Origin of the sequence: Microbacterium aurantiacum, from assembly GCF_002872075.1 — a bacterium.
In the GTDB taxonomy this organism is placed as follows: Bacteria; Actinomycetota; Actinomycetes; order Actinomycetales; family Microbacteriaceae; genus Microbacterium; species Microbacterium aurantiacum_A.
The window spans coordinates 717,457-771,283 of the sequence record NZ_PGGU01000016.1 but is presented as its reverse complement, the minus strand read 5'-3'; the positions used below and the strand labels follow the sequence as shown (position 1 = coordinate 771,283).

The 53,827-nt window shown below is 68.7% G+C and carries 50 protein-coding genes (1 of these 50 cut by a window edge); 22 read left to right on the top strand and 28 right to left on the bottom strand.

Features of this window, described 5'->3' with window-relative positions:
- Nucleotides 1-54 precede the first annotated feature (54 nt).
- Nucleotides 55-3,105 carry a S8 family serine peptidase gene (locus CUR96_RS14450; RefSeq protein WP_102193963.1) on the bottom strand — a complete coding sequence of 1,017 codons (3,051 nt, stop codon included), beginning with the start codon at nucleotides 3,103-3,105 and terminating at the stop codon, nucleotides 55-57.
- Between the two features lie 186 nt (nucleotides 3,106-3,291).
- Between CUR96_RS14450 and CUR96_RS14445 the strand changes: the two genes are divergently transcribed.
- The 5 genes from CUR96_RS14445 to CUR96_RS14425 all read left to right on the top strand — a co-directional run bounded on the left by CUR96_RS14445 (nucleotide 3,292) and on the right by CUR96_RS14425 (nucleotide 8,047).
- Entirely contained in the window at nucleotides 3,292-3,834 is a 543-nt protein-coding gene (locus tag CUR96_RS14445; RefSeq protein ID WP_102193962.1) for an ECF transporter S component, read from the top strand.
- A gap of 128 nt (nucleotides 3,835-3,962) precedes the next feature.
- Nucleotides 3,963-5,684: an ABC transporter ATP-binding protein gene (locus tag CUR96_RS14440; protein WP_102193961.1), complete on the top strand. Its 1,722-nt coding sequence runs from the start codon at nucleotides 3,963-3,965 to the stop codon at nucleotides 5,682-5,684.
- Nucleotides 5,681-6,487, top strand: coding sequence for an energy-coupling factor transporter transmembrane component T (locus CUR96_RS14435; RefSeq protein WP_180969044.1), 807 nt, complete (start codon nucleotides 5,681-5,683; stop codon nucleotides 6,485-6,487). Before CUR96_RS14440 ends, CUR96_RS14435 begins: the two co-directional genes overlap by 4 nt.
- 13 nt (nucleotides 6,488-6,500) lie before the next feature.
- The gene (locus CUR96_RS14430) at nucleotides 6,501-7,376 is read left to right on the top strand and encodes a siderophore-interacting protein (RefSeq protein WP_102193960.1); all 876 of its coding nucleotides are present in this window, start codon (nucleotides 6,501-6,503) and stop codon (nucleotides 7,374-7,376) included.
- Complete coding sequence (locus CUR96_RS14425) at nucleotides 7,373-8,047, top strand: ECF transporter S component (RefSeq protein ID WP_102193959.1); 675 nt, start codon at nucleotides 7,373-7,375, stop codon at nucleotides 8,045-8,047. The genes CUR96_RS14430 and CUR96_RS14425 overlap by 4 nt, the downstream gene beginning before the upstream one ends.
- Nucleotides 8,048-8,116: 69 nt before the next feature.
- Here CUR96_RS14425 and CUR96_RS14420 read toward each other — a convergent pair whose 3' ends face one another.
- Both CUR96_RS14420 and CUR96_RS14415 read right to left on the bottom strand, forming a co-directional pair.
- Complete coding sequence (locus CUR96_RS14420) at nucleotides 8,117-9,280, bottom strand: acyl-CoA dehydrogenase family protein (protein WP_102193958.1); 1,164 nt, start codon at nucleotides 9,278-9,280, stop codon at nucleotides 8,117-8,119.
- A 162-nt stretch (nucleotides 9,281-9,442) separates the two neighbouring features.
- On the bottom strand, nucleotides 9,443-10,372 hold the full coding sequence (locus CUR96_RS14415; protein ID WP_102193957.1) for a M15 family metallopeptidase: 930 nt from the start codon (nucleotides 10,370-10,372) through the stop codon (nucleotides 9,443-9,445).
- An 84-nt stretch (nucleotides 10,373-10,456) separates the two neighbouring features.
- On the opposite strand from CUR96_RS14415, the gene CUR96_RS14410 reads away from it, so the two are divergent.
- Together CUR96_RS14410 and CUR96_RS14405 are read left to right on the top strand one after the other, a co-directional pair.
- A complete protein-coding gene (locus tag CUR96_RS14410) occupies nucleotides 10,457-11,500 on the top strand; it encodes an Rv2578c family radical SAM protein (RefSeq protein WP_102193956.1) in 1,044 nt (347 codons plus the stop codon).
- Nucleotides 11,501-11,549: 49 nt separating this feature from the next.
- A complete protein-coding gene (locus tag CUR96_RS14405) occupies nucleotides 11,550-12,089 on the top strand; it encodes a YaeQ family protein (RefSeq protein WP_102193955.1) in 540 nt (179 codons plus the stop codon).
- A 19-nt stretch (nucleotides 12,090-12,108) separates the two neighbouring features.
- On the opposite strand, the gene CUR96_RS14400 is transcribed toward CUR96_RS14405, so the two are convergent.
- Together CUR96_RS14400 and CUR96_RS14395 are read right to left on the bottom strand one after the other, a co-directional pair.
- Nucleotides 12,109-13,296, bottom strand: coding sequence for a PIG-L family deacetylase (locus CUR96_RS14400; RefSeq protein ID WP_102193954.1), 1,188 nt, complete (start codon nucleotides 13,294-13,296; stop codon nucleotides 12,109-12,111).
- 137 nt (nucleotides 13,297-13,433) lie between these two features.
- Nucleotides 13,434-15,866, bottom strand: coding sequence for a DEAD/DEAH box helicase (locus CUR96_RS14395; protein ID WP_102193953.1), 2,433 nt, complete (start codon nucleotides 15,864-15,866; stop codon nucleotides 13,434-13,436).
- A gap of 273 nt (nucleotides 15,867-16,139) precedes the next feature.
- On the opposite strand from CUR96_RS14395, the gene CUR96_RS14390 reads away from it, so the two are divergent.
- Nucleotides 16,140-17,036, top strand: a complete 897-nt coding sequence (locus CUR96_RS14390) for an aldose 1-epimerase family protein (RefSeq protein WP_102193952.1) — start codon at nucleotides 16,140-16,142, stop codon at nucleotides 17,034-17,036.
- A 117-nt stretch (nucleotides 17,037-17,153) separates the two neighbouring features.
- Here CUR96_RS14390 and CUR96_RS14385 read toward each other — a convergent pair whose 3' ends face one another.
- Nucleotides 17,154-20,324, bottom strand: coding sequence for an efflux RND transporter permease subunit (locus tag CUR96_RS14385; RefSeq protein ID WP_102193951.1), 3,171 nt, complete (start codon nucleotides 20,322-20,324; stop codon nucleotides 17,154-17,156).
- Between the two features lie 21 nt (nucleotides 20,325-20,345).
- Entirely contained in the window at nucleotides 20,346-20,924 is a 579-nt protein-coding gene (locus tag CUR96_RS14380; protein WP_102193950.1) for a TetR/AcrR family transcriptional regulator, read from the bottom strand.
- A 242-nt stretch (nucleotides 20,925-21,166) separates the two neighbouring features.
- Between CUR96_RS14380 and CUR96_RS14375 the strand changes: the two genes are divergently transcribed.
- A complete protein-coding gene (locus tag CUR96_RS14375) occupies nucleotides 21,167-22,267 on the top strand; it encodes a hypothetical protein (RefSeq protein WP_102193949.1) in 1,101 nt (366 codons plus the stop codon).
- Between the two features lie 13 nt (nucleotides 22,268-22,280).
- On the opposite strand, the gene CUR96_RS14370 is transcribed toward CUR96_RS14375, so the two are convergent.
- The 7 genes from CUR96_RS14370 to CUR96_RS14340 form a co-directional block, all read right to left on the bottom strand.
- Entirely contained in the window at nucleotides 22,281-23,450 is a 1,170-nt protein-coding gene (locus CUR96_RS14370; RefSeq protein ID WP_245861298.1) for a Gfo/Idh/MocA family protein, read from the bottom strand.
- Nucleotides 23,451-23,493: 43 nt separating this feature from the next.
- Nucleotides 23,494-24,543 (bottom strand): LacI family DNA-binding transcriptional regulator, encoded by a 1,050-nt coding sequence (locus CUR96_RS14365; protein ID WP_102193947.1) that lies wholly within the window; start codon nucleotides 24,541-24,543, stop codon nucleotides 23,494-23,496.
- A 3-nt stretch (nucleotides 24,544-24,546) separates the two neighbouring features.
- Nucleotides 24,547-25,434 (bottom strand): carbohydrate ABC transporter permease, encoded by an 888-nt coding sequence (locus tag CUR96_RS14360; protein ID WP_102193946.1) that lies wholly within the window; start codon nucleotides 25,432-25,434, stop codon nucleotides 24,547-24,549.
- Nucleotides 25,427-26,386, bottom strand: a complete 960-nt coding sequence (locus tag CUR96_RS14355) for a carbohydrate ABC transporter permease (RefSeq protein ID WP_102193945.1) — start codon at nucleotides 26,384-26,386, stop codon at nucleotides 25,427-25,429. Before CUR96_RS14355 ends, CUR96_RS14360 begins: the two co-directional genes overlap by 8 nt.
- A gap of 6 nt (nucleotides 26,387-26,392) precedes the next feature.
- The gene (locus CUR96_RS14350; protein ID WP_102193944.1) at nucleotides 26,393-27,667 is read right to left on the bottom strand and encodes an ABC transporter substrate-binding protein; all 1,275 of its coding nucleotides are present in this window, start codon (nucleotides 27,665-27,667) and stop codon (nucleotides 26,393-26,395) included.
- A 119-nt stretch (nucleotides 27,668-27,786) separates the two neighbouring features.
- Nucleotides 27,787-28,146, bottom strand: coding sequence for a fluoride efflux transporter FluC (locus CUR96_RS14345; RefSeq protein WP_102193943.1), 360 nt, complete (start codon nucleotides 28,144-28,146; stop codon nucleotides 27,787-27,789).
- Nucleotides 28,143-28,517, bottom strand: coding sequence for a CrcB family protein (locus CUR96_RS14340; protein ID WP_245861296.1), 375 nt, complete (start codon nucleotides 28,515-28,517; stop codon nucleotides 28,143-28,145). The genes CUR96_RS14345 and CUR96_RS14340 overlap by 4 nt, the downstream gene beginning before the upstream one ends.
- A gap of 88 nt (nucleotides 28,518-28,605) precedes the next feature.
- Here CUR96_RS14340 and CUR96_RS14335 point away from each other — a divergent pair, with 88 nt between their 5' ends.
- Nucleotides 28,606-30,132 (top strand): FAD-dependent oxidoreductase, encoded by a 1,527-nt coding sequence (locus tag CUR96_RS14335; RefSeq protein ID WP_102193941.1) that lies wholly within the window; start codon nucleotides 28,606-28,608, stop codon nucleotides 30,130-30,132.
- An 8-nt stretch (nucleotides 30,133-30,140) separates the two neighbouring features.
- Here the strand turns inward: CUR96_RS14335 and CUR96_RS14330 are convergent, their stop codons facing one another.
- The 3 genes from CUR96_RS14330 to CUR96_RS14320 all read right to left on the bottom strand — a co-directional run bounded on the left by CUR96_RS14330 (nucleotide 30,141) and on the right by CUR96_RS14320 (nucleotide 32,204).
- Complete coding sequence (locus CUR96_RS14330; protein WP_102193940.1) at nucleotides 30,141-30,941, bottom strand: nitroreductase family protein; 801 nt, start codon at nucleotides 30,939-30,941, stop codon at nucleotides 30,141-30,143.
- 4 nt (nucleotides 30,942-30,945) lie between these two features.
- A complete protein-coding gene (locus tag CUR96_RS14325; RefSeq protein ID WP_245861293.1) occupies nucleotides 30,946-31,320 on the bottom strand; it encodes a hypothetical protein in 375 nt (124 codons plus the stop codon).
- A gap of 104 nt (nucleotides 31,321-31,424) precedes the next feature.
- Entirely contained in the window at nucleotides 31,425-32,204 is a 780-nt protein-coding gene (locus CUR96_RS14320; RefSeq protein WP_102193939.1) for a MerR family transcriptional regulator, read from the bottom strand.
- Nucleotides 32,205-32,322: 118 nt separating this feature from the next.
- Between CUR96_RS14320 and CUR96_RS14315 the strand changes: the two genes are divergently transcribed.
- The 4 genes from CUR96_RS14315 to CUR96_RS14300 all read left to right on the top strand — a co-directional run bounded on the left by CUR96_RS14315 (nucleotide 32,323) and on the right by CUR96_RS14300 (nucleotide 37,554).
- Nucleotides 32,323-34,809, top strand: a complete 2,487-nt coding sequence (locus tag CUR96_RS14315; protein WP_432612428.1) for a glycogen/starch/alpha-glucan phosphorylase — start codon at nucleotides 32,323-32,325, stop codon at nucleotides 34,807-34,809.
- Nucleotides 34,810-34,895: 86 nt separating this feature from the next.
- Nucleotides 34,896-35,930 carry a hypothetical protein gene (locus CUR96_RS14310; RefSeq protein WP_102193937.1) on the top strand — a complete coding sequence of 345 codons (1,035 nt, stop codon included), beginning with the start codon at nucleotides 34,896-34,898 and terminating at the stop codon, nucleotides 35,928-35,930.
- Nucleotides 35,931-36,091: 161 nt separating this feature from the next.
- Nucleotides 36,092-36,931 carry a DUF4097 family beta strand repeat-containing protein gene (locus tag CUR96_RS14305; protein WP_102193936.1) on the top strand — a complete coding sequence of 280 codons (840 nt, stop codon included), beginning with the start codon at nucleotides 36,092-36,094 and terminating at the stop codon, nucleotides 36,929-36,931.
- The gene (locus CUR96_RS14300; protein ID WP_102193935.1) at nucleotides 36,928-37,554 is read left to right on the top strand and encodes a PadR family transcriptional regulator; all 627 of its coding nucleotides are present in this window, start codon (nucleotides 36,928-36,930) and stop codon (nucleotides 37,552-37,554) included. The genes CUR96_RS14305 and CUR96_RS14300 overlap by 4 nt, the downstream gene beginning before the upstream one ends.
- Before the next feature lie 147 nt (nucleotides 37,555-37,701).
- Here the strand turns inward: CUR96_RS14300 and CUR96_RS14295 are convergent, their stop codons facing one another.
- Nucleotides 37,702-38,247, bottom strand: a complete 546-nt coding sequence (locus CUR96_RS14295; protein ID WP_102194039.1) for a universal stress protein — start codon at nucleotides 38,245-38,247, stop codon at nucleotides 37,702-37,704.
- Between the two features lie 148 nt (nucleotides 38,248-38,395).
- On the opposite strand from CUR96_RS14295, the gene CUR96_RS14290 reads away from it, so the two are divergent.
- Nucleotides 38,396-38,581, top strand: a complete 186-nt coding sequence (locus CUR96_RS14290) for a DUF3073 domain-containing protein (protein ID WP_102193934.1) — start codon at nucleotides 38,396-38,398, stop codon at nucleotides 38,579-38,581.
- Between the two features lie 57 nt (nucleotides 38,582-38,638).
- Here the strand turns inward: CUR96_RS14290 and CUR96_RS14285 are convergent, their stop codons facing one another.
- Genes CUR96_RS14285 through purM form a run of 3 tightly spaced genes read right to left on the bottom strand, consistent with a single transcriptional unit; the run spans nucleotide 38,639 to nucleotide 42,579 of the window.
- Nucleotides 38,639-39,958: an MFS transporter gene (locus tag CUR96_RS14285; protein ID WP_102193933.1), complete on the bottom strand. Its 1,320-nt coding sequence runs from the start codon at nucleotides 39,956-39,958 to the stop codon at nucleotides 38,639-38,641.
- A complete protein-coding gene (gene purF / locus CUR96_RS14280) occupies nucleotides 39,955-41,430 on the bottom strand; it encodes an amidophosphoribosyltransferase (protein ID WP_102193932.1) in 1,476 nt (491 codons plus the stop codon). The genes CUR96_RS14285 and purF overlap by 4 nt, the downstream gene beginning before the upstream one ends.
- A gap of 6 nt (nucleotides 41,431-41,436) precedes the next feature.
- A complete protein-coding gene (gene purM / locus CUR96_RS14275) occupies nucleotides 41,437-42,579 on the bottom strand; it encodes a phosphoribosylformylglycinamidine cyclo-ligase (protein WP_102193931.1) in 1,143 nt (380 codons plus the stop codon).
- An 86-nt stretch (nucleotides 42,580-42,665) separates the two neighbouring features.
- Between purM and CUR96_RS14270 the strand changes: the two genes are divergently transcribed.
- Nucleotides 42,666-43,298, top strand: coding sequence for a zinc-binding alcohol dehydrogenase (locus CUR96_RS14270; RefSeq protein ID WP_102193930.1), 633 nt, complete (start codon nucleotides 42,666-42,668; stop codon nucleotides 43,296-43,298).
- Nucleotides 43,299-43,304: 6 nt separating this feature from the next.
- Here the strand turns inward: CUR96_RS14270 and CUR96_RS14265 are convergent, their stop codons facing one another.
- Nucleotides 43,305-43,619, bottom strand: a complete 315-nt coding sequence (locus CUR96_RS14265; protein ID WP_102193929.1) for a potassium transporter Trk — start codon at nucleotides 43,617-43,619, stop codon at nucleotides 43,305-43,307.
- A gap of 53 nt (nucleotides 43,620-43,672) precedes the next feature.
- Nucleotides 43,673-44,041, bottom strand: coding sequence for a sterol carrier family protein (locus CUR96_RS14260; protein WP_102193928.1), 369 nt, complete (start codon nucleotides 44,039-44,041; stop codon nucleotides 43,673-43,675).
- 125 nt (nucleotides 44,042-44,166) lie between these two features.
- On the opposite strand from CUR96_RS14260, the gene CUR96_RS14255 reads away from it, so the two are divergent.
- The 3 genes from CUR96_RS14255 to purD all read left to right on the top strand — a co-directional run bounded on the left by CUR96_RS14255 (nucleotide 44,167) and on the right by purD (nucleotide 46,699).
- Nucleotides 44,167-44,637 carry an ASCH domain-containing protein gene (locus CUR96_RS14255; RefSeq protein WP_102193927.1) on the top strand — a complete coding sequence of 157 codons (471 nt, stop codon included), beginning with the start codon at nucleotides 44,167-44,169 and terminating at the stop codon, nucleotides 44,635-44,637.
- A gap of 42 nt (nucleotides 44,638-44,679) precedes the next feature.
- Entirely contained in the window at nucleotides 44,680-45,351 is a 672-nt protein-coding gene (locus CUR96_RS14250) for an NUDIX hydrolase (RefSeq protein ID WP_102193926.1), read from the top strand.
- Between the two features lie 70 nt (nucleotides 45,352-45,421).
- The gene (gene purD / locus CUR96_RS14245; RefSeq protein ID WP_102193925.1) at nucleotides 45,422-46,699 is read left to right on the top strand and encodes a phosphoribosylamine--glycine ligase; all 1,278 of its coding nucleotides are present in this window, start codon (nucleotides 45,422-45,424) and stop codon (nucleotides 46,697-46,699) included.
- Between the two features lie 139 nt (nucleotides 46,700-46,838).
- Here the strand turns inward: purD and CUR96_RS14240 are convergent, their stop codons facing one another.
- From CUR96_RS14240 to CUR96_RS14220, 5 genes are all read right to left on the bottom strand, one after another.
- Nucleotides 46,839-47,567: an amino acid ABC transporter ATP-binding protein gene (locus tag CUR96_RS14240; RefSeq protein ID WP_102193924.1), complete on the bottom strand. Its 729-nt coding sequence runs from the start codon at nucleotides 47,565-47,567 to the stop codon at nucleotides 46,839-46,841.
- Entirely contained in the window at nucleotides 47,564-49,099 is a 1,536-nt protein-coding gene (locus tag CUR96_RS14235) for an amino acid ABC transporter substrate-binding protein/permease (protein ID WP_245861291.1), read from the bottom strand. Before CUR96_RS14235 ends, CUR96_RS14240 begins: the two co-directional genes overlap by 4 nt.
- Nucleotides 49,100-49,157: 58 nt before the next feature.
- The gene (locus CUR96_RS14230) at nucleotides 49,158-49,688 is read right to left on the bottom strand and encodes a GNAT family N-acetyltransferase (protein ID WP_102193923.1); all 531 of its coding nucleotides are present in this window, start codon (nucleotides 49,686-49,688) and stop codon (nucleotides 49,158-49,160) included.
- A gap of 49 nt (nucleotides 49,689-49,737) precedes the next feature.
- Nucleotides 49,738-51,165, bottom strand: coding sequence for an MFS transporter (locus CUR96_RS14225; protein WP_102194037.1), 1,428 nt, complete (start codon nucleotides 51,163-51,165; stop codon nucleotides 49,738-49,740).
- 112 nt (nucleotides 51,166-51,277) lie between these two features.
- On the bottom strand, nucleotides 51,278-51,826 hold the full coding sequence (locus CUR96_RS14220) for a GNAT family N-acetyltransferase (protein WP_102193922.1): 549 nt from the start codon (nucleotides 51,824-51,826) through the stop codon (nucleotides 51,278-51,280).
- Nucleotides 51,827-51,916: 90 nt separating this feature from the next.
- Between CUR96_RS14220 and CUR96_RS14215 the strand changes: the two genes are divergently transcribed.
- The 3 genes from CUR96_RS14215 to CUR96_RS14205 form a co-directional block, all read left to right on the top strand.
- Complete coding sequence (locus CUR96_RS14215; RefSeq protein ID WP_102193921.1) at nucleotides 51,917-52,795, top strand: phosphoribosylaminoimidazolesuccinocarboxamide synthase; 879 nt, start codon at nucleotides 51,917-51,919, stop codon at nucleotides 52,793-52,795.
- Between the two features lie 88 nt (nucleotides 52,796-52,883).
- Nucleotides 52,884-53,084, top strand: coding sequence for a dodecin family protein (locus CUR96_RS14210; protein WP_102193920.1), 201 nt, complete (start codon nucleotides 52,884-52,886; stop codon nucleotides 53,082-53,084).
- A gap of 117 nt (nucleotides 53,085-53,201) precedes the next feature.
- Nucleotides 53,202-53,827: the 5' portion of a uracil-xanthine permease family protein gene (locus CUR96_RS14205; RefSeq protein WP_102193919.1), read on the top strand. It continues 715 nt past the right edge of the window; only the first 626 of its 1,341 coding nucleotides appear in the window; it begins with the start codon at nucleotides 53,202-53,204; its stop codon lies off the right edge, out of view.

Genomic DNA, 53,827 nt, shown 5'->3' with positions numbered 1-53,827 from the left:
GGGCAGCACGACGCCCCGCGGTCCGTGGACCGCGGGGCGTCGTGGTGGATGCTGCTACTCGGCGGCGACCGTCACCACGGTGCGCACCTCGGAGTCGCCGTACTGCACGACGCCGAGGTAGTCGGTGCCGGCGGTGAGGCCGGTCCAGCTGAGCTCGTAACTCGTCTTCTCGCCGCGAACGGCGTCGATCGGATTCGGCGTCGCAGTGAACGCGCCCTCTCCGCCCTGCACGACGTTGGCGTAGGTCATGTCCCACGTCATCGGCCCCGTCGTCGAGTACATGTTCGCGACGACCAGGTACGTCCCCGCGGTCGGCGCGGTCACGGAGACCTGCTCGTCCGCGGAACCGGTCGCCGACGCCCAGCGCTCGTAGTAGCGCAGGTCGTCCGGCGACACGACACGGAAGACCGTGAGGTCGAGGTCGCTGCCCTCATCATCCGAGGAGTCGAGGTCGAACCGCGAAAGCGTGGTGCCCTCGGGCACCGTCACGATCCAGGAGACGTCCTTGTTCTCGTCGCCCGAGTTCTCGTTCCCCGAATGCCCCTCGACGGGGTTGGCCTCGTCGACGAGCAGCTCGAACGGTGTCAGACCCGACAGGTTGAGCGGCAGTTCGCCGTCCACGCCCGGCGTGATCTCCACCGCGGTCGATCCGTCGGCGCCGGTTCCGGTGACCTCCGCCGGAGCATCCGCCGTGACGGGGAACACCGCGATCGGAGAACGCACCGTGTTCGCGTCGCTCGACCACGTGAGCGAGCCGGTCGCCCACTGCTCGACCGGTGCGCTCTGATTGTCGAAGGTGACGGTGAACGTCGCCGTCTCGCCCGCGGCTCCGAACTCCAGCGTGGCGGGTTCGACGGTCACGTCGACACCGGGAACGTCGACGGATGCGGTGAACGCACCTGCCTCGGTCGAGGTGACCGTGCGGGTCACCGTCTGCGCACTCGCCAGTGAGCCGATCGAGATCGACGCGATGTTGAGGTCGCTGCCGTCGACCGGCTCGACGCCGTCGAACTCGGCGAGACCCTTGCCCTCGATGAAGGCCGCCCAGTCGGCGACGTCGTTGAGGTACAGCAGGCCCGGCTCGAAGTAGCGCGTCGGGTCGACGTGACCTGCGCCCTGCTCGAAGGGGTTCGTGTTCGCCGAGCCATCGGCCAGCACGGTGTCGTAGGCGGTGGTCATCATCGCCGACTTCACCTCAGCCGGCGTCGCGTTCGGACGCTCACCGAGATACAGGGCGCCGAGGCCGGCGACATGCGGCGACGACATCGAGGTTCCGGAGAGGATCTCGAACGTCGGCTCCGCACCGGCGGCGTTGTGGCCGGCCGCGAGGATCGCGACACCCGGGGCGGTGACATCGGGCTTCATGATGTCGCTGCCGTCGGCCAGCATCGGACCGCGGCTGGAGAAGCCGGCGATCTGCGGCACCGGCGTGACCTCGCCCGTGGTGTTCTCGCCGACGAGCGTGATCGGGCGGTCGACCCCGCCCTGCACGTAGGCGAGCACCGCCTCGTGGTGCACCGAGGACAGGTGCACGGTCGGCACGGCGTGGAAGTCGTTGTCGAGCGAGTCCGCACCACCCGGCACGTTCACCAGCACGACGCCGATGCCACCGGCTTCCTTCACGACCTGCGACTTCTCAGCGCGCGCGTTGCCACCGCGGTCGCAGACGACGATGTGGCCGGCGACCTTCGCGGGGTCGAGCGTGCCGGGCATGCACAGCTGAGGATCGACGGCATCCACCACCGCCGCATCCCCCGCGTAGATGGAGGGGCCCTGCACCGTGGTGCCGAACGGCACGCTCACCGAGGCGCCCGCCTCCTCGAAGCCGTCGAACTGGACGGTGCCCTCCCACGTCGGGATCGTGGATGCCGCCACGGTGGTGTACCACGGCGACGCGTGATCGGCGGTGGCCGGATCCGGGCCGTCGTTGCCCGCGCTGACGGCGACGAACACGCCGGCGGCCGCCGCGTTCAGGAAAGCGATGTCCTCGGGCGCGAGCACGGTGGACGCTGCTCCGCCGCCGATCGAGTAGTTGATCACGTCGACGCCGTCCGCGACGGCCTTGTCGATCGCGCCGACGAGGTCGCTCAACGCGCAGATGTCGTCGGTGGTGACGGTGGTGTCCGGGCCGACGTAGCAGGCCTTGTACGCCGCGACCTTCGCGCCGGGGGCGACACCGGAGACCTTGCCGAAGTCGACACCGGCGACGGCTGCCTCCACGCCGAAGTTGCCGGCAGCGGTGCTCGCGGTGTGCGAACCGTGGCCGTCGCCGTCGCGCGGCGACAGGTAGTCGTACTGGAAGTCGAAGCCCGCCGCCGCGGCTCCTGCCGAGAAGTACTGGGCGCCGATGAGCTTGGTGGAGTAGTCGCCCTTGTCCCAGTCCTGGGCCTCGAGCATCTCGGCCTGGAACTGGCCGCCGTCGGACTTGTCGAAGTAGACGTAGGTGCCGTCGGTGTAGGGCTGGTTTCCCTTGTGGCGGTTCTGCTGCTTCTTCTGCTTCTTCAGCTTCTTGCCGTCGAAGGAGGGATGCTCCGGCGCGATACCGGTGTCGATGACGCCGACCACGACGCCCTCGCCGGCCTTGCCGACCCCGCCGGTCTCCTGCCAGACGCCGCCACGGCCCTTCTTGTCATCGCCGAGTCCGAGGAAGTCGGTGGAGCTCTGCGCGTCGGGGTGGCGGATCTCGTCGGGGAAGACGCCGAACACGTCCTTCGAGGTGCGCAGCTTGTCGACCTGCTCGCCGGTCAGTTGAGCGCTGAAGCCGTTGAGCACGACCTGATAGGTCGTGTCTGGCGTCACTCCGACCTGCTCTGCGAGGCTCTGCTGCTCGCTCTCCAGGTGCTTCACGTATCGCTGCGCGTCATCGGACTGCGCCTCGAGCTGGCCACCGGCATCGGGCTTCGTCGCCTTGAGACCGTTGATGTCTCCGGTGTAGCTGGCCAGCGGGTCGGACTTCATCACGACGATGTAGTGCCCCGGCGTTCCTGCGACGGGGACGGGATGTGTCACCTCCCCCACTCCTGCGTAGCCTGCGGTTGCCGTCGAAGCGATGAACAGCGCAGCCAGGGTCGTGGCTGCTGCCATCCGGAGTGGGGTCGAACCCATGTACTGCTCCCGATGATCACGATGGGGCCGGGTTGCCACATCGTCGTCAACTTAGCCGCGGGTCCAGGAGACGCACCAGACGCTGCGCGGAAACCTAGACGAACGGCCAGTGCCGACCCGCACCACCGGCCAGGACGCCGGCCGGCGGCGAGCCGTGCCCCGAGGAGCCGCCAGTAGGCTGAGGAAGTGACCCGCACCTCCACCCTGTCCACGCGAGTGCTGCTGGTCTGCGCGGCGATCGGTGTCGCCACGGGCATCCTCGGCGGAATCGCCGGGTGGCTGACCATCCCCGTCCTCGCCGGTCCCTTCTTCCTCTACGGGCTCGTTCTCGGCTCGCACGTGCTGCCCGGCATCATCGCGCAGGAGGTGCTCCGCCAGCCGCTCGTCGCTCTGGTCGCGCACGTGATCGCGGCCCTGATCGCCAGCGCCTTCAACCCGGCGTGGACGCTGCGCTTCCTCGGCACCGCGCTCCTGTTCGGTGCGATCCAGGAGGGCGTCGCGGCGCTCACCCGGTATCGCTCCTGGGGGCCGTGGCGCTTCTTCATCTCCGCAGCACTGATCGGCATCTTCGTCGCGGTCGTGGTGTACTTCGCCGCCCATCTGTCCGTCATGGCGCCGTGGGCGCAGATCCTGTACCTGACGATCTCCGTGCTCGGGCCGGTCCTGTGGACCGCGGTGGGACTGGCGATCGGTGCGGCCCTGCGCCGCGCCGGAGTCGCTCGGCGCTGACGCGGCTTGCTCGCTGCTCCGCGCGTCGACGCGTCGGGGGACTGCCGCGTCGTCCTCGCTGGATGGCAAATCAGGTAAGGCTACGCTAAGTTGGAACGGTATTCGATCCGCCGACCCGAGGCTCCGCCGTGCGCCCATCCGTGCCCCTGCTTCGCGTGCGTGACCTCACTCTCACCCACGCGGACGCGGCGCACCCCTCCCCGCGCGACGTCAGCTTCGACATCACTGCAGGCGAAGTCGTGCTGCTGCTCGGCCCGTCGGGCTCAGGCAAGTCCACTCTCACCCTCGCGCTGAACGGGCTCATTCCGCACGCGCTGCCGGCGAGCATGACCGGCACTGTCGAAGCCGGCGGCCTCGACACGGCGTCGACTCCGACGGCGGTGCTGAGCACACACGTCGCGATGGTCTTCCAGGATCCGGATGCCCAGATCGTGACCGGAACGGTCTACGACGAGGTGGCGTTCGGGCCGGAGAACCTCCTGTTGCCGCTCGAAGAGGTGCGCCGCCGCGTCGAGGACTCGCTCCGTCGCGTCGGCCTGTGGGACCGACGCGATGAGAACCCCGACCGCCTGTCCGGCGGCGGGCGCCAGCGCCTGACGATCGCGTGCGCGCTGGCACTCGGCTCGCCGTTGATCGTGCTCGATGAACCGACGGCCAATCTCGACCCGCAGGGGATCGACGACGTGTACGCCGCCCTGGCGGATGTCGTCGCCGAGGGCGACAGGGCGATCCTGCTCGTCGAGCACAACCTCGACGCCGCGATGGAGTTCGTCACGCGCGCGATCGTGCTCGACCGAGCCGGCCGCGTCGCGTTCGACGGCCCCGCGGCCGAGATCATCCGTGCGCACACGGACGAGTTGATCGAGATGGGCGTGTGGCTGCCGGCTGCAACCCTCGCCGCGCGGCGACTGGAAGCAGACGGCATCCGCCTCGACCCGCTCCCCATCACGCCGGAACAGCTGGCCGACGCGCTGGGCATGGTACGGATGCATGCCCAAAGTACGGATGCAGGTCGAAAAGCGCCCGAATCGACCGACATCTGTACTTTCGACCGACAGGTGTACCGCGCGGAGGGGCACACGGCACCGATCATCCGCGCCCGCGGCCTCACCGTCCGGCGCGGTCGCACCGAGATCCTGCACGGCGTCGACCTCGACATCCACGCAGGCAGCCTCACCGCGATCATCGGCGCGAACGGCGCGGGCAAGACCACGTTCATCCAAGCGCTGGCCGGAGTCGTCCCGCCGCCGAGGAATCAGGTCGATGTCGACGGGCTGGACGCCGGAACAGCCTCGCCGCGCGATCTCGCCGCCCGCATCGGCTTCGTCTTCCAGAACCCCGAGCATCAGTTCATCGCCCACACCGTCTTCGACGAGCTCGCCCACGGCCTGAGACTGCGGGGCGCATCGGATGCAGAGATCGCCGAACGCGTCCAGGGGATGCTCACGCGGTTCGGCCTCGAGGCCAAGTCCGGCATCCACCCGTTCCTGCTCTCCGGGGGCGAGAAGCGCCGCCTGTCGGTGGGCACCGCCCTGATCTCGCAGCCGCGCGTTCTGGCCCTCGACGAGCCCACGTTCGGGCAGGACAGAGCGAGGGCGTCCGAACTGCTCGACCTGCTCGAGTCGCTGCGTGAAGCAGGCACCACGATCGTCCTCGTCACGCACGATCTGCAGCTCGTCGCCGACCACACGACGCATACCGTGGTGATGGCTGAGGGGCGTGTGCGCGCGGCCGGTCGCACCGGCGATCTGTTCCGCGACGACGAGCTGTTCGCGGGCGCGGGCCTTCGCCTGCCCGCCCTGCACCGGATGCTGCCACCCGCGCTGCGCGGAAGGATCCGCGAGCATTGAGCGCCACCGCCATCGATCCGTACGCCACGCAGGCCGCTGCCGCGCCGCGGCAGTTCCTGCACGCTCTGAATCCTCTGTCCAAGGTTGTCGGCGTCGCGCCGGCGATGCTGCTGCTGCTCTTCGTGCGCGACCTCACGACACCCACGGCTTTCCTGGTGCTCTCCTACGCGGTGATCTTCATCGGCGCCAGACTCAGCCGCCGCACGGCCGCGCTGTTGCTTCTCGCGCTGCCCGTCGGCATGGTCGCGATCGGCATCGGGTTCTCGCTGTGGGTGGATGCGGCGCGCGTCGACGACAGTGCGGCGGTCCTGCAGCTCGGCGGCTGGACCCTGTACGCCGGGGCACTCGAGATCGGATTCGCGACCGGACTGCGCCTCGGCTCGATCGTCGCGCTCGCCCTGATCGGCGGGCTGACGACGACCGGACCCGATCTGGTGCGGGCGAGCGTGCAGCAGCTGCGCGTGCCGTACCGGATCGGTTACACCGCACTCGCGGCATTCCGGTTCGTACCGAGGTTCGGGCATGAACTCGCCGTCATCCGCGCGGCGCACCGGGTGCGGGGTCACCACGGCGGACGCGGACCGTTCGCGCGCATCGCCAGGGGCTGGGGATACATCGTTCCGCTGCTCGCCGGAGCCATCCGGCACGCGGAGCGCGTCGCCCTGGCGATGGACTCCCGCGCGTTCGGCGCCCATCCGACGCGCACCGAGCGTCACCTCGTTCCGTTCCGGGCACGCGACTGGGTCTTCATCGCGCTGTGCCTCGCGGTATCCGCTGCGATCTTCATCATCTTCACCTTCTGAGAGAGAGGCGCCCATGGCGTTCAGCAAGCTCGTCAAGCCCGAGTCATCCGAGCTCATCCACCTCACCGTGCTGCGTTCCGAACGGCTCTCCCCGCACTGGGTGCGGATCACGTTCGGCGACGGAGAGGTCGAGAAGTTCCGCCCGATGGGGTTCGACCAGTGGTTCCGCCTGTTCCTGCCGATCGCCGGTGAGGCGGGGCTCGACCGGGTTCCCGCGAAGGCGAACAAGATATTCGGCTACCTGAAGTTCCTGCGCATCCCCGACGATGAGCGTCCGGTGATGCGCAACTACAGCGTGCGCGCCTACCGGCCCGCCGACGGCGACCGCGGCGCCGAGATCGACGTCGACTTCGTGCTGCACGGGTCTGCCGCCGATGGCACCGCCGGTCCCGCATCCCGGTGGGCGGAGACCTGCCAGCCCGGCGAGCACGTGCTGATCATCGACGAGGGTCTCACCTTCAACCCGCAGCGCGGCACCGACCGCGTCGTGCTCGTCGGCGATGAGACGGCGCTGCCCGCGATCGCGTCGATCTGCACCTCGCTGCCCGCCACGGCCACGGGTACCGCGGTGATCGAAGTGCCGTCGACGGACGATGCGCTCGAGTTCCCGCATCCGGCCGGCGTCGAGGTGGTCTGGATCGTGCGGTCCGACGGGGCCGCGCCGGGCGCCCTCGCGCTGGGCCGCCTCCGCGAGCTCGCGCTGCCGGACGCGCCGTTCCACGCCTATGGTGCCGGCGAGCAGTCCCTCGCCAGCGGAGTCCGCAAGCACCTCGTCGGGGAGCGCGGCGTCGACAAGAACCAGGTCAGCTTCTGCGGCTACTGGAAGGTCGGGGCGTCCTCTCCCGCATCGAAGACGGCACGCGAGGCCGCCGCGGAGCCGCTGGTATGAGCGGGCTGGACGCCGCCGAGCAGGCCGCGGCGTCGCCGGGAACGAATCCCTATGTCCATGCGGGGTCGGAAACGCACCCCGCAGCGCCCTCCGCGCTGGATATTCAACCTCGCACGGGAGCGGCGGGCCGGTTCCGCATCCCGACCGCGATCCTGCTGACCTGCGCAGCGCTCGGGGTGGCCGGCGGCCTGCTGCTCGCGCCGGCGAACTGGATCTCGACCATCCTGTTCGCGGGGTTGCCGTTCGTGAGCGTCGCCTTGGCAGGGCTCTGGATGCTGCCCTCCGTGATCGCGCTCCGGCTGCTGAAGCGCCCGCTGGTCGGGATCCTCGTCGGTCTGCTCGCCGGGCTCGTCATCGTGCCGTTCTCCGGCTACGGCTTCAGCAGCGTGCTCACGAACCTGTGGTGGGCGGCGTTCACCGAGCTGCCGTTCCTGTTCGTGATCTGGCGCTACTGGGGCACATGGCTGCACTACCTCGGTGCCGCCATCGTCGGCATCGTCTATCCGGTGCTCGCGTGGGCGTCGTTCGATCTCGGCTCGATGAGCGTCGGCGTGCAAGTGGCGTTCTTCGCGATCACGCTGGCGAGCTGCGTGGGGTCGACCGCCCTCGGCATCCTCATCGCGGATCGCCTCCGCAAGGCGGGAGTCGGCGGGCGCGCACGGCGGGCCTGACCGCTCGCCCGATCGGCAGACGCCAGAGGACCCCGGATGCAGGCATCCGGGGTCCTCTGGGCGTTCGGCTCAGCGCTTGCCGACGATCTGACGTCCGACGAGGTCGCGCATGATCTCGTTCGTGCCACCGTAGATGCGATGCACGCGAGCGTCGGTGAAGGCCCGTGCGATCGGGTACTCCATGATGTAGCCGTAGCCGCCGTGCAGCTGCACGCCGGTGTCGAGCACCTCCCACTCGCGCTCCGTCGTCCAGAACTTGAGCTTCGCGGCATCTTCCGCGGTGAGCTTCTGGTCCTTGTAGGCGAGCAGAGCCCGGTCGACGTAGGCCCACATCGCGTCGATGGTCGCCGACATGTCCGCGAGCCGGAAGCGGGTGTTCTGGAAGTCGGCGATGCGCTCGCCGAACGCCTCACGGTCCTTCGTGTACGCGACGGTCCAGTCCAGAGCCGCCTGCGCGGCCGCGGCCGCCGCGACGCCGATCGACAGGCGCTCGAGCGGCAGGTTCAGCATCAGCTGGATGAACCCCTGCCCCTCCTTGCCGCTGATCAGGTTCTCGTCGGGCACGAACACGTCGGTGAAGCTGAGCTCAGCGGTGTCCCAGCCGTGGAAGCCCATCTTGCTGAGCTTCTTGCCCTGATCGAAGCCCTCCATGCCCTTCTCCACGAGCAGCAGGCTGAAGGCGTCAGGGCGGTTTCCCTCGCCGGTCTTCACGAACGTCACGACGACGTCGGCCGTCGAACCGGAGGAGATGAACGTCTTCGCACCGTTGAGGATGTAGCCGCCGTCGACCTTCTTCGCGTTGGTCTTGATGCCGCGGAGGTCGGAGCCCGCCCCCGGGTCGGTCATGGCGAGCGCGCCGAGCACCTCGCCGGTCGCCATCCGGGGCAGCCATTTCTCCTTCTGCTCCTGCGTCCCCATGTGCACGAAGTAGGGAACGGCCAGGTCGTCCTGGATGCCGAAGGCGCCGGCGAGCGAACCTGCGCCGGCCGCGATGACCTCCTCCATGACGATGGTGCGGAAGCGGTAGTCCTGCAGCATCCCCGCGCCGCCGAACTCCTCGGGGACCGACAATCCGATGAGCCCAGCCTCACCCGCGGCACGCATGGTGTCGCGGTCGATCTCACCAGCCGCATCCCACTTCTCGATCGCCTCGTTGCTCACGTGGCGCTTGACGAACTCCTTGACGAGGTCGCGGAACGCCTCGTGATCCTCTTCATAGATGTCGCGTTGCATGCCGTCCTCCCGAACGTGTCCGTGCGTCTTCGCTCCGGTGATTCTATGTCGGCAGGTGGTCGAGGCGGCAGCGATTGTGAGAATGCATTCCACAAAAGGTGAGACTGGGTACCGTGATTGTGGGATGCCGCAGGACAGGCCCGACGGTGTCGGGAATGGCGCTCAGTGCGGGTAGTCGGGAGCGGCCGGGAGGCCGAAGAACTCCTCGAGCGTGTGGAACCCGCCGTGGTGATATGCCGCCGCCAGCTCGACGCCGATGTAGCGGATATGCCAGGGCTCTGGCTCGTACCCGGTCGCCCCGACACCGACCGTCTCGTACCGCACGATGAACCCGTGCTCCCAGCTGTGCGCGGCCACCCACTCGCTCTGAGCGGTACCGCCGAAAGCGTCGATCCCTCCGCAGCCGTCCCCGCACGCGACGACGTCCAGCGCGAGCCCGGTCTGATGCTCGCTGTGACCCGGACGGGCCGACCCGGCATCAGCCTCCGCCTGTCCGAGCTCCCGCACCTGCGAATCGTAGTTGGCCACCTGCAGCCCGTACGAGCGATAGCCGTTGTTCGCGCCGAGCTGCCCGGCGCCGGCGGCATTCGCAGCCTGCGCCATCTCGCCCGCCGCGGCGGCCACTTCGGGCCGGGCCAGTCCGGCGCTCGTCGTGACCTGCAGGGGCATCTGCACGAGAGCGGCCGGAGTGAAATCCATCGGCACCAGCGGCCGGGCCTTGTTCACGACGACCCAGCTGCGGGCAGGGTCATCCAGGGCGATGCACGGAGCGTTGCCCGCGACCACCGCTGCGCGGAACTCCTCACCCCCGCCGAATCCGGCCACCGTCGCCGCATCGTCTCCCACCGTCAGCGCCTGCTGCACCGCCGGGTCTGCGCACGGATCGGCCGCGGGCGTCGCTGCGGTGTCGACCGCCGGAACCTCCACCACGACGATCGGCTCCGGCTGCTCGGCCGCAGATGTCGACGCGTCGGAGGCGCCGGCCAAGGAGAGCAGCGCACCGAGCGCGGTGATCGCCAGGCCGATGGGGAGTGCGGGTCCTTGGATCGGGGATCGCGACGCCGCATGCTGTGGCTGCGGGGCGGCGTACATGGCTCCATTCTCCCCCATCGAACATGATCGAACATAGATACTCATCCTGGTTGACAGACCTTCGTTCCTATGTTCGTATGGAGTATGCGCTGGCAAGGACAGAAGGTCGGAGATGTGGATGACGCCGCGCTGCCCGGGCTGGAGGATCGCACCAGCATCCTCCGCTCGGTTACGACGCCCGAGTTCGCGGGAATGACGTTCCACGAGGTGCTCAGCAAGTCGGCGCTGAACAGCGTGCCCGGCGGCTCGCGGATGCCGTTCAGCTGGACGATCAACCCCTATCGCGGATGCAGCCACGCCTGCACCTACTGCTTCGCCCGCGGCACGCACGAGTATCTCGACCTCGACGGAGGCGGGGACTTCGATTCGCAGATCGTCGTCAAGGTCAACGTCGTCGAGGTCCTGCAGAAGGAGCTCCGTCGCGGCAGCTGGAATCATGAGCTCGTCGCGCTGGGCACGAACACCGATCCGTATCAGCGGGCGGAGGGGCGCTACGCGCTGATGCCGGGGATCATCGAGACGCTCGCCGCATCGGGCACTCCGTTCTCGGTGCTGACCAAAGGCACGCTGATCCGGCGCGACATCCCGCTGCTCGTGAAGGCCGCGCAACGTGTGGCCGTCGACGTGCAGATGTCGATCGCGATGTACGACGACGATCTGCAGAAGGCGATCGAGCCCGGCACGCCCAGCACTCAGGCACGTCTGGACACCGTCAGGGCACTCGCGGATGCCGGGTTCCGCGTCGGGGTCTTCCTGATGCCGGTCCTGCCGCACCTCACCGATTCGGTCGCGGCGATCGACGAGGCACTGCGGCGCATCAAGGCGTCCGGTGCCGCGTACGTCATCTACGGAGCCCTCCACCTGCGTCCGGGAGTGAAGCCGTGGTTCCTGCAGTGGCTCGGCGAGTTCCGCCCGGACCTTCTCTCCTCTTACAACGGCCTGTACCCGGGGACGGCATCCGTCGCACCGAAGGCGTACCGGCAGTGGCTCGCGAAACGCGTCCGCCCGCTCATCCGCGCGCACGGCCTGGACGGCCGAGACGAGGACGACGTGACTCCGCCCCGGCGGATGCAGGCGCGGGCGGCACCCGTGGCGGCATCCGCCCCCGTCCAGCCGATGCTGTTCTGACTTTCCTGGCGGCTCAGCGGGCGGCGGCGAGCGCGTAGGCTCGACGGTTATGGCTATCGGCGCAATGATCCACACGTTCACCGTGCAACTCGCCGATATGGACCGCGGCGTCTACGACGACTTCACGCTCCGTGTGGCACGGCATCCGTCCGAGACCGATGCGTACATGCTCACCCGCGTGCTCGCGTACTGCCTCGAGTACGCCGAGGGGATCACCTTCGGCGACGGCATCTCATCCACCGACGAACCCGCCGTGCTGGTGCGCGATCTCACCGGGCGGATCCTCACCTGGATCGAGATCGGAGCTCCCGATGCCGAACGGCTGCACCACGGCAGCAAGCTCGCCGACCGCATCACCGTATACACCCACCGCGATCCCGCCAAAGTGATGGCGCCATGGGCCGGAAAGCGTATCCATCAGTCGGAAGCGCTCACCCTGCACAGCTTCGATCCCGGCTTCATCGACTCCGCCGTGCGCGAGATCGAGCGGCGCAACACCCTCACGCTCTCGGTCACGGAACGCGAGCTGTACCTCGATCTGAACGGCACGACGCTCACCTCTGCGGTCCACGAGCACCGACTCGAGTAGTCGCGACTCCGTTCGTTCCTCAGGGACGAACGACCTCTGCATCCGCGACCAGGTACTGCCGCTGCAACCAGGCACCGAACTTGTGCACCCCGAGGCAGCCCTGGGCTCCGGAGCACTTCGACGCCAGCACCGAGTCGTGGGAGGCGTACGCGGCGAACGCGTCGAGCTTGCGCTGCAGTTCCTCGCCTCCGAGGTTCACGCCCTTCCACTCGCTCGGGTACCCGACGGCGTACTGCACCGTCGGGCTGCTGATCAGGCCCTGGTCGACGAGGTTCGAGACGAGCCTTCCGGTCGCCGAGTGGTCGGGGTGATCGCCCTCGGAGAGCGGCGAGAGCGATGTCATGTGCGCGAGCACCGCCTGCGGCGCGTACGCCGTCACCATCTCCGAGATGCCACCCTCGAGGGCGGCCAGCGTGACCTCACGGCCGGCGTCGATCGTCGTCATCGAGGCGACTGCGCCGGAGAGGAGCTGGGGCAGCGCCTGGTTTCCCGTGGCCGGGAAACCGTACGCGTCCAGACCCCCGTCGGGCAGCCGTACGAACAGGAGGGCGACCCGGTTGTCACCCACCGGTGCGGTCGAGGTGACGGTGAGGCCGCTGCGCAGCGTCACCGTCGTGTCGAGCCATTCGCCGGTGGCGCCGCGGATGACGTCGTAGGCGGCGCGGATGCCGGTTTCGCGGTTCGTCGCGTACTCTGCTCCCTTTCCGGCGTCGGAGCCCGTGATGAAGAGCGTGCGGACGCACTGGCCCGCGGCGATCGCGTTCGCGATCGTCGGGTTGCCGAAGATCAGGTCGTCGTCGTAGTGCGCCCAGACCGTGACCATGGCCGCGGTCGTGCACGGCGCGGTGTACTGCAGGGGCGAGACGAAGGTCGGCGCGTGCGCCGGAGCCTGCGTGACCAGACCGATCAGGCCGCACTGCGCTGAGCCGGCCAGGAAGTCGATGGCGTTCGCCGCCGTCTCCGGGAGCTCACTGAGCACGTCAGCGGTGACCGTGGCCGGGCACTGCTGCTCGGTGATCTCTGTGATCCGCAGCGCGGTGAGCGAGTTCGCCGGCGGCGTGGGCGTCGGGGTCGAGGTGGCCGCCGACGTCGGCTCCGGCGCGGGCGGAGTGACGCACGCCGCGAGCAGCGAGGCGAGGACGACGGTGATGATGACGGCTCCGGCAGTGCGCGTCCGCGCAAGTGCGCTCGGTCGTACCACGCTCATTCTGAATCCCCCCGGTCAACGGTCACAGCTCACATGATCGACGACGCACGGGAAGGCGATCAGCATTCTGGGGGCGGCCATCGGCCGCCCCCAGAACTCCTAGCGACATTCTTAGCAGATCAGCGCGTCCTGATCGGTCAGGCCGTGAGATCGGCCGCGCTCGGCGCCCGGCCGGTGATCTCCTCGAGGATGTCGTCGTCGAGACGCGCGTTCTCGAACGGCGCGTCGATCTCGGCGCGCTCGAGCAGCTCGGTCATGCGTCGCTGCCGCTGACGGGTGATCAGCGTGACCACGCGGCCGGAGCGACCCGCGCGGCCGGTACGGCCGGAGCGGTGCAGGTAGGTCTTGTACTCATCCGGAGCATCGGCCTGAACGACCAGGTCGATGTCGTCGACGTGGATGCCGCGGGCCGCGACGTCCGTCGCAACGAGCACGTTCACGCGACCCGAGGTGAGACGCTCGAGGTTGCGCGTGCGCTTGGCCTGGTTGAGATCGCCGTGCAGCGAGACCGCGGGAATCCCCGCGTCGTCGAACTGCTCGGCGAGCATGTCGGCGTACGCACGTGTGCGGGCGAAGACGAGGGTCTTGCCTGCACGGTCGACGAGCGAGGTGAGGATCTCCGCCTTGTCGCGGTGCTCGATCACGAGCACACGGTGCTCGATCGTGCTGGAATCCTGGTCCTCGCCGGCGACCTCGAAGACGGCAGGGTCCACCAGGAACTCGTCGACGAGCGCCGCCACCTCACGGTCGAGCGTCGCCGAGAAGAGCAGCTTCTGGCTCCCCTCGGCGGTGTGGCGGAGGATGCGCTGCACGGGCTCGACGAAGCCGAGCTCGCACATGTGGTCGGCCTCGTCGAGCACCGCGATGCGGCAGTCGGAGAGGTCGAGCTTGCCCTGGTTGATGAGGTCCTCGACGCGGCCGGGGGTGCCGATGATGATGTCGACGCCCTTCTTCAGCGCACCCACCTGGCGTCCCTGCGGCACGCCGCCGTAGATCTGCGTGGTGAACAGGCCGACGCTGCGCGCGATCGGCTGGATGGTGCGGTCGATCTGCAGAGCGAGCTCGCGCGTCGGCGCGAGGATGATCGCCCGCGGGGAGCGGCCGAACTCGCGACGCTTGCCGGCCTGCGACTTCAGGACGTTCTCGACGAGCGGCGCGCCGAAGGCGATGGTCTTGCCGGAGCCGGTGCGGCCACGGGCGAGCACATCGCGACCCTCGAGGACGGCCGGGATGCTGGCGGCCTGGATCGCGAACGGCGAAGCCGCGCCCATGTCCTTCAGCGTCTCGACGATGTTCGAGCCGAGGCCGAGATCGGCGAAGGAGACCCCGTCCACGGCGACGGCGGCGACGGACTGCGCCTCGAGCCGCTCGTGCACGACATCCTCGGTGTGCTCGGTCTTCGGCTTGGACGTCTTGTTCCAGTCATCACGTGCCGGGCGGTCCTCACGACGCGGACGGTCGCCCGCGTCACGACGCGGGCGCTCGTCGCGGTCGAAGCGCGGGCGGTCCGTGCCGCGATCATCGCGGTTCGGACGGGCGTCGCGATCGAAGCGCGGACGCTCGGTGCGGTACGCGCCACCCGTCGACGGACGGCTGCGCTCGCCGCCGCGGTCATCACGGTTCGGACGGGCATCGCGATCGAAGCGCGGACGATCGGTCGAGGTCCGGTCGCCGGCGCGGGGGCGCTCGTCGCGTGCATCGTACGAACGGTTCAGCCGGTCGCGATCGAAGGCACGACGGGCGCGGTCGCCGTCGAACGAACGGTTCGGCTGGTCGTCGCGACCGGTGGAACGGTTCGGACGCTCGTCGCGGTCGAAACGCGGACGCTCGGTCGAACTCCGGTCGTAGCGCGGGCGGGCGTCGCCGCCGGTGCGGTAGCTCCCGGCACCACCCGACGAGCGCTGTCCGCGGTCGTCCTGACGCGAGCGATCGCCGAAGCCGCGGTCGTCCTGACGCGGGCGATCGTCGCGGTAGGTGCCTGCGCCGGTCGGACGCGCACGGTCGTTGGAGTTCCGATCGAACCGCTGGCGGGCATCACCGCTGCTGCGATAAGTCCCGGCGCCGTTCGACGAACGCTGTCCGCGGCCGTCCTGGCGCGGGCGATCGCCGAAGCCGCGGTCATCGCGACGCGGACGGTCGTCGAAGCGACGGGCCGTGCCTGCGGCGGGACGGTCGGTGAAACGGGGACGGTCGGAGCCGCCCGCGGTGCGCGGACGCTCGTCGCGGTGGTGCGGTGCCTCGCGGCGACCGGACTCGGCGCGGTTGCGGATGCTGCGGGCTTCGTCGCGGCCGGCGCGCTCCTGCGCGCTCCAGCGCTGCTTCGGCGCACCCGACTCGGCCTCTGCGGGGCGGTAACCACGGTGTCCGGAGCTGCGGCTGCCTGGACGGCTGTCGTAGCCGCCGGCAGAGGGAGAGGACGAACGCGAACCGGCATCCGCCCGTCCGCCGCGCTCGCCGTCGCGCGATGCGCCGCCGTTGTGGCGGTCATGGAACGAGGTCTTCTTGGCGCCGAAGCGCGGCTCGAAGTTGCGAGCGGGCCGCCCGCCCTGGGGCTTCTTGTTCTTGGGCATGGGTATGTCCTTCTGGGTTCTCGCACGAGAACAGCGCTGCGCACGCGCGCGAGCACCCTGCGCCTCATCGAGAGATCACGACAAAGCTCGGGGTCCGGACTGTCAGCGGCCGGGGCCATTCATGTGATGGTTGATTTGCGTCGATCGACGCTCACCATCGGCCCCTGGACTCACACTTCTTACACAAAAACGTCCGCGCTCTGCGCGGGTGTCCGAAGCCGACCGAACAAGTTTAGCCGATCCACCTGAGAATCCTCCCCGTACGATGACGTGGTGACCACGTACTCCCCCACCGGCACCCAGGTGCACCTTCGTCGCGGCGACGTCTCCGCGCAGATCTCGCAGGTCGGAGCATCCCTCCGCTCCCTCACCGTCGGCGCCGTCGACCTCGTGCCGCCGTACCCGGAAGACGCGCCGACGCCGTCCTGCTCCGGCGTGGTACTGACGCCGTGGCCGAATCGCGTGCGGGACGGCCGCTGGAACGACGACGGCACCGAACGCCAGCTCGCCATCAGCGAGCCGGCGAAGAACAATGCCAGCCACGGACTGCTCCGCTTCAGCGCCTACGAGATCGATCGGACGGATGCCGCGGCCACGCTGCGCGCGACGATCGTGCCGCAGACCGGCTACCCGTACCTGGTCGAGACCTCGGTCACCTATCTGCTGACCGACGCGGGCATCGAGGTCATCCATGTCCTCACCAACCAGTCGGCCGCGCCCGCACCGGTGGCACTCGGAACGCATCCCTTCGTCACGATCGGCGATGTCGATCCGCATGAGCTGACCCTGCGGGTCGCCGCAGGCACCGCCTTCGTCACCGACGAGCGGATGCTCCCCACCGGGACCCGTCCGGCGGACCGAGCGCTGCGCGACGGGGTGCGCCTCGGCGATGTGACCCTCGACACCGGCTTCGCCGACCTGGACCGCGACGCGGATGGCCGCGTGCGCCACTCGCTCACCGCGCCGGACGGCCGTCGCGTCACGCTGTGGCAGGGCGAGGGCTTCGACTATGTGCAGGTCTACACGAGCACCGGCTACCCGGGACAGGAGCTCGCCGTCGCGATCGAGCCGATGACCGCGCCCGCCGACGCGTTCAACAGCGGACTCGGCGTTCGCCGGCTCGCCCCCGGCGAGAGCTGGAGTCTGCACTGGGGTATCGAGCTGGGCTGACGGTCGCCCCGACCCGCGCCAGCGCGCCCCAGAACAGGAGAACGGCTCCAGATCCGGAAGAAATCGCTGGATTCTTCCGGATCTGGAGCCGTCGTCCTGATTTCGGACGACGAAGGACTACTCCACCGGGTGCTCCCGGAGTTCGCGCCGGGTCAGCGGGTGGTGCTGTTCCGTTGCGGATGCGGATGCCGCGGCATCCGCTCCGTCCCGAGCGTCGTCCGTCGCGCTGTCACCGTCGCCCACCCTCTTCGCCCTGCGCCGCTCGCGCGCACCCTCGACGAGGTTGTACAGCGTGGGCAGCACGATGAGGGTGAGCACGGTCGAGGAGATGAGACCGCCGATCACGACGATCGCCAGCGGCTGCGAGATGAATCCACCGTGTCCGGTGATGCCGAGCGCCATCGGCGTGAGGGCGAAGATCGTCGCGAGTGCCGTCATCAGGATCGGGCGCAGACGCTTCTCTCCACCGGCCATCACCGCCTCGGCGGTCGACAGCCCCTTCTCCCGATACTGGTTCACCAGGTCGATGAGGACGATGGCGTTCGTCACCACGATACCGATGAGCATCAGGACGCCGATGAGCGATGCCACGCCGAGGGGTACACCGGTCACGATCTGCAGCAGGATCGCACCCGTCGCCGCGAACGGCACCGAGACGAGCAGCAGCAGCGGCTGGCGCAACGACTTGAACGTCGCGACCATGACGACGTAGACGATCAGGATCGCGGCGAGCATCGCCAGTCCCAGCTGCGAGAACGAGTCGGCCTGCTGGGTGGCGACGCCGCCGACGGCGGCGGATGCCCCGTCGGGCAGTTCGACCGCGGCGAGCGCCTCGTTCACCGTCGCCGTGGCGACCGCCAGGTTGTCGGACGTCGGGGGCACCGTGATCGTGGCGGTGCGGCGGCCCTGCTCCGTGGAGATGGAGGTGGGCCCGTTGCGCTCCTCGACGGTGGCGATGTCCTGCAGCTGCACGACCCCGAGCGGCGTCGGGATGCTGAGCGCACGCAGCGCATCGGCCGTCGCGGGGGGCTCGGATGCGGCGAGGTAGACCGTCAGCGCCGTGTCGCCGATCTCGATCGAGCCGAGCTGTGACGGACGCATCGTGTTCGACACGATGGAGCCGACGGCGACCTCGGAGAGTCCGCGTTCCGCCGCGGCGGCACGATCCACCACGACGGCGATGTACGGCAGCGACGCCGCGAGGTTGTCGGTGACGGTACCGATTCCGTCTCCGCCCTTCAGCTCCTCCATCACAGCGGACGTGGCATCCGCGAGATCCTCGGAGTTCGACGCCGTGACGGAGATCGCGATGTCACTCGATCCGAAGCCCGCTGACGCGGCGACCGACACGTCGCCGACGTCGTCGAGATCGCCGATCGCCTTCTGCACCTCGGCGCGCAACGCCTCCTGGTCGGCATCGCCGTCGGTGAGGACCGAGTACGTGACCCCGGCGCTTCCGGAGAACGCGTCGCGCAGCGCGGAGCCGCTCGAGCCGATCGAGGCCTGCACGTGCTCGACGCCGTCGACGCCGAGCAGCGCCTCTTCGACGGCGATCGCCGCGTCGGATTTCGCCTCCAGGCTCGCGGTCGGACCGAGGTCCTGCGTGACGCGCATCGTGTTCTGCCCGGAGTCGCTGAGGAAGTTGACCTTCATCAGGGGGGCTGCCGCGAGGGTCGCACCCAGCACGATGACGGCGAGGATCACGGTCACCACCGAATGCTTGAGCGTCCAGCCCAGGATCGGGCGGTACATGCGCTGCAGCGGTGTCGGCGGAGCATCCGGGTGCTCCGGATCGATGACCCTGCCCTGCTCGTCGAGCAGCTCCTTGCCCGGCCGGAGGAACCAGTAGGCGAGCACAGGCACGATCGTGAGCGAGACGAGCAGCGACGCGATCATCGCGATCGAAACCGTCACCGCGAACGGGCGGAAGAGCTCGCCGACCATGTCGCCGACGAACACGATCGGCAGGAACACGGCGACGGTCGTGATCGTCGAGGAGGTCACGGCCATGGCGACCTCGCGCACCGCGAGCCGGATCGCATCGCCCTTGTCGGCATCGCCGACGTAGTGCCTCTTGATGTTCTCGATGACGACGATCGAGTCGTCCACGACGCGTCCGATCGCGATCGTGAGCGCGCCGAGCGTGAGGATGTTCAGCGAGTAGCCGAAGGCCTGCAGGCCGATGAAGGTGATCAGCACCGATGTCGGGATCGAGATCGCCGTCACCAGCGTGGACCGGATCGAGAGCAGGAAGACGAGGATGATGATGACCGCGAACGCGAGTCCGAGCAGGCCCTCGGTCGCGAGCGTCTCGATCGACTGCACGATGAACGGCGCCTGGTCGAAGATCACCGTGAACTCGGCGTCAGGGAACGCCTCGCCGATCTCGTCGAGCGCCGCGAGCACGCCCTGCGAGACCTCGACGGTGTTCGCCGCCGGGAGCTTGGTGATCGAGATCGACAGCGCATCCTTGCCGTCGACGCGGGAGATGGAGGAGACCGGGTCGGATTCCTGCACGACCGTCGCGACGTCGCCGATCGTCGCGGCCGAGCCGACGAGAGGGAGGGCAGCGAGTTCCTCGACCGAGGTGATCTTCGCGCCCGTCTGCACGGTGAGCGTCTGGCCGTTCTCGGTGATGGCGCCGCCGGGGAACAGCGTGCCGTTCTGCTGCAGCGCCTGGCTGATGGCCTGGGTGCTGAGCCGCTGCGCGGCGAGCGCGGCGACGTCGGGGGTGATCGTGATCCGCTGGCCGAGACCGCCGACGATCTGCGCGGCGTTGACGCCGTCGACGTCTTCGAGCTCGGGAATCGCGACGCTCTCGAGTTCGGCCTGGGCGTTCTCGGCGTCGTCGAAGCCGGTCACCGCGACCTGGATGACGGGGAAGTCGTCGATAGCCACGGCGAGCACCTGCGGGCTCACATCTTCGGGGAGCTGCTGCGAGATCCTGTTGATCGCCTGCTGGATCTTCTGCTCGGCTGTCGCGAGGTTCGTCCCGTACGCGAACGTGGCCTGAACGATCGATGCGTTCGTCGTGCTCGTCGCCGTCGTCGATTCGAGCCCGGGCACACCCTGGATCGCCGATTCGATGGGCGTGGAGACGTCGTTCTCGACGACCTCGGGCGAGGCCCCGGGATAGGTGGTCATCACCACCAGGTTGGGCAGCTCCAGCGACGGGATGAGCTCCTGCTTGAGGCTCGTCAGTGCGAGTCCGCCGAAGACGGCCGCGACGATCGTGATGAGAGCGATGAGAGCGCGGTTCTTGAGGCTCAGGACGGCGAGGTTCGACACGGCTGTTGTCTCTCTGTCGGATCAGGCGGATGCGGTGGCGGTGGATTCAGGCGTGAGGATGCCGGCGAGCGCGTCGCGGATGAGACCCTCGTCGAGCGGCTCGTCGTGGATCTGCGCGTGCCAGAGTACTCCGTCGATGAAGACGGCGGCGGCCCTGGCGCGGTCGGTTCCGTGAACGGGGGCGATGAAGGCGACGACCTCGTCGGACCAGTGCCGGGCGAGCTCGCGGACGCGCGGGTCGTGCACCGCAGCGGTGACGACGGCACGGTCCGCCTGGACGGCGCCCGCGTCTTCGAGGCTCCGGTGGATGAGACGCGCGAGCCCCGCCGGCGTGACGCCATCGGCGATCACCGCCTGCCGGGTGATCTCGATGCGCGTCTCGACCTCGTCGGCGAGGGCGCGCAGGGCGGCATCGCGGAGGTCGTCGAGCGTGGCGAAGTACTGGGTGGTGGCGCCGAGCGGAACTCCGGCACGGGCCGCGACCTTGCGGTGGGTGATCGCGTCGACGCCGATCTCGACGATCAGCTCGGAGGCGGCGGTGACGATCTCGCGACGGCGCGCTGCGGGATCACGTCGCCTGCGCACTGTGGCATCCGGCATGCTCCACCCCCCTTCTGTACATTTGTACATTCCACGCGCTTGGAAAAGGCTGGGAGGCGAGACGCGGCCCTCCGCGACGCGCCACCCGCGGCCCGCGTCCCGAGACGCGCGGCCCGCGCCGGATGTCACGCCTTTTGGCCGCCCATCTCAGGACGTTCGCCCATAGCCGCGCGACATCGGCCTTCGGAGAATGGACAGGCATGGTCTCGATTCGCCACGAGGCCGCTTCCCGGAGGTTCCCCATGGTCGCAGATCGTCGTCTCCCGCTTGCCCTTCTCGCGGCGATCATCGCCCTGACGGCGACGCTTGCGGCGACGCCATCGGCCGCGAGCGGCACGACCGGATCCGCCGCGGGCGCGGTCAGCATTCTCGACGGCGATCCCTCGATGATCCTCGGCTGGGCGTCGCACGATCTGTCGACGATGGCCGCAGAGGAAGTCGCCTTCGACCGGCAGAACGGGATGCTGTCCACCTACGTCGACTTCGTTCAGTCGCCCGGGTTCCCGCACGCCGACGCCGACGCCGCGGCGGCGCGCGGCTCGGCGCTGCTGATCGCCTGGGAACCATGGGACTGGAACCGCCCCGCCGATCAGCAGCCGGAGTTCGCCCCGCGCCGGATCGCGGCCGGCGACTATGACGCATACCTGACGGCCTGGCTCACCGAGGCCGCGCAGCGCACCGACGACGCGGAGATCATCGTGCGCTTCGCTCCGGAGATGGATGACTCGAGCCGCCCCTGGTCGAGCGGGACGGCCGCGGGAAGCACCACGCCGTCGGAGTACATCGCCATGTGGCGGCATGTGTACGCCATGAAGCAGGCGGTCGCGCCCGGGGTGGTCCTCCTGTGGAACCCGCTGAACTACGGAGCCGGACCGCACCCCTTCGAGTCGTACTTCCCCGGCTCGGCCCACGTCGACGCCCTCGCTCTCGACGGTTTCAACTGGGGCTACGTCTGGACGGGCTCGGCCGGGTGGCAGAGCCCGGAGGACGTCTTCGGATTCTCGACGCCGGGCGGTCCGGTGCAGCGCCTGAAGGCGCTCGCCGGCGCGAAGCCGTGGGGCATCGCCGAAGTGGCATCCGCCCCCGACGATCCCGCCGACTTCGCTCCGGGAGGACCGGGATACGGCGCCTGGGGCACCTGGGTGCACCAATGGCCCGAGAACCCGCCGTACGAACAGACGCCTCAGGACTGGATCACCCAGGAGGGCTGGTCGCGGATGCTGATCGAACGTGCACGCGACAGCGGCGCGTCGTTCGTCAGCTTCTTCCACACCGTGAAGGAGACCGACTGGCGCCTCACCGACACGCCCATCGGGCGCAGCGTGCTCGACGACGCCTCGTAGTCGCTGGAATGGGCTACTCGACCTGCCCTCGATCGAAGTACGCGACAAGATCCGGATCGAGCACCGGAACCTCGATCGCCGAGCCGTCGCCCCGCAGCGATTCGGTGGCGAGGACGCCGGTGGCCACAGCCTCCCGCGCCGCGATCGGCGAGGTCTCGGTCGGGCCGCCGTCGCGCACGAACCGCAGGAACTCCGCGACGAGCAGGGCGTCGGCGCCCTCGTGTCCTGCATCCGGCACCTCCGGCACGATGAAGGTCTCGTCCGCCGTCGCCGCGCCGCGGTGGCGGCGGTTCCACAGCCCGACTTCGCTTCCGGCGGTGTCGCCGAAGTTCTCGATACGCCCCTCGGTTCCGATGATCGTGTAGTTGCGCCAGTAGTCCGGCGTGAAGTGGCACTGCTGGTAGGACGCCATGATGCCGCCGGTGAGTCGCATGTTCACCATCGATACGTCCTCGACGTCGATCACCGGGTTCAGACCCGTGAGCGAGGTGGGCGGCCAGTTGTCGACGCTGAACCAGTCCGGCATGCGTTCGCCCGTGCGTTCGCGCCGATCGGCGATGTCGCCGTAGACGCTCAGTTCGCCCATCGCGGCGACGCTCTCGGTGTAGGCCCCGGCCAGCCAGTGGATGATGTCGATGTCGTGCGCGCCCTTCTGCAGGAGCAGTCCGGTGGTGCGACGGCGGTCGGCGTGCCAGTCCTTGAAGTAGTAGTCGCCGCCATGGCCGACGAAGTGCCGCACCCAGACCGCCTTGACATCGCCGATCCGGCCGTCGCGGATCAGGCCGCGCATCAGCGTGATCACTGGCATGTGGCGCATGTTGTGGCCGATGTAGAGACGGCTTCCTGTGCGGCGGGCGGTCTCCAGCATCGCGTCGGCATCGGCGAGGTCGATCGCGAGCGGCTTCTCGCAGAACACCGCTGCACCGGCCTCGAGGGCGCGGATGCTGAGCGCGGCATGCGTGTCGTCCGGAGTCAGGACCATCACGGCGTCCACCCCCGAGGCGAGCAGATCGTCGAGCGAGTCGGTGACGAGAGCGTCCGGCACGAGCCGGCGTGCGTCTTCGCGAGCACGCTCCGACGGGTCGCAGATCGCGGTGATGCGCGATCCCTGCCCCGGCCGCTGCACCTCCTCACGGAGAGTGGCGCGCGCGCCGAAGCCGATGATGCCGATCTTGAGATCCACGGTGGTCCTTCTGGGAGTCGATTCAGGTGAACGGGCGGGGCCCTCAGCGGGGTGCGGGAGCATCGAGGTCCGTCGATGCCCCGGGAAAGAGCGACCAGGTGAACTCGTGCAGGCGACCGGCGGGGTCGTCCGTCGAGAGAGCCCGGTCGATGATGATGCGAGCCTGCCGCTCGTAGAAGTCGGTCGGGCCGACCGTCGTCAGCGTGGGCGCGATCAGTTGCGCGTCCGGAGTGTTCCCGACGCCGATCACCGCGACGTCGTGCGGCACGCGGAGCCCGAGCATATGCGCGGCGTTGATCGCCGCGATGGCCGCGAAGTCGGTCGTCGCGTAGATCGCGTCCGGCCGGCCATCTCCGGAGAGCAGCCGCACCGCAGCGGCGAAGGCGCTGGCCTGGCTCTCACCGTAGGTCGCGGTCCAGGAGGGAACCACGTCGATGCCCGCGGCGGCCATCTTCTGGACGTACGGCGTGTACCGGGTGACCTGCGTCTCGGCCAGCCGCACCGCCGCATCCGCCGCGAGGCAGCCGATCGCGGTGTGCCTCTCGAGCAGGTGATCCATCGCGATCCCGCACCCCGGGATCGCATCGGAGCGGATGACGTCGAAGCCGTCCGGCTCGAGGCGCTCCGAGAAGACGACGAGCCGCTGACCGCGCTTGACGAGGTCGTGCAGCCGGGCCTCCGCCCCGGCATCGAGCCCGACCGCGTCGAGGTAGGCGACGTCGCTCTCCACCCGATCCAGCGCCGCGTGCCAATCGCCGTCGGCGAGGATCAGCGTGGTGAGTCCGTGCTTGTTCGCCTCGGTGTTCACCGCATCCGCCACCGCGAGCGACCAGGGGTCGCTGAGCATGTGCAGCGAGAGCTGCACCATCCCGCTCCGACCGGTGCGGATCGCCCGCGCCGCACTGTTCGGCCGGTAGTTGAGGTCATCGGCCGCAGCGAGCACTCTCGCGGCCGTCGCCTCGGCAACGCCGGATCCTGCGGCGCCGGCCCTCCCGGAGAACACGTACGAGACGGTCGCCGTCGACACGCCTGCGCGCTCCGCCACCATCCGGAGGGTGGGGCGGCGGGAATCGGCCTTTCTTCGCTCGACCATCCGTCAGCCCTTCGATCCGCTGAACGCGATGCCCTGGATGAACTGGCGCTGCAGGATCATGAAGGTCACCAGCATCGGCAGGGTCGCCAGCAGCGCACCCGCCATCAGCACCGGGTAGTCGGTGCCGTGGATGCCGACGAGCTGCGAGAGCCCGACGGAGAGCGGCATCTTGGCGGGGTCGGTCGTCACGATCAACGGCCAGAGGAGGTCGTTCCACGACCAGAGCACAGTGAACACCACGAGAGCGATGATGCCAGGCTTCGCCAGCGGAACCATGATCTGCCAGAACGTCTGCCAGGGATTCGCGCCGTCGATGCGCGCTGCCTCCTCGAGCTCGGCCGGCATCGACATGAAGAACTGCCGCATCAGGAACGTCCCGAAGGCACTGAAGATGCCGGGCACGATCAGCGCCTGCAACGTGTTCAGCCAGCCGAGCGCCTGGATGATCTCGTACTGCGGCAGCAGATACAGCTGCGATGGGACCATCAGCACCGAGAGGAAGACGACGAACAGCGCGTTGCGTCCGGGGAACGGGATTCGGGCGAAGGCGTAGCCGGCCATCGTGCACAGAACGACCTGGCCGACGGTCCGGCCGATCGTGAGCAGCACCGAGTTCGCGAACATCTGCGCGAAGGGCATCGACTCGAAGACCTCGGCGAAGTTCGTGAAGACCCACTCGCGGGGCAGGAAGCTCGGCGGGACCTGCACCGAGTCGGACAGCGTCTTGAACGAGGTCAGCAGCTGCCAGATGAAAGGGAAGACCATCAGCACCGCCCCGACGGCGAGGATCACGTGCACGATCCAGATGCCGCGGTTCTTCGGCCTTCGGGTTCGGCGATCGACGTCGGTCGCGCCGACCACGGCACGCGTGTCGAGCGAGACGTCACTCATAGTGGACCCACTTCTTCTGCAGGCGGAATTGCACGACCGTGAGCAGCAGGATGATCACGAGCAGCAGGAAGGCGACGGCGGCGGCGTACCCACGGTCGTTGTCGAGGAAGCCCGCTTCGTAGAACAGGTAGACCACCGTGCGGGTGTTCGGCATCGCAGGGTTGCTGCGGCCTAGCATCATGTAGATCAGGTCGAACACCTGCAGAGCGCCGATCACGCTGATGACGCTGACGAAGAAGATCGACGGCGACAGCATAGGGATCGTGATGGAGAAGAACTTGCGCACAGGGCCGGCGCCATCCAGGTCCGCTGCCTCCATGATCGTCTCGGGGATGCCCTGGAGCCCGGCGAGGAAGATGACGATGTTGGTGCCCAGTCCCGCCCAGATGCCGACGACGGCGATGGCGACGAGCGCGGTGTTCGGGTCGGTGAGCCAGCTGCGACCGTCGATCCCGATGGCGCCGAGTCCAGCGTTGAGCACGCCGTAGTCGCCGTTGTAGATCATCCGCCACACCAGCGCGATCGCGGCCGGCATGGTGACGACCGGGATGAAGTACAGGGTCCGGTAGGCGCTGCGGCCCCGGAGCCCTGTCGTGTTCAGGAGCGCGGCGATCGCGACCGCGAGCGGGATGCCGATGAGCGCGATCACCGTGTAGAGCGCCGTGTTGCGGAGGGCTCCGATGAGCTCGGGGTCCTGCAAGAGGCGCGCGTAGTTCTCGATCCCCACCCATTCGGCGCCGCCGAACGGACCCGACTTGGTGAAGGAGATGATCAGGGTCCGCACGGTGGGCCAGAGGTAGAAGACCGCGATGCCGGCGGCCGTGGGGCCGACGAAGACCAGCGCCCACCAGGGGGAGGCTCCGGGGCTGCGCCGACGGCGGCGGATGCCGGGGCTGGGGGCCTCCGGCATCCGCCCTGCCGAGGTGCCGGCGCGAGGCGTGACGACGCTCATGCGTCGTTACTCCTTCTCCGCGTCCAGCGCGGCCTGCATCTTCTCGGCGAGGTCCTCGACTCCGGCCTCTGGCGTGACCGCGCCCGACCAGACCTGCGAGAGGATCTCGCTTTCGATGCTCGTCCACGCCGAGGTGTTCTTCGAGACCGGGTACGGGACGGCCGTCTCGAGCGCGTCGATGTAGACCTGCAGATCGTACTGCGGGAGCGCGTCGACCCAGCCCTGCTGAGTGCCGTTGAAGGCGGGGATCACGGTGCCGGTCTCGGCCTGGATCTTCGCCGCCTCCTCACCGCTCGCGAAGGCGGCGAACGCCTTGGCCTCAGTCAGGTGCGGGCTCTTCGCGTTGGCGACGTTGCCCACCCCGTGGATCACGCTCTGGTTTCCCTCGGCACCGGCGGGGAGGGGAGCCACATCGACCTTGTCTGCGATGTCGGCGTTGTCACCGTAGGCGATCGCCGCCCACGAGCCGTTCTGGAACATGGCCACCTTGCCCGAGAGGAAGAAGTCCTCAGGGTTCGTGTCGGTCATCTGCTGCGCCGTCGGCGACGATCCGGCCGCGATGAGGTCGGTCCACAGCTCGATGCCGGCGAGGGCCTCCGGCGTGCCGTAACCGGTCTCGGTGCCGTCCGCCGAGACGACCTCGCCGCCGGCCTGGGCGATCGAGTTGTAGAAGTTCTCCTGCCCGTACTGGCTGGCGGCGATGCCGAACTGGCCCTTCGCGGGGTCGGTGAGCTTGCCCGCCGCAGCGGTGAAGTCATCCCAGGTCCAGCCCGCCGTCGGGTACGCGACACCGGCCGCGTCGAAGAGCTCTTTGTTGTACCAGAGGGCGACGGTGTCGAAGTCCTTCGGGGCGCCGAAGAGCTTGCCGTCGTATGTGTAGAGGTCCACCAGGCCCTCGGGGTAGTCAGCGGCATCGATCCCCGCATCGTCGAGCGGTGCGAGCTGACCGTTCGATGCGTACAGCTGGAAGTTCGGGCCGTTCATCCAGAAGACGTCGGCTGCCGATCCACCGGTGGCCGCGGTCTGCAACTTGGTGAAGTACTCCTTGTACGGGGTGACCTGGATGTCGATCGTGACGTTCGGGTTCGCCGCGGTGAAAGCGGCGGCGATCTCCTCCATCGCCGGCTTCTGGTTCTCGTCCCAGATCGCGTAGCTGAGGGTGACGTCGCCGCCCTCGGAGGATCCTCCGCCCCCGGTCGAGGGCGAGCACGCACTGAGCGCGAGAACGGCTGCGGCTGAGGCTGCGAAGGCGCCGAGGGTGCGGTGGGGCAGGCGTGCCATGGGTGTCTCCTTTGACGGTTGCTTCGGGTGCGAGGTCGATCGCTCGAGTCTGCGGCTCGAGCGTGTTAAACGATTAGCAAGGAGATTAGCCGGTGCCGCCGACCCGCGCAAGAGCGAGTTCAGATCATGGAGCCGAGCGTGAGACCCAGGCCGGCGGCAAGGAGCGCGAGCGCGAGCATCCCCACCGCATCGAACACCGATGCCCACCGCGCGCCGTCGCGCCAGAGGGCGACCGTGTCGAGCATCGCGGTGCTGAACGTCGTGTAGCCGCCGAGCAGGCCGGCACCGAGGAGGAATGCCTGGTCGGGCAGAGCCGCTGTGACGAGGCCGAGCGCGAACGAGCCGGTGAGATTCACCAGGAGGATCCCCCAGGGGAAGCGGCGTCCGGCGAGCTTCGCGACACCGAGATCGACGAGATATCGGAGCACCGCACCCACGCCACCGGCGACCGCGGCGCCGAAGAACAGCAGCGGGCTCATGAGGCCGCTCCCGCACGGGGCCGGCCGATGCGCAGTCCGAGCGTCGCCGCGGCGAGACCGAGCACGAGGCTGCCGACCGCGTAGGCGACCGCGAGAAGCGGAGCATCCGCCCACAGACCCACGGTGCCCGTCATGAACGCGCTGTACGTCGTGAACCCGCCGAGCAGGCCGGTTCCGAGGAACAGGCGCATCTCCGTCGCCTTCGGCAGGCGCGCCGTGAGGATGCCGATGAGCAGGGCGCCGAGCAGGTTCGCGACGAGCACGGCGACGGGGAAGCCCCCGGCGTCCGGTATGACCAGTCCGAGTCCCAGCCGGGCTGCAGTCCCGGCCGTTCCGCCCGCGGCGACGAGCAGGACGCGGCGAAGGTTCACGTTGGTCACTTTAGTCGCCCTGTTGCGGCACATCATCTCGATGTCAAGAGGGTGGGCGCCCGACGGCGGTGCGCATTGACTGGGCGACATGAAGCCACTCTGGAAGATCGACACGACCATGCCCGCCGGCTCGACCTTCGAACCGGGAGCGCAGCACGATGTCGTCGTCGTCGGCGCCGGGCTCACCGGTCTGACGACCGCGGTCATGCTCACGCGCGCGGGGCTCGACGTCGCCGTGATCGAGGCCGGAGAAGTGGCGGAACTCGCCAGCGGCGGAAACACCGGCAAGCTCTCGCTTCTGCAGGGCAAGCGCCTCGCCGAGATCCGTCGCCATCACCCTGCCGCGCTCGTGCGCGCCTATGTCGACGCTAATCGAGAGGGCAGGGACTGGCTGACCGATTTCGCCGACAACGCCGGAGTCCCGTACACGCGCCGCACCGACCATTCCTACGCGCAGACGCCGGACGGCGTGGAGACCGTGCGCGAGCAGCATGCCGCCGCTCGCGAGGCGGGTCTCGGTACGAGGATGCTGGCACCCGGCCAGCTGACGGCCCCGTTCCCGATCTCGGGCGCCGTCGCGCTCGAGGACCAGGTGACGATCGATCCGGTGACGGTCGCGCTGGCGCTCGTGCGCGAGTTGCTCGACGGAGGCGGGACGCTGCTCACCGGCATCCGCGTCGCGGGCGCTCATGCTCTCGGCTCACCGCGCGTCGAGACGACGCAGGGACCTGTGTTCGCCGACCACATCGTGCTCGCGACCGGGACCCCCGTCCTCGATCGAGGCCTGTATTTCACGAAGGTCAGAGGCATGCGGTCGTACTGCGTCTCGTTCCGGGTGCCCGGCGGAGTGACGGAAGGGACCTACCTCTCGGTGGACAGCCCGACGCGTTCGATCCGACCGGTTTCCGGCGCCGACGGCCCGGACGGCGTGGCTCAGCTCATCGTCGGCGGGAACGGCCATCCGGTCGGGCGCTCCGACGGCGAGACGGCAGCCGTCGACGACCTGGTGGCGTGGACCGCGCAGCACTTTCCCGGCGCGGTGGAGACGCATCGCTGGTCGGCCCAGGACTACGAATCGCACAACCAGATTCCTTTCGTCGGCGCGATGCCGCGCGGCGTCGGCGCCATCCGCTTCGCCACCGGCTACGCCAAGTGGGGTCTGTCGAACGCACCCGCGGCCGCATTGCGCCTCACCGCCGAGATCCTCGGCACGAGCCGGCGCGAGAGATCCTCCTGGATGAACACGCTCGGCACGCGCCTGACCGTGCCCGCCGACCTCGGGCGCGGCGCGATCGAGGGCGCGAGGGTCGCGGCGGCCGCTGCCGCCGGATGGGCCGACGCCGAATCGCGATCGGTCCCGGTTCCTCGGCCGGACGAAGGCGCCGGCGTCGTGGCCAACCGGGCGGGGCATCCGGTCGGCGTCTCGACCGTCGACGGCGTCACGCGCGCCGTCTCCGCGGTGTGCACGCACATGGGCGGCGTGCTCGATTGGAACGACGCCGAATGCACCTGGGATTGCCCGTTGCACGCCTCGCGTTTCGCGCCCGACGGCACACGCGTCGAAGGCCCGGCGGTGAAGGATCTGACGCAACTCCCCCGATCCGGTCGAGGCTGACGCCTCCCTCAGGGCGCGGTGGTGTCCCAGCCCTGCTGCGGGGTGTCGCAGTTCTCGCGGAAGACGTACTGCGAGGCGAGCCGGCGCTGGCTGCTGGACCAGTCGATGGCCGGACGGCGCTGTTCGGGCGGCAGGTAGCCGAGCCGGTAGACGGCCATGAGCTCGAGATCGTCGGGCACGTGCAGGAGCTGCACGATCTCATCCCACCGTCCGGGGACCTCCATCGGGAACGAGATGAACTGGATGCCCATCCCGAGTTCGACGGTGGTGAGCCAGATGTTCTCCATGGCCGCCCCCATGCTGAACACCGAGTAGAACGACGAGAGCTGCCCCGGGCGATATTCGCTCCGGTCGAGCATGACGCCGATCAGCAGTGGGGAGCCTGCGACGAGCTTCCGGTTCTCGGCACCGAGCGTCTTCGGCACACCGAGCGCGTTCATGAGCGTCTGCCCGCGTTTCGTGAACACCTGCCCGGTGAAGGGCCGGAGCGGGGCGGGGAGCTTGTCGAACAGCATCCCGTTGCGCTTCTCCTCCATCTCGGCCTGGCTGAACCGGAAGTACGGCTTGTACCGCTCGAAGAAGGTGCCGTTCGACATCGCCTCCGTCATGCTCTCGCCGGAGATGCGCGCGATCCGGTCGATCGTCTCGCGGCTCTCGATCACGACGAATCGCCACGGCTGGCTGTTCAGTTGCGACGGCGCCCGCCCGGCAGCTTCCAGAAGCAGCCGCTGATGCTCCTCGGAGACCGGGTCGGGCTGGAAAGCCCCATTGGTCGTCTTGCGGCGGCGGATGGCGTCGAGGAGTTCCATGGGGTCACTTCCGGTCGGCGGGGCGGAGGGCGAAGGCGAGGCCCGCGATGAGGAACGGGGCCGCGGCGAGCGCGACGAGCGGATGCCGCCGGCTGTGCGTCCCGACGTACGGGATCGCCGCGAGCGGCACGACCGCCGGCAGCAGGGCGAGTCCCGCGCGACGGCTCGCGCTGCGCGGTCCCGCCCGCCGCGCGACGCCGATCGCTGTCGCCGTGGTCACGCAGGTCGCGATGTAGAGCACGTGGTGCAGCCAGCGGAATCCGGAGGTGTCGATGACCTTCGCGGCGACCGCTGCTCCGAGTGCGCAGTTCGCGGCATACGCCGTGACGGCGGCCGCGAACATCGGCATCACCTCGGTGCGTCTGCGCTGCCGGCCCATGCGACGACCCTACGCCTCGGTACGGCTGCGTTCGAATAGCGCAAACGGCTCCATCCGGAGCCCGGATGGAGCCGTTTGCGCTCTGTGAAACGAACCGAGGGTCCTTACAGGTTGGCCTCCGCGTAGATGCGGAGGGCGTCGCGGACGAACTCCGCGCCATGGGTGCCGCCCGCGCTCGTCGCGTAGTTGGCGCCGAATCGCGGGTCGGCGACGTACATCTCGCCGAGACCGATCACGTACGCCTTCGCGTCGCCGCCGGGGGCGGCGGCCGGCGTGCCGGGCACGTCCGTCAGCCACTCGACGTGGCGTCGGGCGACGTCCTGGGCGTCGGCGGATGCCGGATCGATGCCGCTCTCCGCGGCCGTGATCCAGTCGCGTCCGAGATCGGACACGCGCTGCTGCCAGGCGGTGCGCTCGGCATCCGTCATCCCCCGCCACCAGCGGTCGCTGTCGGCGTAGGCCTTCCTGCCCCAGCGCTCTTCGACCTCGTCTTTGTACTGCGTGTGGTCGAAACCGTCGAACATGTTCTCTGCCATGAGGGTTTCACCTCCTTTCAATGCGTTGATGGTGGATTCGACCGACGCGATCTGCCGCGCCAGCCGGCTCTGCTCCTCGCGCAGCAGCGCGAGGTGGGTCTCGAGCGCGGATGCCTCACCGCGCTCCTTCTCGAGCACTTCGCGCACCTGCGGGAGGCCGAGGCCGAGTTCCCGCAGCAGCAGGATGCGCTGCAGACGCACGAGCGCCTGCTCGTCGTAGTGGCGGTAGCCGTTGTGCGCGATGCGCGAGGGGGCGAGCAGGCCGATGTCGTCGTAGTGACGCAGCGTGCGGCTCGTGGTGCCCGCGAGGCGGGCGATCTCCTGGATCGACCAGTCACGCCTGTCCATGGCATCCTCCTTCCTTATCGATATCTCCACCGTAGAAGTTGCCGTAGCGTCAATGTCAAGCGGGAACTCTTCACGGCCCGTTGATGCGGCCGATACACCCGGTCGCTACGGTCGATACGTGCCCGAGAACCGCCATGCCAGCCACCCGCTCGCCCTCGCCCCCGTGACCGCCCCGCCGAGTTCAGTGGACGGCTTCGTGCAGGAGTTCCTGCACAACCTCAACTTCGACTGCGGCGTCGCGCTCTCGGCATCCAGCCCCAACGACCGCTACCTCGCACTCGCCTACACGGTGCGCGATTACCTGATGGCGCGATGGCTCGAAGACCTCCGTCTGCAGAAGGAGACCCAGGCGAAGGGCGTCTGCTACCTCTCCGCCGAGTATCTCCTCGGCCGCCAACTCGACAACAACCTGCTGGCGAGCGGCCTGACCGAGATCGCTGCAGAAGCGCTCGCCGCGTGCGGGATCGACCTCGACGAGCTGCGCGCGCAGGAGGTCGAGCCCGGTCTCGGCAACGGCGGCCTCGGCCGGCTCGCCGCCTGTTTCATCGACTCGCTCGCCACCATGGGCGTGCCGAACATCGGGTACGGCATCCGGTACGAGTACGGGATCTTCCGGCAGACCTTCGTCGAGGGTCAGCAGGTCGAGCAGCCCGACGCCTGGCTGGCGATGGGCTCGCCCTGGGAGTTCCCGCACCCGGAGGCGGCGCAGACCATCTCCTTCGGCGGGCACACCGAACAATTCGACGACGGCGGCGTGACGCGCACCCGATGGGTCCCGGCATGGAACGTGCAGGCCGTGCCGTACAACTACATGGTGCCGGGGTTCCAGAACGGCCGCGTGAACACGCTGCGGTTGTGGAACGCCGTGGCGACTGATGCCTTCGACCTGCGCATCTTCAACTCCGGCGACTACGAGGAGGCCGTCCGTGCACAGACATACGCCGCGACCATCTCGAAGGTGCTCTACCCCGAGGACTCGACCCCGCAGGGCAAGGAGCTGCGGCTGCAGCAGCAGTACTTCTTCGTCGCGGCATCCATCCACGACTTCCTCGACAACATGCTCGCCGAGGACTTCGACCTGACCGCCCTGCCCGAACGCGTCATCTTCCAGCTCAACGACACCCACCCGGTGATCGCGGTGCCGGAGTTCATGCGGGTGCTCGTCGACGAGAGGGGGATGGAGTGGGATGCCGCGTGGGGGATCACCCGGCAGTGCTTCGCCTACACCTGCCACACGCTGCTGCCCGAAGCCCTCGAGGTGTGGTCGGTCGACCTGCTGGGCCGGCTCCTCCCCCGTCATCTGGAGATCATCTACCGCATCAACGAGGAGTTCCTCGCGGAGGTGCGCGAACGCTTCGGCGACGACGAGATGCGCATCCGGAACATGTCGATCATCGCCGAGCGCCCCGAGCGCTCGGTGCGGATGGCCTACCTCGCGACCGTCGCCGGTGCGCAGGTCAACGGCGTCGCCGAACTGCATTCCCAGCTGCTGCGCGAAAAGGTGCTGTCCGATTTCGACGAGTTCTATCCCGGCAAGTTCACCAACGTCACCAACGGCGTCACACCTCGGCGCTTCCTGCGCCTGGCGAATCCCGAACTCTCCGGGCTCATCACCGCGGCGATCGGCGACGGCTGGGTCACCGATCTCGAACGCCTGCGCGAACTCGAGCCGTTCGCGGCAGATGCCGGGTTCCGCACGGCGTTCGCCGGCGTGAAGGCCGCGAACAAGCGGCGCCTGAGCGAGGTGCTGCGAGAACGCGACGGCTTCGAGGTCAGCGACGGGCACATGCTCGACGTGATGGTGAAGCGGCTGCACGAGTACAAGCGGCAGATGCTCAAGGTGCTGCACATCGTCAGCGCCTACGAGGGCATCACGTCGGGGCGCGTGGCGGCGGCCGACGTGCAGCCACGCACCTTCGTCTTCGGCGCGAAGGCCGCTCCCGGCTACGCGATGGCGAAGCGGATCATCCACCTCATCAACGCCGTCGGCGGTGTCGTCAACGCCGATCCGCGCGTCGAGGGCCGACTGAAGGTGATCTTTCCGCCGAACTACAACGTGACCCTCGCCGAGCGCGTGATCCCTGCTGCAGATCTCTCCGAGCAGATCTCGCTCGCCGGAAAGGAGGCCTCGGGCACCGGCAACATGAAGTTCGCCCTGAACGGAGCGCTCACGATCGGCACCGACGACGGTGCGAACGTCGAGATCCGCGAGCTCGTCGGAGACGAGAACTTCTTCCTGTTCGGCATGAGCGAACCGAAGGTGGAGGAGCTCGCCCTCCGCGGGTATCGGCCCAGCGAGTTCTACCAGGCCGATGAGGGACTGCGCCGGGCCGTCGACCTGATCGCCTCCGGTGCGTTCTCGGGCGGTGACCGCTCGGTCTTCGAGCCGGTCGTGTCCAACCTCCTCTACGAGGACCGCTTCATGGTGCTCGCCGACTACGCCGCCTACATCGCGGCTCAGAATCGAGTGGATGCCGCCTACGCCGACCAGGATGCGTGGACGCGATCGGCCATCCTCAACGTCGCCCGCTGCGGGTTCTTCTCCTCCGATCGGTCGATCCGCGACTACATCGATCGGATCTGGCATACGCCGCCGGCCTTCTGAACCGGCACATTCGATCGATTGATTGACTAGCCTGGTCGGTGGGGCAGGGGAACTGTTCCCGAAGCCACCGGAGGAGAAGCTTCATCATGCCTGCACTCGAGAACGCACAGACGGGCGGCCTCAGCCGCCGCACGATCCTGAAAGCGTCCGCCTGGTCGGCTCCCGTGGTCGCCCTCGCGGTCGCGACACCGCTCGCCGCCGCAAGCGTGGCGGTCGATCTGCGCCTTCGCGGATACTCGTTCGGCGACACGATCTTCGGCCGGAGTCCGGACGGCCTGCGCGGCTACCGGATCGCCATTCTCGGTGGATACGGCGCCACCACCGTCGGCGATACTCCGACGCCGGGAGCGAACCTCGTGATGACGTTCGACGCCCGTATCTTCGGTGCGCCCAGCGCCACCATCGACGCTCAGGCCGCAACGCTGCTCACCACGACGACGACGGGCAACACGACGACCGCGATCTTCAGCCTCCCGATCGCGATCCCCGCGGACGGCGCCGAGGCGGAGATCCTCATCTCCTACGGCTCGATCACCGAGGACTGGTACGAGGACATCGCTCCCTCCTCGGTCTCGATCCTGCCTTCCGGTGGCACCGACCCGACGCCATCGGACAACACCGTGACGTTGACCCCGACCTACTTCGACACGTTCGACGCCGGCGTGACGGCGACGTGGACGACGGACACCATCCCCAGCGCAGCAGGCGGCGCGGCGTTCACCGTGTACAAGCCCGCCAGCGTCTCGATCTCCTCTCTCGCACCCGGCGAGTTGGACAGCAGCGGATCGATCTCCGTACACGGGCCGACGAGCCTTCTCAGCACGAACCCGAACGTGTTCACCGGCGTCTACACCGGCATCACGGTCACCAGCGCCGTCCTGAACGGAAACGACGTCCTCGCGTCGATCGGCGCTCCCACGGGGAATCTGCAGAACGGGTACCAGATTCCGCTGAACCTCGCCATCCCGAGCGGGCAGACACTCACCCTCGGCCTCGACGTCGAGGTCGATTCGGCCCCCCGCGAGTACGTGTACCCCGAGCACACCAGTACGGTGACCTTCCCGCCGCTTTTCGAGGATCGCGACACCAGCAACAACTCCGTGACGGCACCGGCGATCTGAGCCGCGCCTTCACCGTTCGAAGAGCGCAAATGGCTGCATCCGCACCCCGGATGCAGCCATTTGCGCTCTCTGAACGCCTCCCGTCTTGACATACTCGCGATATATCGTGTTACTCTGGTTGCACGCGATATATCGCGAACCAAGACACAGGAGAAGCAGACATGACCGAGAAGTGGCTCATCGCCCCCGGCGAGGAACGCGTCATCGACATCGAATCCGCGACGCGCCTCAAGGTGGGCCTCGTCGGCGGACAGATCGACGTCATCGCGCACGACGAGCCGGGCATCCGCATCGAGGTGCACGGCGTCACCATCAAGGACCTCCGCATCGAGTCCAGTGGCGGCGAGGTCGAGATCGACCACCCCCAGCTGGGCTGGGACAACTTCCTCGAGGTGTTCCGGAACTTCGGCTCCGGCGGACCCCGCGCCGAAGTGAGCGTCGCCGTGCCTCGCGCGATCGCGCTCAACCTCGGAGTCGTCAGCGCCGGAGCCCTCGTCTCCGGGATCAGCAACGACACCCGTCTGAGCACGGTCTCCGGCGACATCATCGTCGACACGCTCATCGGCGATCTGACGGTGAACTCGGTCTCCGGCGACGTGCAGGTGCGCGGCCTCACCGGCACGCTCAGCGCCAACAGCGTCTCCGGCGATGTCGCGGTCATGGGCGCCGTGCGCAAGGCGACGATCGACACGGTCTCCGGCTCGGCCCTGGTGGATGCCGCCGGAGACGTCAACACGATCAACCTGAACACGGTCGCCGGTTCCAGCACCATCCGCCTCGACGAGTCGCTCCCCGCGAACTACGTGGCGCGCTCGCTGAGCGGCCGGATCCTGATCGACGGGGTCGAGCGCAGTTCCTCCGGCCCGAGCAACTACACCGGCTCGACCGGCGAGCTCGCCGGACGTTTCGTCGACGTGCGCGCCAACACGGTCTCCGGATCGATCACGGTGCTGCGCCGGGCGACGGCATCCGTCGCCGACGACGCGGAGTGGGAATCATGAGCCCCGCCGTCTTCTCGCACGGCGACCTGCGCCTGTACCTGCTGTCGCTTCTCGCCGAGGCGCCGCAGCACGGCTACGGCATCATCCAGGCCCTGACCGATCGCACCGGCGGCACCTACACGCCCAGCGCCGGCACCATCTATCCTCGGCTCGCGAAGCTCGAGGAGGAGGGCCTGGTGACGAAGACCGTCGACGGCCGCACCACGATCTACGCGATCACCGAGGCCGGTCGTGCGGAACTCGCCTCCCGTGAAGGGGATCTCGCCGGGATCGAATCGGGTCTCGCCGACTCCGTGCGGCTGATCGCCAACGAGGTGCGTCAGAGCGTGCAGGATGCCATGAAGAGCCTGCGCGCCGACCTCGCAGCGGCCGAGAAGGACGAGCGGAGCTCGGCGAAGGCACGACCTCGATCTGCTGCAGACAATGCACGCGTCTCCAGCCGCGAAGAGCTGCATCGCGCGGATGCCCTGATCAACGCGTTCCGTGCGCAGGTGCGCACCGACCTGCGCACGCATGTCGCGCGGGGCGGCGAGCTGCCGGCATCCGTCGTCACCGAGCTCGAGGGCGCACTGGATGCTGCCGCGCGCGGCGTCACGGTCGGATTGAACGCGCTCGGGCGCTGACCCCGCTCGGCGATCGTCTCGGCATCCCCGCCTCAGATCCGGCGTGCCGCCCGGGATCCGGATGAGTTCGCAGGAACTCTCCGCATCTCGGGCGGTTCCTCAGCCCTCTCCCGGGGCGGAGAGAAGACGACAGCGGATGCCGACGGCCTACGACTCGGGCCAGATCTCCTTCTGGTCGTCCGGCACCGGTTCGCCGAGCGGGACCACGAGGATCGAGCGATGCTGCCGGTGGGCGAGCCGCGCGGCGACAGAACCGGTGAAGAACTCCCTGATCGATTCGCCGATGCCGCGCTTGCGCGTGCCGACGACGATCAGCTGCGCATCGATCTTGTTCGCGAGCTGCTTGATCGCCAGAGCCGGGTCGCCCACGAGCTGCCGTGCCGTCCAGGTGACGCCGGTGCCGTCGAGCAGCTTCGCCGCCTCTTCCTGCACGGCGTCGAACTCCGCCGCGCCGACGTCGAGGTTGAGATCGATGGGAGCCGAGTGCACATACCCGTCCGGGTCCTCGTAGGTGACGAAGCGCGTGACGTCGACATGCACGACGACGAGCGGTGAACTCAGAAGGCGGGCGTAGCGAGCCGCTTCATCGACGACATGCCTGGCCTGGCCGGGCTGCATCCCGACGATCACCGCTTTCTGCAGCGCCGCGTTCTGCGCGGCTTCATCGGATGGAGTGGAGGTGTTGTCTGACATGAGGATCGATCCCTTCACCAGCCTGGCAGCGGCCAGAGGCCCTTACGCGCGTGCTATTCTGAATGCTACTCTTACCGGCCGCACGCCGGTGTCGTGAATGCGTCGGGCCTGAGTTTGCCCGCACCTCAACTCGTGAAGGGGGTCGCGCATGGGCCGTGGCCGTCAGAAGGCGAAGCACACCAAGATCGCCCGCGAACTCAAGTCGTACAGTCCGTCGGTGAACTACTCGGCGCTCGAGCGCGAGCTCGCGCACCCGAGCGACGAGAACGAGTACGTCGACAAGTGGGCAGATCAATACGAAGACGAAGACGAGGACGAGCTGGAGAAGGCGTAGCCACCTGTTCCTCGAGATCCCCCGTGCGCTGCACGGGGGATTCTTCGTTTCAGCGGGTCACCAGCGACCGTACCGGCGCTCCCACTCGTCCTCGATCGTCCGGCGACGCCCGGCGACGTAGCCCGCGGGCATCGCGATGACGATCACGGCGGCCACCACGATCAGCGGCACCTGCCAGCCGCCGGTGACCTCGTGCAGCAGGCCGATCAGCAGCGGGAAGACGGCGGCGATCGAGTAGCCGATGCTCTGCACGAATCCGCTCAGCGCGACGGCGCTCTCCGGCGTCCGGGCGCGGATGCTGAGCAGCACCAGGCTCAACGGGAACATGATCGCCGAGAGCCCGAAGATCATCACCCAGACGGCGAGCGCGACGGTGGGGATGAAGAACAGGCCGGCGAGCCCGACGAGCCCGGCACCGGCCGCGACGAAGAAGAGCGGTCTCGTCGCCTCGAACCGCACGACGAGGATCGGCACGACCATCGAGCACGGCAGCGCGACCAGAGCGAACAACGAGAGCAGGAAGCCGGCTGTCGCCGGCGTCACGCCGCCCACATCGACCAGCAGCGCCGGCAGCCAGGCGAACGACACGTACGCGATGGTCGACGAGGTGCCGAACACGAGGGCGAGCGCCCACGCCAGCGGGAGTCGCCACATGCGTCCGAAGACCCGGGGGTTCGCCGGAGCGACGGAGATCGGACCGGTGGCGACCTCGACGGCATCCGGCTCGAGGTGCGTCCGCGTGGTGATCACCTGAGGATCGGGCTCCGCGGCCGGCGAAAGGTCGGCGACAGCATCCGTCCGACCCTGGATCAGCAGCGTCAGCCACGGGATCAGGGCGAGCGCCGCACAGACGCCCCACATGCCCAGCGAGACCCGCCAGCCCAGCGTGTCGGCCACCGGAACGGCCAGCATCGGCGGCAGGAAGGTCGAGACGGCCATCATCGTGGAGTACAGCGTCATCATGACGCCGAGCCGATCGGGGAAGTACTTCTTCACCAACGGGGGCAGCAGCACGTTGCCGGAGCCGACACCGGCGAACACGAGCGCGGTGGCACCGAGCAATGTGGTCGCGTCGAACGCGAAGCCGCGCAGCAGCAGACCGGCCGCCATCACCGCGATCGCGACGACGGCGACCCGTTCCAGACCGAAGCGACGCTCGAACAGCGGCGTGAGAAGGCCGAAGACCGCGAAGCACACCGGCGGCGCTGCACCGATCAGCCCGATGACGACCGGCGACAACGTGAAGTCGCGATCGATGTGATCGACCACCGGCGACAGCGAGGCGACGGCCGATCGCAGCGAGAAGGCGACCAGCAGGATCCCCACCAGCGCGAGCGCCCGGCCTTTCCACAGCGGCCGCACACTCGCGTTCGTCATGAGGTCTGCGATCCTTCCACCCACGCCAGATACTCGTCGGAGACGGTGCCGGTGACATAGCGGCCGTCGAAGCAGCTCATGTCGAGCTCAGTCACGGCCGACCCTTCGGTGATCGCCGCCTTCAGGTCGTCAACCTCCTGGTAGACGAGGTGGTCGCAGCCCAGTTCCTCGGCGATCTCCGGGATGGTGCGGCCATGCGCGATGAGCTCGTGACGCGACGGCATGTTGATGCCGTACACGTGCGGATGCCGCACCGGAGGCGCAGCCGACGCGAAGGTGACCGATTTCGCACCGGCGTCGCGGGCCATCTGGATGATCTGCTTGCTCGTCGTGCCGCGCACGATCGAGTCGTCGATGAGAAGCACGTTCTTGCCCTGGAACTCCGTGGACATCGCGTTGAGCTTCTGCCGCACGCTCTTCTTGCGCACCGCCTGGCCGGGCATGATGAAGGTGCGTCCCACGTAGCGGTTCTTGTAGAAGCCCTCACGGTACTCGATCCCGAGCTTGCGGGCGACCTCCATGGCGGCGGGCCGCGACGAGTCGGGGATCGGCATGACGACGTCGATCTTGTCCATCGGCACGTGCTTGGCGATCGTGTCGGCGAGCCGGTCGCCCATCCGCAGACGCGACTCGTAGACCGAGATGCCGTTCATCACCGAGTCGGGACGGGCGAGGTAGACGTACTCGAACGCGCAGGGGGTGAGCTTGGGGTCCGCCGCGCACTGCTTGCTGTGCAGCTCGCCCTCGCTCGTGATGAACACCGCTTCGCCGGGCTCGATCTCGCGGACGACCTCGTAATCGGCGTTCTCCAGCACGAGCGACTCGCTGGCGACGACCCACTCGTCCCCCTGGGGGTTGCCATCCTGGTCGCGGCCGACGCGGTGTCCGAGGATGAGCGGGCGGATGCCGAAGGGATCGCGGAACGCGAGCAGACCATAGCCGGCGATCACGGCGATCACCGCATAGGCGCCTTCGATGCGCTCCTGGGTGCGGGCCACGGCCTCGAAGACGCGCTCCGGCTCGAGGTCCACGGCAGAGGTCGTGGACTGCAGTTCGCCGGCCAGCACGTTCAGCAGCAGCTCGGTGTCGCTGGACGAGTTCAAGTGCCGGCGGTCGCGCTGCGCCATGTCGGCGGTGAGCTCACGGGTGTTGGTGAGGTTGCCGTTGTGGATGAGGATGATGCCGTACGGTGCGTTCACGTAGAACGGCTGCATCTCCTCCTCGCTGGAGGCGGTCCCCTTGGTGGCGTAGCGCACGTGGCCGAGGCCGACATTGCCGAGCAGCGCGCGCATGTCACGGGTGCGGAACGCCTCGCGCACCATTCCCTGCGCTTTCGCGTTGTGCATGATGCCGTTGGGCTCCGCCGTGGCGATGCCCGTCGCATCCTGGCCGCGATGCTGCAGCAGCAGGAGTGCGTCGTAGATGTCCTGATTGACCGGGGCTGTCCCCACCATTCCGACGATGCCGCACATGGGGTGTTATTTCGCTCCGTCCGCGTACGCGCCGACCAGGCGCACCGCTCCGCCGTCGACGCCCTTGGCGCCCTGTTCGAATTCTCCGGCCGGCCGCGCGCCGAAGGCGGAGCCTTCGAGATGCACGGTTCCGACCTGCCACGCGGGCATGCCCTCGGCAGACAGCGCCGCGATCGCGGCATCCTTCTTGTCTGCGGCGATGACCGCGAGGAAGCCGATGCCGAGGTTCCACGTGCCCTCAGCGGACTCGAGAGTGGAACCGGCGATGTCGCTGAGCACGCGGAACACCGGGCTCGGCGACCATGTGCTGCGGTCCACCTCGGCCCAGCTGCCCTGTGGGAGCACGCGTGCGAGGTTCGCCGCGATGCCGCCGCCGGTGACGTGGCTGAGGGCGTGCACGCCGCCGCCGTGTCCGCCGCCGAGCGTCTCGATCAGGCGCAGCAGCGGTAGCGTGTAGAGGCGCGTCGGCTCGAGCAGAGCCTCACCCCAGGTCGTCCCGAAGTCGGCGGCGTTGTCGCCGTAGCCGATGCCGGCGCGGGTGACGATGTGGCGCACGAGAGAGAATCCGTTGGAGTGCAGACCGCTGGAGGCCACGGCGATGACGGCATCGCCGTCCTGCACACGATCGGCACCGAGGATGCCGTCGGCCTCGACGACGCCGGTCGCCGCACCCGCCACGTCGTAGTCGCGCGGCCCGAGCAGGCCGGGGTGCTCGGCGGTCTCGCCGCCGACGAGGGCGGTGCCGGTGGCCGAGCAGGCCTGGGCGATGCCGCGGACGATGTCGGCGATGCGCTCGGGGACGACCTTGCCGCAGGCGATGTAATCGGTCATGAAGAGCGGCTTCGCGCCTACCACGACGATGTCGTCGACGACCATGCCGACCAGATCCTGGCCGATCGTGTCATGCTTGTCGATGGCCTGCGCGATGGCGACCTTCGTGCCGACGCCGTCGGTGCTGCTGGCGAGCAGCGGACGCCGGTAGCCGAGAAGCGCGCTGGCGTCGAAGAGGCCGGCGAATCCGCCGACGCCCCCGAGCACTTCGGGGCCGTGCGTCGCGCGCACGGAGGACTTCATGAGTTCGACGGCCAGATCGCCTGCAGCGGTGTCGACACCTGCTGCGGCGTACGTGTTGGTGGGGGAGTCTGCCACCCCTCCAGCCTACCGCCCACGCGGAGGGCGGCACTCCGCCGAAAGAGACCCCCGACGCCCGGCACGGACGCGCCTACGATGGGGCCATGGCCGACAAGCCGCAGTGGCTGATCCGCGAGGACGCGAGCGTCCCCGTGCTCCTCGCGCTCGCTCTCCGGCAGACCCTCGGCGTGCGTCTGCCGGAGGACCTGCCGAGCCTTCGCGAGCTGCCCGTGCGAGCACCGGATGCGCCGGACGCCTCACCCGCGGTCGAGGCCCAGTGGCGCGACTACTGGGACATGACGGTCGAACCGCGCGCGCATCCATCCGGGGTGCCGCTCGAACTCGTCGACGGCTTCGAGACGCTGGTCGCCCTGCCGGCGACGGGAGCCGAAGAGCTGCGCGCGGCGATCGCCCCGCATGCGGAGTCGGCCCTCCGCTATGCACGATCGGCGCACGACCGCTACCTGCGCTCGATCCGCGGCTCGACGACCAGCAGATCCGGCGCCGCCCACCCCGGCGGCGATGCGTACCGCGCCTATGCGAGCGCGATCGCCGAGTTCGAACGCGAGATCGGGCGACGCGCGCACTCCTTCGAGCTGAACGTCCAGGTGCTGCCGTTCTCGCAGCGCGGGATCTGGTGGATCGGCGCGCTCACCGTCGCCGTCACCGACGGCATGCGGCGGGACGTCGTCGCATTCGATGCGGCGATCCGCCCGATCATCGCCGAACTGGCGTAGCCGCGGTCAGTCGGACTCGGTGATCGTCTCGCGGTCGACGCGGACGACACGATCGTGGCGCCGTCCGGCCCGCTCGAGGATCAGAGCGACGACCCCGCCGAGGGCGAGACCGATCGGCACCGTCCACAGCAGGGCGAAGCCGAACACCTGACTCGGCGGGTAGACGACATCGAGGGCGACGGACTCCTCGTAGCTCCCCGTCATGGTGATGATGCCGGCGGCGATGATGCCGAGCACGACGCCGATGCCCATGAACACGCCGTACCGCGGCACGCGGCGCATGGTCGCCTCGACGGTCTGGTGGGAATCGGTGGGAGCCATGGCTCCATTGTCCCACCGATCGGCGGCACCGGCGGTGGTGGGCGCCGCGACGCCTACGGGCGCAACGGCAGCACGTCGCTGAGGTCGGCGCGGGTGCCCGAGGCGCTGATGCGGCCGGATGCCGCGGCATCCGCCCAGCGCTCGGAACCCGTGGCGACCGCGATCCAGGTCGCGGCGTCCATCTCCACAACGTTCGGCGGTGTGCCTCGCGTGTGCCGGGGCCCCTGGATCACCTGGACCGCGCCGAACGGCGGCACGCGCACCTCGACGCTGTTCCCAGGAGCCTTCTCGTCGAGCAGCTGCAGCAGGTACCGGACGGCCGTCGCGAGTTCGGTGCGCGGCGGCTTCTCCCCTGCGGCATCCGCGGCGCGCACTCCGTCGAGCGCCGCTCGTCCGTCGCCCGTGTCGATCCTCTTGGCCATCGGTCGGTCATCCCTCCCCGCACACTGCGTCGTCCCGCCGACGCCGAGCCTAGCTGCGGGTACGGCCGCGCGGGAGCAGGTAGCGTGAGTGACCCGCCCCTCTCTCGAAAGCGGAGCCGACCAAGATGATCACCGCGTCCGCCGAAGCCGTCGCCTCGTTCTGGGCGCAGGCCCGCTCCCAGGTCCCAGAACTCCCCATCGACGCACCGGAGGCGTGGGCCTTCGGCTCGACGGTCGCACACGCCGACGGGCTGCTCGAACTCGTGCTCTCCGGCATCAAGACGGGCACAGCGTCGGCCGTGTGGGACTACGAGGCGGCGGGCGATCCTATGCCGACCGCCGGCGACCTCAGCATCATCCTTGACGGTGCGGCCGTGCCACGGGCGGTGATCCGCACCACGCTGGCGCGTGTGGTCCCGTTCGACGAAGTCGACGAAGCGCACGCGCATGCCGAGGGCGAAGGGGACCGCACTCTCCAGGCATGGCGCGAGATCCACGAACGCTACTGGCGGCAGCACTCCGAGAACCCGCACGGGTTCGCCCCGGACATGCCGGTTCTGTGCGAGCGGTTCGAACTCGTGCTTTCGGCGTCCTGATCCGCCCAGCCGCTGCAAGCTCGCGCGGATTAGGCTCTGACCATGAGCACGCCGCATCCGGAGGGGGCCCGCGCCCAGCTGCTCGCCGCGACCTCGGCCTATGACTGGAGCGGACGGTTCCCGCAGCTCGCGGACTCGGACGCCGCCCACGATGCGGCGGTACTCGTCCTCTTCGGCGTGCTGGACAGCATCCCGGCTCCGCCGTCCGACGCAGCCGTGGCCCGCGATCTCGACGTGCTGCTGCAGCGCCGCGCGTCGACGCTCTCCTCCCACCCCGGGCAGGTGTCGTTCCCCGGCGGACGCCGGGACCCGGGCGACGACGACGCCATCGCGACGGCGCTGCGCGAAGCACAGGAGGAGACCGGACTCGACCCGACCGGCGTCGAGGTGCTGGCGCGGCTGCCCGCGATCCCGCTGGCGGTCAGCAACAATCGGGTGACGCCCGTGCTTGCGTGGTGGCGTATGCCCTCCCGGGTCGCGGCCGTCGATCATGCCGAGACGGTCGAGGTGTTCCGGGTGCCGGTCGCCCGGCTGCTGGATCCGGCGACGCGGTACACGTCGGTTCGACAGCACGGCGACCTCACCTTCCGCGCACCGGCCTTCGACGTCGACGGCACGATCGTCTGGGGTTTCACGGCGATGGTGCTCGACGGCATCTTCGACGCGGCCGGCTGGACGGTGCCGTGGGACGTCGCCGACGAGCGGCCGGTCTGAGAGGCTCGCGGTTCACAACTCCGCAGTCACGGACCGAAACCCTGGCCGGCACCCTCGGTAGTCTGGACGGGTGAAGATCCTTGTCCTCGGTTCCGGTGCCCGTGAGCACGCGATCATCCTCGCCCTGCGCGCAGAGCAGACGCCGCACGACATCCTCGTCTCGCCCGGCAATGCCGGGATCGCGCAGGATGCCACCCCCGTCAGCGTCGACCCGCTCGACGGCGGCGCGGTCACCGCGTTCGCGAACGAGCACGCCATCGACCTCGTCGTGATCGGCCCCGAGGCGCCGCTCGTCGCCGGCGTCGCCGACGCGCTGCGCGCACATGGCATCCCCGTCTTCGGCCCGGGCAAGGCCGCCGCTGCGCTGGAGGGATCGAAGTCCTTCGCGAAGCGGGTGATGGATGCCGCGGGCGTGCCCACTGGGCGCGCCGTGCGCGCCACCACCGCCGCCGACATCGAAGCAGCTTTCGACGACCTCGGCGCTCCCTATGTCGTGAAGGCCGATGGACTCGCCGCAGGCAAGGGCGTCATCGTCACCTCGGACCGCGCCGAGGCGCTCGCCCACGCCGCGCACTATCTGCCGGCCGGCCCCGTGCTGATCGAGGAGTTCCTCTCCGGTCCCGAGGTCTCGCTCTTCTTCCTCAGCGACGGCGACACCGTGCGGGCGCTCAGCCCGGCGCAGGACTTCAAGCGCGCTCTCGACGGCGACGCCGGGCCCAACACCGGCGGCATGGGCGCATACTCGCCACTGCCCTGGCTGGACGATCAGTTCGGCAGCGAGCAGGCGTTCGTCGACGAGGTCACCCGCGATGTCGCCCTCCCCGTGATCCGTCAGCTCGATGCCGAGGGCACGCCGTTCATCGGCCTGCTGTACGCCGGGCTGATCCTCACCGACAAGGGCGTCCGCGTCATCGAGTTCAACGCCCGCTTCGGCGACCCCGAGACGCAGGTCGTGCTCCCCCGCCTGATCACGCCGCTCTCCGAGCTGCTGTTCGCCGCGGCATCCGGCACCCTCGAGGACCAGCCGCAGCCGTCGTTTTCCGACGACGTGGCGATCACCGTCGTGCTCGCCAGCGAGGGATATCCCGAGGCGCCGCAGACCGGCCGCCCGATCGAAGGACTGGCGGATGCCGGCGCCGTCGAGGGCGTCCGCGTCGTGCACGCCGCCACCGCCGGGCCGGATGCTCCCGGGGGCTCCTTGGTCGCGACCGGCGGCCGCGTGCTCAACGTCGTCGCCGTGGCATCCGACTTCCGCACGGCGCGCGAGCGCGCCTACGACGCGATCGGCCGCATCGGCCTCGACGGTTCGCACTTCCGCACCGACATCGCAGCGCGCGTCGCCGAGTAGCTCGCGCGGCGCCCCGTCGCCGAGTGCACGGCCTGTCGCCGAGTACACGGCTTCTTGACGTGGGTAGGCCGTGCACTCGGCGAGTTCCCGTGAACTCGGCGATGGAGGAGCACGGAAAGCCGCGCCAGCGCGCGCGGGCTCAGAGCACCTTGGAGAGGAAGTCCTTCAGACGCTCGTTCTTCGGAGCGCCGAACAGCTCGGCGGGCGGGGCCTCCTCGACCACCACACCGCCGTCCATGAACACGGTGCGACCGGAGACCTCGCGGGCGAAGCCCATCTCGTGCGTCACGAGGACCATGGTCATACCGCCGGACGCGAGGTCCCGGATCACCTGCAGCACCTCACCGACCATCTCGGGGTCGAGCGCGCTCGTCGCTTCATCGAAGAGCATGATCTCGGGATCCATCGCCAGGGCGCGGGCGATCGCGACCCGCTGCTTCTGACCGCCGGAGAGGGACGCCGGCTTCGCATCCGCCTTCTCCTCGAGTCCGACGCGGGCGAGCAGCGAGAGCGCCCGCTCGCGGGCCCCGGCTTTGGAGAGCCGCCCGAGCTCGATGGGCGCGAGGGTGATGTTCTCGAGCACCGTCATGTGCGGGAACAGGTTGAAGTGCTGGAAGACCATGCCGATGCGCTGACGCACCTCATCGAGCTTCACGCTCTTGTCGGTGAGGTCGACCCCGTCGATGACGACGTGACCGGAGGTGGGCTCCTCGAGCTTGTTGAGGCAGCGCAGCAGCGTGGACTTGCCCGATCCTGACGGGCCGATGACCGCGATGACCTCGCCGTCCTCGACCGTCAGGTCGATGCCCTTGAGCACGTGGTTGTCGCCGAACGACTTGTGCAGGTCTCTGACGTCGATCTTGCTCATGCGTTGAACTTCCTCTCCAGGCGGTTCGCGAGCAGCGTGAGGAGCGTGATCACGACGAAGTAGATGACGGCGACGATCGTCAGCACCTGGGCTGACAGGTACGTCGAGGCGATGATCTGGCGGGACACGAACGTCAGCTCGGCGAGTCCGATCACGCTGATCAGCGACGTGTCCTTGAGGGTGATGATGCCCTGATTGACGAACGACGGGATCATGATGCGGAAGGCCTGGGGCAGGACGACCTTCTGCATCGTCTTCCAGTGCCCGAGGCCGAGGGAGCGCGATGCCTCGGACTGACCCGGGTCGACCGCCTGGATGCCGCCGCGGATGATCTCGGTCATGTACGCACCGGTGTTCAGCGAGAGCGTGATCGCGCCGGCGACGAAGGGGTTGAACGTGAGTCCGGGGAACAGTTGCGGGATGGCGAAGAACACGAAGAACGCCTGCACGAGGATCGGCGTGCCTCGGAAGACGTACACGTACGCGGTGGCCAGCCAGCGGAACGGCGCGAAGGCCGATACTCGCCCGAAGCCGAAGATGAGACCGAGGATGAACGCCGCCACGATCGCGACGATGGTCGCGAGGATCGTGAGCCAGAGGCCTTCCATCAGCGCCGGCCAGTACTTCACGGCCACCGAGAAGATGTCGGTCGCCTGCGCCGACACCTCACCGCCGGCCAGGTAGGTGTCGACGATCTTGTCGTAGTCACCCGAGGCCTGGAGATTCTCCAGTCCGGCGTTGAACATCTCGATCAGCTCGGGGTTCTGCCCCTTGTTGACCGCGAAACCGTACTCACCGCCGAGCTCCGGCTCGCCGATGAGGCGGAAGCCCGATCCCTGCTGGATGCCGTACGCCAGCACGGGGAAGTCCTCGAAGTAGCCGACAGCCTGGCCGGCCTTGACGGCGTCCACCATGTCGGTGGTGTCCTGATAGGGCGTGACGCGGAAGCCGTACTTCTCCTGGTTCTCCTCCGCGAAGGTCTGTCCCTGCGTCCCCGTCTTGACCGCCACGGCCTCGCCGTCGAGGTCGTCGAGCGACTGGATGTCGCTCGTCTCGAGGACTCCGAGCTGGATGCCGCTGGTGAAGTACGGCTCGCTGAAGTCGAAGGTCTTCTCGCGCTCCTCGGTGATCGACATGCCCGCCATGACGGCATCGACCTGATTGGCCTGCAGCGCCTGGACGGCCGCGTCGAATCCGAGCTGGCGGATCTCGACCTCGAAGCCCTGATCCTTCGCGATGGCGCGGAGCAGATCCATGTCGATGCCGACGAGGTCGCCGTTCTCGTCGGTGAACTCGAACGGTGCGAAGGTCGTGTCGGTTCCGATGACGTAGGTCTCGGTGTCAGCCGCTGTGGCGGCGGATGCTCCGCCGAGCAGCGCGCCGGCCGCGATGAACGCCGTGAGCGCCATCACCCCGACGGTGCGTCCGAGCGTGCGCAGGCGCGCGGGCGCAGGAGAGGGATTGGGGATCACGACGGATGCTCCTCGGATCGGATCGGCGACAGATGTGCTGCCGGGATGGTCGTCGACCAACCACCCTATCCGGCGACGGCGTGTCGCCCGTGCCGCCGGTCCGCTCCGGCTGCGCCTGCTACAACGTGATCCAGTAGCGGCGCATCAGTCCGTGTCCGCGGGCCGACTGGTCCGTGACGTCCTGCAGCACGCCGCCGGCACGCTCGATCGTGCGAGCCGATCCGATGTTGTCGTCATCGCACGTCAGCAGCACTCGTTCGAGCCCGACCTCCCGAGCGCGCTCCAGGCTCAGCGCGAGCCCAGCCGATGCATATCCCCGGCGCCGGCGGGATTCCCTGACCGCGTAGCCGATGTGGCCGCCGACCTCGCGGAGATAGTCGTTCAGCTCGTGACGGAACGACAGCGTGCCCACGACCTCTGCGCCATCGACGATCCAGTACATGTCGTCGCGCACGAACCCCGCCGGCAGCTCCGCGTGCGGGTCGGCGAACAGCGTGGCCTTCGTGATGAGCGCATCGAGCGTGGCCCGGTCGGGGGTCACCGGAGCGGTCAGCCCCGAGCCGTCGATGTGGCCATCGCCGAATTCAGCCATGGCCGATGACCAGCTGTCGAACAGTTCGGTGGTGGGGCGGATGAGAGCGATCGTCATCGCCTCAGCCCAGCAGACGAATGCGGCGAGCGCAAACCGACGCGGCCGTCTAGCGGAGGTCGACCGCGGAAGACGGCTTGCCGCGCAGGAACAGCACCGCGATCACCCCGACCAGGATGAGCACTGCCGGCATCAGCATCGTCTGCGCCATCGCATCCGCGAACGGCGCGGCCACCGCCGGCGGCAGGGAACCGCCGCCCATGCCACCGGGTGCATCGCCCGCGCCGGGAAGGTTCGCCTCGATGCGGCTCTGCATGAACGCCGCGATCGCGGCCGACCCGAGCACCGAGCCGACGGTCCGGGTGGTGTTGTAGATGCCGGCGCCGGCACCGGCCTGGAACCGAGGCAGGTTTCGCGTGGCCGTGGTGGCCAGCGGCCCCCACATGCCGGCGTTCCCGACCCCGAGGATCGCCGACGGCACGAGCAGCCACGCAGTGTCGACCTCGGTGTTCATCAGGAAGGCGAACAGGAACAACGACGCGGAGACGAGCAGCAGCCCCGGCACGAGCATGATCCGCGGATCGATGCGGTCGAGCACCTTCCCGGCGAACGGCGAAAGCACGCCGGCGGCGACCGCCATCGGGATCATGAGCAGTGCCGCCTCGGTCGGCGTGAGTCCGCGGGCCAACTGGAGAAAGAACATCAGCGGCAGCGACATGCTCGTCACGGTGAAGCCGACGGTCGCGATCGCGACGTTCGACCACGAGAAGTTGCGGTCGCGGAACAGCGCCATCGGCACCAGGGGCTCCGTCTTGGTGCGCGCCTGGTACCAGAGGAAGAGCGCGAGCACGACGACTCCGGCGGCGATGAGCCCCCACACCGAGATGGGGCCCCAGATCATCCCCCAGTCGTGCGCCTCCCCCTCCTGCAGTCCGAAGACGATGAGGAAGAGCGCCGCCGCGCTGAGGAACACCCCGGGAATGTCGAAGCGGTGCGGATGCGTCTCGAGCTTCGGCACCAGCAGCAGGGCGAGCACGAAGCCCAGGATGCCGATGGGGAGGTTCACGAAGAAGATCGCCTCCCACCCGAAGGCGTCGACCAGCAGTCCGCCCGCCAGCGGCCCGACGAGCATCGCGACGCCGGACGTGCCTCCCCACAGCCCCATCGCCGCGCCTCGGCGGTCGGGCGGGAAGGTGCGGGTGATCACGGCCATCGTCTGCGGGGTCATGCACGCCGCCCCCAGGCCCTGTGCCGCGCGCGCCACGATCAGGCCTTCCAGGGTGGTCGACAGCCCGCACCACAGCGAGGCGAGCGTGAAGACCGCGAGACCGATCAGGTAGATGTTCTTCGGTCCGAAACGGTCGCCAAGCCTGCCGGTGATCAGGAGCGGCACCGCGTAGGCCAGCAGATAGGCGCTGGTCACCCAGACGACGTTGTCGAAGTTGTTCGTGTCCGGATCGAGCGCGGCCTTGATCGCGGGGTTCGCCACCGACACGATCGTCGTGTCGACGAGGATCATGAAGAACCCGATCACCATCGCCCACAGCGCCGGCCACGGGCTGCTCGGCTGCAGGATCGAACCGGTCGTCGTGCGTTCGGGGGAGGTCACGGCGCAACGCTACACCCGCCATCCGACCCGCATCGGACCGCTACCGCAGCGTCGCGGCGAGCTGCTCCGGGGTCATCTCCCGATCGGCGTAGACCAGGCGCGTCACCGACGGGTCGGGGTTGCCGGCATCCGGCCCGCGGTGCACCAGGCGCAGCCCGAGCTTCTCGGCCACCCGGCCGGAGGCGCGATTGTGCTCGACCAGGAAGGCGATGATCGGGCGGTCCGGATCGATCTCCCGTGCGTGCTCGACGGCGGCACCGGCGATCTCGGTCGCATAGCCATGGCCGTGATGATCGGCGGCGATCCGGTATCCCACGTTCCACACCGCATCGTGCAGCAGTGAGCAGCCGCCGTTGCCGATCACCTCCCCCGTGCTGCGCAGCCGCACCACCGACGATCCCAGTCCCGCTTCCTTCCAGCTGCGCTCCCAGCGTTCCATCATCGCCACGGTCGTGGCGATGTCGGTGTGCCGCAGGCTCGGGAAGTGCGTCCACACTCTGGGGTCCGCATTGATCGCGTGAACGGCGTCGATATCTGCGGGGGTCGGGCGGGACAATCGCAGGCGCGCGGTGAGGAAGTCGTCGGGCACGGTTCCAGGGTAGACACCGCAGGCGGGAGTCTCGCGCGGAGTCTGAGTCCCGGAGAACGGCGGAACGGACCGAACCGGGATAATGGCAGGGTGAGCACTCCTTCTGAAGGCACGGCGCAGAGCATCCCCGGCTGGCGGCACATCTATTCCGGCAAGGTGCGCGACCTGTTCGCGTCGGAGGATCCTGCGGACACCCGCATCCTCGTCGTCGCCAGTGATCGGGTCAGCGCGTTCGACTTCGTGCTCTCGCCCGGCATCCCAGAGAAGGGCGCACTGCTGACGCGGCTCAGTCGGTGGTGGTTCGCACAGCTCTCCGATGTGCCGAATCATCTCGCCGAGGGCGACATCCCGGCATCCGTCGCCGAGCGGGCGATGCTCGCGCAGTCGCTCGAGATGCTGCCCATCGAATGCGTGGTGCGCGGGTACATCACCGGCTCCGGATGGCTCGAGTACCAGAAGAGCGGCACCGTCTGCGGCATCCCGCTGCCCGAGGGCCTGCAGAACGGCGACCGCCTGCCGGAGCCGCTGTTCACCCCCGCGTACAAGGCTCCGATGGGTGAGCACGACGAGAACATCACGTTCGAGCAGACCGTCGAGCTGGTCGGAGGGGAGCGCGCCACCGAGCTGCGCGAACTGTCGCTGGCGATCTATGCGCGCGCCGCGGCGATCGCCGAGGAGAAGGGCCTGATCCTCGCCGACACGAAGTTCGAGTTCGGGACGGATGCCGATGGCACCCTGCGCCTCGCCGACGAGGTGCTCACCAGCGACTCGTCGCGGTACTGGGATGCCGAGTCCTGGCGCACCGGTTCGACGCCGAGCGAGCGGATGGCGAGCTTCGACAAGCAGATCGTCCGCGACTGGCTGGCCGCGAACTGGGACCAGGAAGGCGAACCGCCTGTGCTCCCCGAGGACATCGTCGAGCGCACGGCCGGCCGGTATCGCGAACTGATCGAGCGCCTGGGGGCCTGACCCGTCCGGCCCGATCCGCGCTGCCTCTTGCGGACACAGCGGATTGGGCGTTGCATGGGACCTCCACACGCCGTCAAGGAGGATTGCCATGTCCGTAGCACGTGTCACCACCATCACCGCCCGCTCGACGACGAGCTTCGAGGATGCCGTCCGACTCGGAATCGAGAGGTCGAGCGAAACGCTGCGGAATGTGAGCGGCGCCTGGGTGAAGGAGCACAAGGTCAGCGTCAGCGACGGTGCGATCACCGACTGGCAGGTGACGCTCGAGGTCACCTTCGTCCTCGACTGACGCCGCGAGCGACGCGCGCCGGGCTGGGCCGCTCGGCGTGATCGTCGCGCCATTCGGCTGTGCCCCGCGAGCCGATAGTGTTTCCCCAGTCTTCACCCCCGACTCTGAGGAGCACGCATGCCGCTGTGGAACCTGCACGGAAACGGCCGGACCGTCGAGCCCGGCGCCGTCGTCCGGCCCGACGAGCGCCTGAACTGGCCGGCCACGATCGCGATCGGCGTGCAGCACGTCATCGCGATGTTCGGCGCGACGTTCCTGGTTCCGATCCTGACCGGCTTCCCGGTCTCGACGACGCTGCTGTTCTCGGGCCTCGGCACCCTGCTGTTCCTGCTGCTCACCCGCAACCGCCTGCCCAGCTACCTCGGCTCCTCGTTCGCGTTCATCGCCCCGATCACGGCGCTCAACGCCGGTCAGGCGCTCGAGTCGGCGGAGCAGATCACGCAAGCGCTCCTCGGGGTCGTGGCGGCGGGCGTACTGCTCGCCCTCGTCGGCTTCCTGGTGCAGGCCGTCGGCACCGGATGGATCGACCGTCTCATGCCCCCGGTGGTGGCCGGCTCCATCGTCGCGCTGATCGGGTTCAACCTCGCGCCGGCCGCGTGGAACAACTTCCAACAGCAGCCGGAGCTCGCCACCGTGACGCTGGCCGCCGTGGTGATCTTCAGCGTGCTGTTCCGCGGCTTCCTGGGGCGGATCTCGATCTTCCTCGGCGTCATCGTCGGTTACGTCGTCGCCCTCTTCACCGG

Coding starts and splice junctions, on each gene's coding strand:
- CUR96_RS14450 (WP_102193963.1), bottom strand. CDS start 3,105: ATGGGTTCGACCCCACTCCGGATGGCAGCAGCCACGACCCTGGCTGCG.
- CUR96_RS14430 (WP_102193960.1), top strand. CDS start 6,501: ATGGCGTTCAGCAAGCTCGTCAAGCCCGAGTCATCCGAGCTCATCCAC.
- CUR96_RS14425 (WP_102193959.1), top strand. CDS start 7,373: ATGAGCGGGCTGGACGCCGCCGAGCAGGCCGCGGCGTCGCCGGGAACG.
- CUR96_RS14420 (WP_102193958.1), bottom strand. CDS start 9,280: ATGCAACGCGACATCTATGAAGAGGATCACGAGGCGTTCCGCGACCTC.
- CUR96_RS14415 (WP_102193957.1), bottom strand. CDS start 10,372: ATGTACGCCGCCCCGCAGCCACAGCATGCGGCGTCGCGATCCCCGATC.
- CUR96_RS14410 (WP_102193956.1), top strand. CDS start 10,457: ATGCGCTGGCAAGGACAGAAGGTCGGAGATGTGGATGACGCCGCGCTG.
- CUR96_RS14405 (WP_102193955.1), top strand. CDS start 11,550: ATGGCTATCGGCGCAATGATCCACACGTTCACCGTGCAACTCGCCGAT.
- CUR96_RS14400 (WP_102193954.1), bottom strand. CDS start 13,296: ATGAGCGTGGTACGACCGAGCGCACTTGCGCGGACGCGCACTGCCGGA.
- CUR96_RS14395 (WP_102193953.1), bottom strand. CDS start 15,866: ATGCCCAAGAACAAGAAGCCCCAGGGCGGGCGGCCCGCTCGCAACTTC.
- CUR96_RS14380 (WP_102193950.1), bottom strand. CDS start 20,924: ATGCCGGATGCCACAGTGCGCAGGCGACGTGATCCCGCAGCGCGCCGT.
- CUR96_RS14375 (WP_102193949.1), top strand. CDS start 21,167: ATGGTCGCAGATCGTCGTCTCCCGCTTGCCCTTCTCGCGGCGATCATC.
- CUR96_RS14365 (WP_102193947.1), bottom strand. CDS start 24,543: ATGGTCGAGCGAAGAAAGGCCGATTCCCGCCGCCCCACCCTCCGGATG.
- CUR96_RS14360 (WP_102193946.1), bottom strand. CDS start 25,434: ATGAGTGACGTCTCGCTCGACACGCGTGCCGTGGTCGGCGCGACCGAC.
- CUR96_RS14355 (WP_102193945.1), bottom strand. CDS start 26,386: ATGAGCGTCGTCACGCCTCGCGCCGGCACCTCGGCAGGGCGGATGCCG.
- CUR96_RS14350 (WP_102193944.1), bottom strand. CDS start 27,667: ATGGCACGCCTGCCCCACCGCACCCTCGGCGCCTTCGCAGCCTCAGCC.
- CUR96_RS14345 (WP_102193943.1), bottom strand. CDS start 28,146: ATGAGCCCGCTGCTGTTCTTCGGCGCCGCGGTCGCCGGTGGCGTGGGT.
- CUR96_RS14335 (WP_102193941.1), top strand. CDS start 28,606: ATGAAGCCACTCTGGAAGATCGACACGACCATGCCCGCCGGCTCGACC.
- CUR96_RS14330 (WP_102193940.1), bottom strand. CDS start 30,941: ATGGAACTCCTCGACGCCATCCGCCGCCGCAAGACGACCAATGGGGCT.
- CUR96_RS14325 (WP_245861293.1), bottom strand. CDS start 31,320: ATGGGCCGGCAGCGCAGACGCACCGAGGTGATGCCGATGTTCGCGGCC.
- CUR96_RS14320 (WP_102193939.1), bottom strand. CDS start 32,204: ATGGACAGGCGTGACTGGTCGATCCAGGAGATCGCCCGCCTCGCGGGC.
- CUR96_RS14310 (WP_102193937.1), top strand. CDS start 34,896: ATGCCTGCACTCGAGAACGCACAGACGGGCGGCCTCAGCCGCCGCACG.
- CUR96_RS14305 (WP_102193936.1), top strand. CDS start 36,092: ATGACCGAGAAGTGGCTCATCGCCCCCGGCGAGGAACGCGTCATCGAC.
- CUR96_RS14300 (WP_102193935.1), top strand. CDS start 36,928: ATGAGCCCCGCCGTCTTCTCGCACGGCGACCTGCGCCTGTACCTGCTG.
- CUR96_RS14295 (WP_102194039.1), bottom strand. CDS start 38,247: ATGTCAGACAACACCTCCACTCCATCCGATGAAGCCGCGCAGAACGCG.
- CUR96_RS14290 (WP_102193934.1), top strand. CDS start 38,396: ATGGGCCGTGGCCGTCAGAAGGCGAAGCACACCAAGATCGCCCGCGAA.
- CUR96_RS14285 (WP_102193933.1), bottom strand. CDS start 39,958: ATGACGAACGCGAGTGTGCGGCCGCTGTGGAAAGGCCGGGCGCTCGCG.
- purF (WP_102193932.1), bottom strand. CDS start 41,430: ATGTGCGGCATCGTCGGAATGGTGGGGACAGCCCCGGTCAATCAGGAC.
- CUR96_RS14270 (WP_102193930.1), top strand. CDS start 42,666: ATGGCCGACAAGCCGCAGTGGCTGATCCGCGAGGACGCGAGCGTCCCC.
- CUR96_RS14265 (WP_102193929.1), bottom strand. CDS start 43,619: ATGGCTCCCACCGATTCCCACCAGACCGTCGAGGCGACCATGCGCCGC.
- CUR96_RS14260 (WP_102193928.1), bottom strand. CDS start 44,041: ATGGCCAAGAGGATCGACACGGGCGACGGACGAGCGGCGCTCGACGGA.
- CUR96_RS14255 (WP_102193927.1), top strand. CDS start 44,167: ATGATCACCGCGTCCGCCGAAGCCGTCGCCTCGTTCTGGGCGCAGGCC.
- CUR96_RS14250 (WP_102193926.1), top strand. CDS start 44,680: ATGAGCACGCCGCATCCGGAGGGGGCCCGCGCCCAGCTGCTCGCCGCG.
- CUR96_RS14240 (WP_102193924.1), bottom strand. CDS start 47,567: ATGAGCAAGATCGACGTCAGAGACCTGCACAAGTCGTTCGGCGACAAC.
- CUR96_RS14230 (WP_102193923.1), bottom strand. CDS start 49,688: ATGACGATCGCTCTCATCCGCCCCACCACCGAACTGTTCGACAGCTGG.
- CUR96_RS14225 (WP_102194037.1), bottom strand. CDS start 51,165: ATGGTGATCGGGTTCTTCATGATCCTCGTCGACACGACGATCGTGTCG.
- CUR96_RS14210 (WP_102193920.1), top strand. CDS start 52,884: ATGTCCGTAGCACGTGTCACCACCATCACCGCCCGCTCGACGACGAGC.